Below are 57,069 nucleotides of genomic sequence, written 5' to 3'. Positions count from 1 at the left end.
AACAGTGAGACGTGGACGCGGGCGTGGGCATGGGGGTGGCCGGATACGTACGGTGGCGGGGCTTGCGGCGGTGACAGCCGGGCTGCTGGTGGCCGGCTGCTCGCCGGACGAGGTACGGACGGCGGCGGAGGCATCCGCATCCCCTTCGCCGAGTGCTTCCACCTCGGCGTCACCGTCCGTCTCGGCCTCGGCCTCGGTCTCCGCCTCGCCGTCGACGACGGCATCGGCGTCCGCCTCCCCGTCCTCGGCCACCCCCGCGCGGACCACCGCCGCACCGGCTCCTCGTCCGGCGAAGCCGACGGTCGTATCGATGTCCGCGTCCACTGCCGGTGGCGCGCTGAACGTCGTACGAGGCGGCGCCGCCCGGGAGTTCACCGTTACCGTCCGCAACGGCAACATCCGCGTGTACGGACAGGTGCTCGTCGTCTTCCAGATGGAGATCATGGTGGAGGGCGTGTCGGACGGCCCCGCCCCGCCGCAGAACGGCTTCGTACTGGAGCGTCGCGACCCGGCAACCGGCGCCTGGCGCACGGTCGAGCTGCGGGTCGCCAACGACGTACAGCCGCACTGGCTCTTCACCGGCGGGACACCTCTCGCCCGCGACGCGGCCCGTACCGAGCGCTACCGCATCCGCGCCGGCGCCACCGGCCCGGTCGGCTTCACGCCCCTCATGATCCGCCTGATCGACACCGGCGCTCCGCAGAACGCGAGCTACGAGCAGGGCGGCCCCGCGCGCTCCTCGCTGCCGGTCAGCGCACGCCACGGCTGACGGCGCCGACCGCTTCGACCAACGGTCCCGCTGCCACGAAGGGCGCTGCGGGTGTCGGCTGGGAGTACCAGCGCAGGGGCCAGGTGTTCCCCTCCAGGGCGGGGATGCCGATGTATGAGACCGTGCGGGTCCCGGTGCCGCCGAAGCGCTGGACGCCGAGCGGCCACGCGTACGTGCCGGCCGTGCCGGGTCGCAGCAGGAAGTACATCCACCGGAAGCCCGACGCCTCACAGACGACGGGCCCTGCGGCGCCGTCCTCGGCCGCGGCGATGAGCTGCGCGGCGACGTCTTCACCGCGGATGCCCGGGATGCGTACGGCGTCGAAGTACACGCCGGAGCGGTGGAGCTGGTGCCCAGTCAGAGGTACCCAGTCGGGGCGGATTGCGTTCGGCATAGTCACACATTGGCGCTCGGCAAGCTACGCTCGGTAGCGACTGAGGTGATACACGCTGTGGTGTATCGGTCGGAGGTGGGCGCTGTGTCAGTCCAGTACAACTCCCAGTCGCCCGGTACCTGGCGGTACAGCGGCAACCAGCTCAAGCGCTGGCGCACGAAGGCGAATGTGACTCGGGAGGAGTTAGGGGCGGCCTCCAACTACTCGCCAGACACGATCAAGTCCATGGAGCAGGGCGTACGGATGCCGACGCCTCGAGTTCTGGACGTGGCGGACGCGTTGTGCTGCGCGGACGGGCTGCTGAGCGCTGCCAAGGATTACGTTCAGCGGGAGAAGTTTCCGGCGCGGGCTCATGACTTCATGCTGCGGGAGCGCGAGGCCGTCAGCCTGTGGTGGTACGAAGTTGCGCTCGTGCCAGGGCTGTTGCAGACCGAGGTGTACGCCAGGGCACTGATCGAGGACTTCAGGCCGCTGCTGGACGACGAAACGGTCGAGGAGCGGGTTGGGGCGCGGCTGGAGCGCCAGGATCTCTTCACGCGCAAGCCGCCGGTGGCGTTCAGCTTCGTCCTGTACGAGGCTTCGCTGCGCGGCCCCCACGTGGACGAGCAGCAGCTCACCAGCCTTCTGGAGATGGGGCAGCGGCGCAATGTGGCGCTGCAAGTGCTGCCCTTCGACCGAGCGATGACGGCCGCCCTCATGGGGCCGATGGTCGTGCTGGAAACCAAGGATCGCGAGCGCCTTGCGTTCTCGGAGGGGCAGTCGGTCAGTGAGCTGACCCCGGACCCGGAGGTGGTCAACGCGTACACGGAGCGGCTTAGCATGATCCGCATGGAGGCCCTCAGTCCTGCTGAGTCGGCCCGCTTCGTCGAGCGGATGGTGAAAGAGCTATGAGCGAGGACCTGAGTTGGTACAAGTCGAGTTACAGCGACGGCGAGGGCGGCGCCTGCGTCGAAGTCGCCCTCGACTGGCAGAAGTCCACGTACAGCGACTCCGAGGGCAGCAACTGCGTCGAGGTCGCAGCCTGCCCCGCCGCCGTCCACGTCCGGGACTCGAAGCTCACCGCGAGCCCCGAACTGACCCTGCCCGCCGCCTCCTGGGCGGCATTCGTCGCGTACGCGGCAGGGAACTGAGCCCCGAGCTTCGGGCTCCGAGAGCCGAGCTCTCTTTCTGAGGAATGGCTGGGTGGCTCAACCCACCCACCCTCCCAACTCGCGCGCATGAGCGAGCAGATGACTTTTCGTGATCGGCTTGCGACGCACAGTCGCGACCCTCTAGCGTTCGCGACAAGAAACAACCCCGGCCGGTGCTGTAACACCAACCGGGGTCTGACCTACGAGATCGAAGAACGAGGTTCGATCCATGGCTGTTGCCAACTTTAGTGCTGCCCCGCCCGCGCCCGCACACCCCATGGCCAATCCGGGGTTCGGGAAGCGCTCCGCGCCCGACGAACTGCCGCGGGGCAAGGACGATTTCGTACATCTGCCCAAGCGTGAGGCGTCGCTCGCCGCGTTCATCGACCGGCTGCCCGACGGCGCGGCCATCGACCACAAGACGCTCGCCAAGCACATCCCGGACGTCGGTCAGGCCGCCTGCCGTACCGCCCTCAAGGCGCTCACCGACGCCGGTCACCTGCGCCGGATCCGGGAGCAGGTGGTGCGGGACGACGGTTCGCGCTGGGTGACGCGTACGTACTTCTCGCGCACCGCGCGGGACGAGGAGTGGTGGCAGGCGTTCCGGCGGGGAGAGCGCGCCCAGGCGCCCGCGACCGGTGCTGAGCCCGCCCCCGCCCGCTCGACCGCGTACCGGACGCTCGCCGCGCTCGGCCGTACCGAGCCACGCATGACCCTCTCGGCCGCCGACTGCGCGCGGCTGGAACCCCTGGCCGAGGCGTGGCTGGAGCGCGACGCCGACGCACCGCAGCTGATCGGCGCGCTGACGGCGGGGCTGCCCGCGCAGGTCCACAGCGCGGCGGGAATCGCCCGTAGACGACTGGAGGACAAGATGCCGCCCAAGAACATCCCCGGACCGGAGACCGTGCTGCAGCGGATCATGCTGTGCGTCGGATGCGACGCGTCCGAGAACGTCACCAAGCTCACCAACGGTCTGTGCGACGACTGCCGCCGCGAGGAGGCGCTGCCGGCCACCTTCCGAGCCGTGCCCGCCGCGCAGGACGTGGCGCAGCGGGCAGACGCCGTGCGTGCCGCGGCCGGCCTACCGCCGAGGAAGCGCGCCTGAGCGGCCACGAGGACCTGTAGCCCAGATCACAACGACCTATGGTGGAGGAGGTTCGGTGAGCCCTTGTCTGCAAAGGGGGCCGGACATGGCCCGCATCGCTGTAGAGATCGACATTGACGAGGAGTTCCTTGCCGACGCCCGCGCGGCGCTGGGCACGGAGTCCGACGAGGAGACGCTCAAGGCCGCTGTGGTGGACGCGGCGAAGCGGCTGCGCAGGCAGGAGTTCTTCGACGCGATCGACAGCGGGAAGATCGACCTCACCCACGATGCGCGGAACGATCCGGGGCAGGGGCGATCAGCGGCGTGAGGGAACGGTAATTGATCGACAAGTCCGCCCTCGTACGGCGGAGCAAGCCGGCTGTCCGCGAGGTGTTCGAGCCGCTGTATCAGCGAGGCCTGCTCTGCGTCAGTGGCGCCGTGACCATGGAGATTCCCTACTCCGCACGGAACAAGGCTGAGTCGCAATGGCTGCGCCGCTGGCTGACCGGCTTCGACTATCCGCCCTGCCCGGACGAGGTGTGGGACATGGATTCAGCGCCAGGCGACGGACCGAGGCAACCACCGGGCGTTCTCACTGCCGGATCTGCTGATCGCCGCCACGGCCCAGCGGCACGGAGCCACGGTCCTCCACTACGACGAGGACTACGACCAGATCGCGGAGATCACCGGCTACTCGAGCCGCTGGGTCGTCGAACCCGGCAGCGCGAACTGAGCGAGTTCCAGTCCGTCAGGGCGCCTCGCGGCGGAGGTACGCGCGCAGGCCGCAGCAGGCGACGACAGCGGTGAACGTGCCGAACAGAGCCAGTGCTCCCCACGGGGGAAGCGAGCTGCCGACCAGCGTCTGCAGGAAGCTGTCCTTCTCGACGCGCGCGGGATCACGCCAGGCTGCCAGGGGTCTTCCCAGGAACAGGGTCTCCCCTGGCCGTGAAGGAGCCCGAGCAGCATCCGGATGGTGGTCGTCTTCCCGGCGCCGTTGGCGCCGAGGAAGCCTGTGACGGTTCCGGGCGGGAGGTGGAAGGACACATCGTCCACGACACGCTTGCCGTGGAAGGACTTGCTGAGCCCCTGCGCGACCAGCAGCGGCGCGGCACCACCAAACCCGGGTTCACCCATGGTTGAGCCAGAAGAGAAGACCGAAGAGAGGGAGGGCGACAAAGGCGAAGACCGCGCCGCCGCCCATCTCCTTGCCCTTGGCCCGGCACCAGACCAGCATGCTCACCGCGGGAATCCAGCCCAGGAAGTAGGACCACCAGCCGATCGCGGCGGCGGCGTCGCTCTTGACGATCCAGAAGCATACAAAGGAGATGCTGATGAAGAGCGCTGGGAGAGCCCAGAGGTTGTCGGTGATTGCTTGCTCTCGCGACTTCTTCACTACGTCATCTCCTTATGGGTGCTGCCCCGGACACTCGGTCCGGGGCAGCGGCGAATCGGTCAACTATCAGCCGACCTGGCTGGCAAGCCAGTTGATCAGCTCGGTCTGCAGGTAGCCGGGCAGTGCCATCAGCGTGTACTTGAGCGGGTTCTTCCAGGAAAGGCTCTTGACCCACTTGTGGTAGGCGGATGCGCCGTTCTTGGCCGCCCGCACCGCGGACTTGAAGGCGTCGGGGCTCTTCTTGAGAAGCTTGATGACGGGGTCGAGCCGGCCCCCCTTGGCCGCGGCAAGGGCGTTGGCGTGAGCCGCGCTGTCCGCCGCACTGACGTCGGCGGCCGCCGGCGCGGACGTGGGCAGGGTCGCGGTCGTCACCGAGGCCGAAGGCGTGGCGGCCGACACCGAGATCGCGGTCCGGGCGATGTGCGCCGACTCGGTCGCGGAAGCCATCGGCGCCGCAACTCCCAGAGCCACCGCGGCAACTGCGGTAGCCGCAGCCATGCGCATGCTCTTCTTCATTGTTTGTTCCTCCCCGTGTGGTGAGCCGCGCAGGTGTTCTGCGCGGCGGAACAAACAATGCCGTCCTTGATCATCCATCTCTATTGGACCTTGGGGCATTGCCCTTTCGGGTCATGCCCTTCAGGGCGTATGGCGTGGTGGTGCTGGGCCGCAATGAGCGCTGCCTGGATGCGGGACCCGACATTCAGCTTGCGCATCAGATTGGTGAGATGTGCCTTCACGGTGCGCTCCGCCACGCCGAGTCTTCGGGCGAGAACACGATTTGATTCTCCGTCGGCCAGCAGGAGGAGTACCTGCCTCTCGCGGTTGGTCAGTACGGAGAAGTCAGGAATTTCCGCCCTCGATTCGGGCGCTTGGACTGTCTTTTCTCCCCGAACCCGTGCCGGTGCATGGGAATTCTGAAGGGAGAGTGGAATGCCATGAAGATGTTGCCCCCGTGCAAGTGTGTAGGTCTCCACTCATGGTCCCAGCCCGTCAGGGGCTCGGCATCGGCACGAAGTAGGATGTGACGCCTCCGACGTGAGGCCGCGTCAGTTTTTCGGGGGAGTGGGAATGATCCGCGTTCTTGTCGTGGACGACGAAGCGTTGGTACGGGAAGCGCTGCGCCAGGTCGTGACTGTCGAGGGCGTCATCAGCGTCTCCGTCTGTGACAGCTCAGCGGCGATGGACGCCGTGCGCGACAGTTCCCCCGATGTCGTGCTCCTCGAGGTCGTGATGCCGGCGCCCGACGGATTCACCCTGCTCGCCGGCATACGCGCCCTTCCGCAGCCGCCCCCCGTCGCCCTGCTCACCACATTCGACAGTGGCGAACAGCTGGCGTCCGCGCTGTGCGGTGGCGCAGTCGGCTTTCTGCTCAAGGACAGCACGCCGGAGCTGCTGCGGCAGGCCGTCCTTGTGCTCGCCTCGGGCGGGGTCGTCTTCGCCACGCGCGGCAGCAGCGCCGCGCTGGACCGGCGGCTGGGGGGCCGGCCGGAGGTGATGGCCGGGCCCGCCGGACAGCCGCTGCCTCAGCTGACCCGCCGCGAGCGCGAGGTCCTCACCCTGGTGACGGTCGGTCTGTCGAACGCCGAGATCGCCGAACAGCTCAGGATCGGCGTCACGACGGTGAAGACGCACATCACCGAGCTCAAGCGGAAGCTGCACGCGTCGAACCGGGTTGCCCTGGCGACGGTGGCGCACCGGGCGGACCTGGCGTGAGTGTCCGCAGTGTCCGCGCGCGGAGGCGGCTGCTCGATGCCGCGCCACCCGTATTCGCCGGGGTGGAGGCGGTCGCCACCCGGAACTGGGGCCCCGACTGGATGCTCGGCTGCGCGCTGCTGGTGGCCGTGCTTCTGGTCGTACGGCGGCGCTTCCCGCGCACGGTTCTGCTGCTGACCCTTCCCGGTCTCGCCGCCGGCTACCTCTGGCTGCCGGTGATGTTCGCGCTGTACGCGGTGGCCGCCCTGCCCCGGCAGCGGGGAGAGCCCTGGGTGTGGGGCGCCGTGGTGTCCGGAGTCTCCTTCTACCCGTGGCCGCATCTGGAACTGCTGCCCTGGAGCTGGGAGGACATCACGCTGGACGCCCTCAGCGCCGTACTGCTCGGCCTGGCGCCCGTCGCGCTGGGTCTGCTGTCCACTTCCCGGCGTGAACTGGCCGCCAAGGCGGCGGAGCTGGCGCTGAGCCGACAGCGGGAGCGTGAACTGGCCGGCGAGCGGGCGACCGCGGCCGAGCGGGCCCGCATCGCCCGCGAGATGCACGACACCGTTGCCCATCACCTCAGCCTCATCGCGCTCACCTGCGATTCCGGCGATCCGGACCGGGTGTTCCGCCGACGTGCCGAAGCCGCGCTCGACGAGCTGCGCCGGACGGTCGCGGGCCTGCGTGCTCCCGGGCTCCCGGAGTTGCGTGCACTCATCGAGGCGGCGGGTTCCGAGGTGACGCCGCACGGCGACCTCGACCGGCTCGCCCGGTGGCCGCTGCCGGTCCAGGAGATGGCGTACCGCTTGGTCCAAGAAGGTCTGACCAACGCCCGCAAGCACGCGCCCGGCGCGCCGGTCCGCCTGGTGGTGGAGTACGACCCGGTGGTGGAGTGCGACCGGGCGGTGGAGTACGACCCAGCGGTGCCCAACGACCCGGCGGTGGAGCGCGGCCCGTACGGCGGCGAGACGGCGGCGGCCCTGCGCATCACGGTGTGCAACGGCCGCCCGCGCATCACGCCAGGGCCGGGGCCCGGGCTGCCGTCCGGGAAGTACGGGCTCGTGGGCCTGCGCGAACGCGTCGTGGAGCTGCGGGGAGCGCTACAGGCCGGGCCGGAACCGGACGGTGGATTCCGTGTCAGTGCCACCCTGCCGCGTGACATGGGCCACGTTCGGCGTGAGGAGAGGGGCAGAGGGCAGGGGTCCCTGCGACGAGCGGTGTCAGAGCCGTCCCGCGTGGCGGATGTGAGCGGGACATCTCACGATGCAATACGCGTGGGGCGGTTTCTGCCCGCTCGTTAGACTGAGCCGACCGCAGTACTGCGGGCGCCCGGGGCTGTCCCCGGAAGAGACGGACTGAGCGAGGAGCGCACGTGGGCCTTGTCGTGCAGAAGTACGGAGGCTCCTCCGTAGCCGATGCCGAAGGCATCAAGCGCGTCGCCAAGCGAATCGTCGATGCCAAGAAGAACGGCCACCAGGTGGTCGTCGTGGTATCCGCGATGGGCGACACGACGGACGAGCTGATCGATCTCGCCGAGCAGGTATCCCCGATCCCTGCCGGACGCGAATTCGACATGCTGCTGACCGCGGGAGAGCGGATCTCCATGGCCCTGCTGGCCATGGCGATCAAAAACCTGGGCCACGAGGCCCAGTCGTTCACCGGCAGCCAGGCAGGCGTCATCACCGACTCGGTCCACAACAAAGCGCGCATCATCGATGTCACGCCGGGCCGGATCCGCACCGCCCTCGACGAGGGCAACATCGCCATCGTCGCCGGCTTCCAGGGTGTGTCCCAGGACAAGAAGGACATCACCACCCTCGGCCGCGGCGGTTCGGACACGACCGCTGTCGCCCTGGCCGCCGCGCTGGACGCCGAGGTGTGCGAGATCTACACCGACGTGGACGGCGTCTTCACCGCCGACCCGCGGGTCGTGAAGAAGGCCCAGAAGATCGACTGGATCTCCTTCGAGGACATGCTGGAGCTCGCCAGCTCCGGCTCCAAGGTGCTGCTGCACCGCTGTGTGGAGTACGCACGCCGATACAACATCCCGATCCACGTCCGCTCGTCCTTCTCCGGGCTGCGCGGAACCTGGGTCAGCAACGAGCCGCAAGGAGACCAGCAGGTGGAGCACGCCATCATCTCCGGAGTCGCCCACGACGTCTCCGAGGCCAAGATCACGGTCGTCGGGGTGCCGGACAAGCCGGGCGAGGCCGCGGCGATCTTCCGTAGCATCGCGGACGCCGAGATCAACATCGACATGGTGGTGCAGAACGTCTCGGCGGCTGCCACCGCCCTGACCGACATCTCCTTCACCCTTCCCAAGACCGAGGGCCGCAAGGCCATCGACGCCCTGGAGAAGGCGAAGGACGGGATCGGCTTCGAGTCTCTGCGCTACGACGACCAGATCGGCAAGATCTCGCTGGTCGGCGCGGGTATGAAGACGAACCCCGGAGTCACGGCGTCCTTCTTCGAGGCGCTTTCCGACGCGGGCGTGAACATCGAGCTGATCTCGACCTCCGAGATCCGCATCTCGGTGGTCACCCGCGCCGACGACGTCAACGAGGCGGTCCGCGCCGTGCACACCGCCTTCGGCCTGGACAGCGACAGCGACGAGGCCGTCGTCTACGGAGGCACCGGCCGATGACCGGGTCCCGGTCCGCCCCGACGCTCGCCGTCGTCGGGGCGACCGGAGCGGTCGGCGCGGTTCTGCTCGGGATCCTGTCGCAGCACGCGGACGTCTGGGGTGAGATCCGGCTGATCGCGTCGCCGCGCTCGGCCGGCCGCAAGCTGCTCGTACGGGGCGTGGTGACCGAAGTCGTCGCGCTCACCGAGGACGCCTTCGAGGGCATCGGCGCCGGCGACGTCGTCGTGTTCGTCGTGCCCGACGAGGTCGCTGCCCAGTGGGCGCCGGTCGTCGCGGCCAAGGGCGCGGTAGTGGTGGACAATTCGGCGGCTTTCCGGATGGATCCGGACGTACCGCTGGTGGTTCCCGAGATCAATCCGCATGCCGTCCGGATCCGCCCGCGCGGCATCGTCGCCAACCCCAACTGCACGACGCTGGCCATGATCGTGGCGGTCGGCGCGCTGCACGCCGAGTACGGACTGGACGAGCTGATCGTCTCCTCGTACCAGGCGGTGAGCGGGGCCGGCCATGCCGGCGTCGACGCGCTGCGCAAGCAGATCTCCCTGGTCGCCGGTACGGAGCTGGGTGAGACGCCCGGTGACGTACGGCGGGCTGTGGGCGACGACACGGGCCCCTTCGCGGGGCCGGTGGCGCTGAACGTGGTGCCGTGGGTGGGTTCCCTGGCGGAGGGCGGCTGGTCCTCCGAGGAGCTGAAGATCCGCAACGAGTCCCGCAAGATCCTGGATCTGCCGGACCTGCGCGTGACGGCGACCTGTGTACGGGTCCCGGTGATCACCACCCACTCGCTGACCGTGCACGCGCGTTTCGAGAAGGATGTGACGGTCGCGGCTGCGCACGAGATCCTCTCCACCGCGCCGGGCGTCGTGGTCTTCGACAACCCCGAGGTGGGCGACTTCCCCACGCCCGCGGACGTGGTGGGGACCGATCCGTCCTGGGTCGGGCGGATCCGGAGGTCGTTGGACGACCCCCGCGCGCTCGAATTTTTCGTGTGCGGAGACAATCTCCGTAAGGGTGCTGCTCTGAACACGGCTCAGATCGCAGAACTGGTGGCTGCCGAATTCTCGGCGGACTGACCGGAAGCCTTTATAGGATCTGTGAAGGTCTTGTGATCGCAGTCTCGAGGGTCTGTGATCAAGGTGATGGTCTGAACCACTTGTACTGCACCGTCATCGTGTTCGACGATTCGCTCCCCACCACCTGCAACCGGCAGTTGGGCGGGGGGCGTCTTTGCGGTCGCCACTTCGAGGCACCGAACAAACTGGGGCATTGGGGAAGAGCGGGTACGCATGAGGGCTTTCAACGCATCGTCAGAAGCGATGCCCTGCGCGTACAACCCTGACGGGGGGACACGTGTCCAACAGGCGTGGCAGAAGTTCTCGGCATTCTCGACATTGCGGCCATCCCGGTGCGGGGCGCGCCCGTGCGTCCGTTCCGGCGCCCTCGTGCGCCCGGCGGGATGCCGGTGATCGCCCCCATGCCCGCCACGCGGCCCGCCCGCATACCGTCGCAGCGCGAGGGCGCTGAGGACGTCATGGCAGCGGGCACCACAGTTGACCACCTGACCGAGACCTACCGTGCCCACTACCGGTCGCTCCTCGGCCTCGCCGCACTGCTGCTGGACGACACCGCCTCGTGCGAGGACGTCGTCCAGGAGGCGTTCATACGGGTGCACTCCGCGCGCAACCGTGTGCGCGACCCGGAGAAGACCCTCGCCTACCTGCGGCAGACCGTGGTCAACCTCTCGCGCTCCGCACTGCGCCGCCGCATCCTCGGGCTGAAGCTGCTCTCGAAGCCGATGCCGGACATGGCGAGCGCCGAGGAGGGCGCGTACGACCAACTGGAGCGCGACGCGCTGATCAAGGCCATGCGCGGCCTGCAGCGCCGCCAGCGCGAGGTGCTCGTCCTGCGCTACTTCGCGGACATGACGGAAGCTCGGGTGGCCGACACGCTGGGCATATCGCTGGGCTCGGTGAAGGCTTACGGCTCACGCGGGATCGCGGCACTGCGCGTCGCCATGGAGGCGTCGGCATGAGCAAGCAGAGGTACGAGCGGTACGGCCCGGACGGGCCCGATGACGACCGGTCTGGAAGCGAAACAGTGAGCAACGGTCCGGAGACCACCCCGACACCGCAGGCGGCGCAGGCCGAGCCGGCCGGCCGGGGTGCGGACAGCCCGGGCGCGGACGATCCGAGCGCGGACAGCCTCGGCGCGCACCACCTGGGTGCGGACAGCCTCGGCACGGAAGAACTTGTCCTGCGGAACATGCTGCGCGGCGCCGTACAAGACCTCGAACCCGCCGAAGGTGCCCTCGACCATCTGCGGCACGCCGTCCCGGCGCGACGCGCCCGCAAGCGGCAGGCCGTCGTCGGCATGGCCGCAGCGGCCCTGTTCATCGGCACCGCGATCCCGGCCTTCGTGCATGTGGCCTCCTCCTCCGACGCCGCGAACGACCGGCCCTCCATCGCCGGACACGGCGAGCAGGCGCAGGGCGGCACGGGCGACGAGGCCGGCGCGGGCGACGGACAGCCGCAGGCGGGAACGCCCGCGGGGCAGTCCGGCGCGAAGGGCGAGGACGGTCGCGAGGACGAGACGCAGGGCACGGAGAAGAGCCCCGACGGCAGCACGGCCGACGGCGAGACCAACCCCGCCGGGACGGCGGCCGTGACCTCGCCCGACTGTGGCGCCGACCAGCTCGGAGTCGTCTCCGCGGCCGCGGGCGGCCCCGAGGCGGACGGCAAGGTGTACGGCTCCTTCCGGGTCTCCAACATCTCCGGCAGTGATTGCACGGTGGGTGGCGACGGCATCGTCACCGTCGCGGCGAACGGCGCGGCGGACTCCGCGAAGATCACCGTGGTCGACCACACCGCGGGCGACGCGGCGGCCGGGCTGCCCGACCCCTCGCTGGAGCACAGCGGGCTCATCCTGAAGCCGAACATGGCGTACGAGGTGCGGTTCGCCTGGGTGCCGTCGGAGAGCTGCCCCACGACCCCCCCCTCGCCCGACCCCACGCCGACGGATGGCGCCTCGGGTGCCTCGGGTGCGTCGGATACCAGTACGAACGTTGCCCCGCAGGGCGGCGTGGAGGAGCCGGGCGGGAGCACCGCGGACGGCAGCGTCTCGGTGACGCACACCGCGGACCCGGGCGGACCGGACGCGTCCGTCATCATCCCCAACGCATGCGCGGGCACGGTCTACCGGACCGGGGTGCTTGACGCCTCCTGAGGGGCCCGGGAGGGCGTCCGGCGGTCAGACGTCGGCGTCGCGCTCGCGGACCTGCACCCGCTGCCCGCGCTGCGCGGTCTCGTTCTCCGGCTGCTCGCGCCCCGGTGCCTGAGCCGGCTCCTCGGGCAACAGCCCGAGCTCCGTGTCCTTGGCCGCCTCCACCTCGCGGCGGAACAGCCGGAACCACATGAAGAGCACGAAGCCGCCGAAGACGAACCACTCGCCGGTGTAGCCAAGATTCTGGAACGCCTTCAGGTCGAGCCCACTGCCCTGCGGGGCAGCCGCCGGCACCGGCCGCATCCCCACGGCGTCCTTCGGAACCTCGGGCAGCGTCAGCCACGCGTCGTGCAGCTCGTACGGGACGAGGTTCACCAGCGCGGCCGCACTGATCATCCCCAGCTGCCCCTCCGGCAGTCCGCCCTGCGCGTGGACCCCCTTGGTACCCGTGTTCTCGGAGGCCTGCAGCGCACCGGTCACGGAGACCTCACCGGCAGGCGGCGCCGGCACCGTCGCCGTGCCCGGCTCGCCGGCCAGCCACCCCCGTACCACCGGGACCGCCTTGCCGCCGTCGGTACGCAGCAGGGTCAGCACGTAGTACCCGCGCTTGCCGTCCAGCTCCCGCCCCGGTACGAGCAGTTGGTCCCCGTACCGCCCGGAGACCGTGGCGAGCCGCCCCGAGGTCGCCTTGTCGACGGGCAACAGGGAGTCCAGCGCCGCCGCCTTCTGCTTGGCGGCGGCCGGCTTCTCCTCGGCGGCCCGGTGGGATTCGACGCGGTCCTCGAACCGGCCGAGCTGCCACGACCCCATGAACACGCAGAAGGGGATGGCCAGCACGACGAAGAGGTTGATCCCCCACCACCGCGGGGTCAGCAGAAACCGGTACACCCCACCAAGGTACGGGCCCGCCGGAGGCCGGCCGGGGCCGGGGCAGCGGTGTGGCCACGCTCACTGGTCGCGACGGTGCACGCTGGTCACGGCCAGGACGGCGGCGGCGAGCGCCCAGACCGCGTAGACGATCCACGCCCCGGTGATCGTCCACGGGTAGGCGGCCTGGTGGTCGCCGAACTGAGTCAGGCGCGTCCACGCCTGGTAGGGCAGGGTGTGGGCGATGACGGCCGACCAGTGACGGTCGTCGCTGAAGGCCATGGGCAGCAGCAGGAGGATCACCACATGGGCGACCATGGTGGTCGCGCTGTGCCGGATGACGGCGCCGACCGCCATGCCGACGAGCGCGGACAGCGGCGCGAGCAGTGCGGAAGCCACGACGAGGCGCAGTGCGCCGGGGTGGCTGATCGAGAGGCCGGCGTCCCGCCCGGACAGGATCGCCTGGGTGAGGCCGAACGAGACCGCCGCGACGACCGCGCCGAAGACGGTGGTGACCGCCGTGACGACGACCACCTTGGCCGCCATCACCGATCTGCGGGCCGGGACGGCCGCGAACGTGGTGCGGATCATTCCGGTGCTGTACTCGCTGACGACCGTGAGGGCGCCGATCGCGCCGGCGCAGAGCATGAGGACCATGCCGGCGTTCCCGGTGAAGGCGTCCCACAGCGCCAGTCCGTTCCGGATGAACTCGGCCTGGTGAACCGCGCCGAACTGCGGCCAGTAGCGGTAGTGGTCGTAGGCGGCGCCCGCATTGAACGCGATGACGGCCAGCGCGCTGATCACGAAGGACCAGGGGGTCGAGCGCAGTGACCACAGTTTGATCCACTCGGCGGCGAGGAGGTCGCGGAGCCGGGCACGGGGTTCTGCGACGGGCTGGGCGAGTGTGGTCATCGGGGCTCTCCTGCGAGGTACTCGACGCTGTCGGCGGTGAGTTCCATGAACGCCTCCTCCAGCGAGGCGGTACGAGTGGTCAACTGGTGCAGCAGGACGCGGTGCCGGAAGGAGAGTTCACCGATCCGGTCAGCGGGCAGGCCGGTCACCGTGAGCAGTCCGTCGCCGTCCCGACGTACGGCCGCACCCTCGGCTGTCAGTACGGTCGTCAGCGCGGCGGTGTCGGGGGTACCGACCGTCACACTCAGACGGGTGCCCCGGGCCGCGAACTCCGTCAGGCTCTCCGCGGCGATCAGCTCGCCCCGGCCGAGCACGACGAGCTGGTCGGCGGTGTGCTCCATCTCGGACATGAGATGGCTGGAGACGAAGACGGTGCGGCCTTCGCCGGCCAGCCGTCGGAACAGGCCGCGCACCCACTTCACGCCCTCCGGGTCCAGGCCGTTGAGCGGCTCGTCGAACAGCAGCACCGCTGGATCGCCGAGCAGGGCGGTGGCGATGCCGAGGCGCTGTTTCATCCCGAGGGAGAACCCGCCGATACGGCGCCGCGCCGCGCCCGCGAGCCCGGCCTCCTCCAGCACCTCGGCCACCCGGCTCCGCGGGATGCGGTTGCTGCGAGCCAGCAGGGACAGATGGGCCGCCGCGCTGCGCCCGCCGTGTACGTCGTGCGCGTCGAGCAGCGCGCCGACGTGCCGCAGACCGCGCGGGCGGTCCCGGAAGCGGCGGCCGTCGATGGTGACGGATCCACTGGTGGGATCGTTCAGGCCGAGGATCATGCGCAGTGTGGTGCTCTTCCCGGCGCCGTTCGGGCCGAGGAAACCGGTGACGTACCCGGGGCGCACCATGAAGGTCAGGCCGTTGACGGCGGTGGTCTTCCCGTAACGCTTCGTCAGTTCGTTGACTTCGATCACCCGGCCAACGGTGCCGGTGCACGCCCCGGCCTGTCGTCGGACTGGCGCGGACAATCGCGGGGCGCCTGTCGACCGTGGTTGTACACCCGTGGTCGGATTCCCGGTGGGGATCGGGTGGTTACGATCGCCGGATGTACGCCACGCCGCGTCTCCCGCTGCTGAAGCGCCTGCCGCCGGGTGTGTGGACGGCCCTGGCCTGGGGTGTGGGTGCGGCGTTCACCTTTCTCATCCGCGTGCGGCTGCCCGGTGAGGAGCAGCCCGCAGTGCTTCCCGGGGTTTTCATCTACCGGTGGGACGGTCTGGCGGTCCTGACCGTGGCCACAGCCCTGTCGCTGGCCGGCAGCCGCCTGCTGAGCCGTCGGCCGCTGCCGGCCCTGGCCCTGCTGCTCGCCGGTGCGGCCGTGGCGACAACACCACTCAGCGTGGGGGAGATCCCGCTGGCGCAGTTCCTGGCGGTCGATGTCGCCCTCTACTTCATCGCGGCCACCCGGCCCCGTAGGACCGGGATCATCGCCCTCACCATGGCGCTCGGCGTGCTGGCCGGCTATCTGACCACGCGGCTGCTGTCCGGGTGGACCGTCGGGACCTCGGCGGAGCTGGCTGTGGCCCTGACGTCCGTCATCGCCTGGCTCATCGGACACTCGACGCACCAGGCCCGGGAGTACGCCGAGAAGTCGCGCGCCCAGGCCGCCGCCCAGGCGGTCACCGCCGAACGGCTCCGGATCGCACGCGAGTTGCACGACATGGTCGCGCACAGCATCGGGATCATCGCCCTCCAGGCCGGCGCGGCGAGGCGGGTCATCGATTCCCGGCCGGCCGCTGCGCGCGACGCGCTGAGCGCGATCGAGACCGCCGGCCGGGAGACGCTGTCGGGGCTGCGGCGGATGCTCGGCGCGCTCCGGCAGGCCGGACCGGGGCAGGCGCCGCAGGTGGCGCCGCTCGATCCGGCGCTCGGGCTGGCGGACGTCGACCGGCTGGCCGCGACGACGACAGCCGCCGGTGTCCGCGTCGATGTGCGGTGGCGGGGCGAGCGGCGTCCGCTGCCCCCGGAGATCGACGTCTCCGCCTACCGCATCGTCCAGGAGGCGGTCACCAACGTGGTGCGCCACGCGGGCACCGACTCCTGCCGGGTGTCCATCGACTGCCGCGACGAGGAGCTGTCCATCGAGGTCCTCGACAGCGGGCGCGGCGGTCGGGGCGGCAGCGCTGCGGGGACCGCCGCCGGCACCGGCTGGGGCCTCCTCGGAATGCGCGAGCGAGTCGGCCTGCTGCACGGGGAGTTCGCCGCCGCCGCCCGTCCGGAAGGCGGCTTCCGGGTCACGGCGCGCCTGCCCGCTCCGAGGGAACCGGCCGTACCGCCTGATCCGCCCGAACCGACCAAACCGTCAGAACCGACCAACCCTCCCGAACCGACTGGAGTCCGATGACCATCCGGGTCGTACTCGCCGACGACCAGCCTCTGGTCCGGGCCGCTCTGCAAATGGTCATCACCGAAGCCCCCGGCCTCGAAGTCGTCGGGGAAGCCGGAACGGGCGCCGAAGCGGTCCAGCTGGCCGAAAGCGTCCGCCCCGATGTCGTGGTGATGGACATCCGCATGCCCGGCACGGACGGCATCGAGGCCACGCGCCTGATCACAGCGGGTCCGAGCAAGGCCCATGTCATCGTGCTGACCACCTTCGACGACGACGACTACGTCTATGGCGCGCTGCGCGCCGGTGCGTCGGGCTTCCTCGTCAAGGACATGGCACTGGACGACATCCTCGCCGCGATCCGCGTTGTCTCCGCCGGCGACGGGCTGATCGCACCGGGCGTCACCCGCCGCCTGATCAAGGAGTTCGCGGACCGCCCCCTGTCTGCCCCGCCACGAGCGGTCGACGGCATCACCGACCGGGAACGCGAGGTGCTGACCCTCATCGGGAGCGGCCTGTCCAACGCCGAGATAGCCGGCCGACTCTTCATCAGCATCGCCACCGCCAAGACGTATGTGACGCGCCTCCTCGCCAAGCTCGACGCCCGCGACCGGGTCCAGCTCGTGATCATCGCCTACGAGATGGGCCTGGTGGCACCGGCCCGATGAGCGGCCCAGGACCCCCGGAGCCCAGGACCCCCGGAGCCCAGGACCCCCGAGCCCAGGACCCCCGAGCCCAGGACCCCCGGAGCCCAGGACCCCCGGAGCCCAGGACCCCCGGAGCCCAGGACCCACGGAGCCCAGGGCAGCCGGCAGGGCTCGCGCACGTGGACCGAGCCTTCGGCCGGCCGGCCCGGCGGGGCCGCGGGTAGCAACGGAACAGCCGCCGGTGCTGCCATGGGGCGCCTCAGCCCAGGTGCCTGGCCGCGAAGTCGATCTCCAGCCGTACCTGCTTGATCCGCTCCTCCACCACCAGCGAGCCGTGCCCCGCGTCGTAGCGGTACACCTCGTGCACCGCACCCCGCGCCGCCAGCCGGTCAACGTAGTTCTCGACCTGGCGAATCGGGCAGCGCGGATCGTTCACCCCGGCCGAGATGTAGACCGGTGCCCGCACCGCGTCCACGTACGTCAGAGGCGACGACGCCTCGAACCGCTCCGGCACCTCCTCCGGCGTCCCGCCCAGCAGCGTGCGGTCCATCGCCTTCAGCGCCTCCATCTCGTCGTGGTACGCCGTTATGTAGTCCGCTACCGGGACAGCCGCCAGCCCCAGCGCCCACGCCTCCGGCTGCGTACCGAGGCCGAGCAGGGTGAGGTACCCGCCCCAGGAGCCGCCCGCCAGGACGAGCTTCGACGGGTCGGCGAGCCCCGAGGTCACTGCCCACTCGCGGACCGCGGCGATGTCCTCCAGCTCGATCAGGCCGACACGGTGCTTGAGGGCGTCCGTCCACTCCCGCCCGTACCCGGTGGAGCCGCGGTAGTTGACCCGTACGACCGCGTACCCGTGATCCACCCACGCCGCCGGCCCGGCCGCGAACGCGTCGCTGTCGTGCCAGGTCGGCCCGCCATGGATCTCGAACACGGTCGGGAACGGCCCCGCCCCCGCCGGCTTCTGCACGAGCGCGTGGATACGGCCTCCCGGGCCCTCCACCCACGCGTCCTCGACCGGTACGGACCCCGGCGCCTTCATTCCGGGAGTGTCGAGCACCACAGCGCCCGTGGTCGACCGGACCTCGGACGGCAGCGCCGCCGACGACCACAGATACTCGACGGTCCCGTCGGGACGGGCGCTCGCACCGGACACCGACCCGGGCGGCGTCTCGACCGGTATGAGCTCGCGCGTCGCCGGCTCGTACCGCCACAGCTCGCTGCGCGCCTCGAAGCTGTGCGCGATCAGCAGCGCCGATCCGTCCGGATACCACTCGGCGCTCACATCGCCCGGCAGGTCGACGGCCAGATCCGTCTCCTCGCCCGAGGCCACGTCCCAGACCATCGGCTCCCACCGGCCGCGCCGCTGGTGGCCGACCAGCAGCCGGGTGTCCCCGTGCACCGGCGCGAAGCCCAGCACCTCGAGCCCCAGCTCCTTCGTACCCCCCTTGGTGTCGTCCAGCTCCGCGACCGCGGTACCCCCGAGGCGCAGCACCCGCAGCGCGGAGTGCATCGCGTCGCCGTGCTCGGTGTGCTCGATGGCGATCAACGTCCCGTCGTACGACAGGTCCCCGACCCCGGCCGACTCCCGGTGCCGGTAGATCTCGACCGGCGCCGCCCCCTGACGCGCGACATGGATGGTCGACCCGTCCTCGTCCGTCGACCGTCCGACCACCACCGTGCCGTGGCGCCCGATCGCGAGTCCGGCCGGGTACGAGGGCGCCAGCCCCGGCACTGCCGGCTCGTCGTCCCCGCCCGCGAAGGGCTGGCGCATCCAGATCCCGAACTCGTCGCCGTCCGTATCGGAGAACCACCAGATCCACGCGCCGTCGGGAGACAGCGTCCCGTCCGTCGTGCCGTTCGGCCGGTCGGTCGCCTGCCGCTGCAGTCCGGTCGCCCGGTCCCAGGTGTACATCTCGTACGTCCCCGTGGCGTTCGACACGAACAGCGACCGGTCCGGCGCGTCCTCCGCCCAGTCGGGCAGCCCCACCCGCGGGGCCCTGAAGCGCCTCTCCCAGTCGGGCATGGACGTCGTCGGCGTCGAACCAGTGATCTCAGTCATGCCCCCTATTCTGCGCTGTGCCACGGACACCCCCTTGGCATCGCCCCCACCCTGTGGATAACTTCCGCCGGCCTGCCCGGCCCCCTGGAGACTGTCAGTGCCGCGGTCCACACTCGTCCCTATGACCGAACCGACCGAGCTGCGCAGAACAGTTGAGACCTACTGGGCCTCGGCAGAAGCCCGCGACTGGGACACCTTCGCGTCCACCCTCGCCGAGGACGTGGTCTACGACCTGCCACAGACCCGCGAGCGCATCAGCGGCAGGGAGAGATACGTCCGCTTCAACCGCGAGTACCCCGGCGACTGGCACCTGCGCATCGAGCGCATAGTCGCGGACCCCGGATCCGGCCAGGCGGTGAGCTGGACGCACTTCACCGTCGGCCTGGAGGAGATGTACGCCGTAAACCTCTTCACCGCTGACGCGGCCGGCCGCATCGCCACAATCACCGACTTCTGGCCCGAGCCGTACGAACCCCCGACCGGCCGCGAGCACCTGGTCGAGCGCTACTGACCGAGCCAGCAAGGCTGGGAGCGGATTGGCTCCCAAGATGGCCCCCGGAACCACTCAGGGGCCCGATCCGCTCTGCGGATCGGGCCCCTGACCTGGTACTTCACTGTCGGGGTGGCGGGATTTGAACCCACGACCTCTTCGTCCCGAATGAGGTTCGGGCGGTGATCTCGCCTGCACGGATGGAGTTTGCCCTGGTCAGAGACGTGGTCCTGATTGGTCTCGCGTGGCGTGGAAGGCGTTTCGGGAGCGGGTCGGCTCCCAGATGGCTCCCAGACGAGCCATGTGACCGTTTGTGTAGATCGACTGTTCGTCCGGGCCCCTCGTATCGCCTTCACTGCGATGAGTACTCCAACGGACGGGAGATTCGTGGAGGGTGAGCGTCCTACTGGGTTAGCTGCTCGCGTACGGGGGCTCGGCAGAGGTGGAGATCCGCAGCTCGTGCTCGAAGACGACGCCTTGGCTGTTGCGGCGGAACGCTTCGCTTCGGTAGACGGGCGACCCGAAGTGGCCGACCCGGATGTGCTGTTCTCGGATACGGTCAAAGCGGATCAAGCCCACCTCCTTGCTCGCCGGGTTCGACTCCATCGGCGCCCGACGCCACACCGTCGCCACCATGAACGGGATAGATTCAGCGGGAATCAGATGCTGGCCCGCAAGCCAACCGCGCACCAACACGCTTCTGCCTGCTGACGCTGCGGCCAGGAAGACACGTCCACAGGTATTGACAGTTACTCACCGCCCCTGCGCAACGTCCCTGAGTCCGTCAACGCCCCCTTGGGCGCAGCTCACCGCACCAGGGCTACCGCGGTCCTTCCACCGCTGTGAGGCGAGGGCCCTCGCAATACCCAAGCAGGTTCAGTAGCCGTCGCAGTCTTCACGAGAGGCCCGAAGCGAGCCACGCCTCCATCTCTGCCCTTGCCTTGGGAGCGAGCCTTGCCGCACGGACTTCACCGTTTGGGCGCAGGAGTGTGAGCTCGTAAACCCCGTAGTCTGCGAGGAGGTCCGCAGCTATGTTGCGGGCGACACCACGCAGCTGCCGGCTGTCCTCAACAAGACCCGCGAGGTAGGCGACATGATGGCTCGGCTCGCTGGGCAGCCCCGCGAAAGGCTCGGGTGGCGGAACGAAGCGTGTGCTCCCATTGATCGGAGTTCGATCGACGAAGACTGTGGTCTCGCCCGCAGTTCGAGCAAGGATGTCCACATCCCCGAAGCCGTCCGCCCAGTCGGCGTACGTCGTGATCAAGTGCAGAGCTCCAAGGATCTCGGACTCCAGCAGGGTCAGGTTGAGTTGAGGGGCAATGGGAGCCGGCTCAGGCGTAGGGCTCGATGCTGACGATCGCCACACCTCACTCCCAGAGCCGATGACGTCTGGAAGACGGACGTTAACGGCAATCGCATCGTTCCCGACGGGGAGTCTCTCTGCCGTGGGCGGGAGGGGAGCCTCCGCCTCCGGGCGGAGACTGGCGCTCTCCGTTTCAGAATTCGAGGTCGAAACCTGGCCCGCCACGACGGCACTGGCCACCTCGATCGACGCGAAGGCGCTGCCATCGGTGTGCCAGACCGCGTGCACGCCGCCCTGTTGCATGTGCATTCGGCCGCGGCGGACATCGGGCATCCTGCCGAGCAGTTGTTGTGGGAGTGCCCGTCCTGGGGACTTCCCGAACTCCGACATCCGATTGAGGAAGCCCGTGACGTCCTGGATGAACGACCGGTCAATTCGACGCTCCGCAAGCCCGTTGGGCACCAGGGCCAGTTCGAGTTGGACTCCGCCTGGAAGCGTGGGTTTCGCCCAGGCGGCGCCTTCCGCCAGTACTCGACTGACGCGCTCTGCCTGGTCTTCGGCGAGACGGAAGCGGTCCCGGTAGACCTGCGCGATCTCTGATTCATCGAGCCAAGCGGTTATTCGGTCTATCCGGCGTGCGTAGCTGTAGCGGTTCTGTCCCTTGCCCCCGGCGACTGGTCGAACGGCGTGCGGGGCTATGGGACTACGTGGAATGCCGATGAGGAAGAAGCCGATCCCCGGCGAAGTGGAAATGTCCGGTATTGTGCGGACGCTGAAGTCTGGAGGAAGGAAGGGGAAGACTCGGCTGCGCAGGCCGTTGTTGAACTGCACGACGATGCCGTCGTCGATGTCAACAGGCGTCAGTCGACCAGCGCATCCCTGGGCATCTTCAGCGATACCGATGACGATCAGCCCGCCTCGGGCATTCGCCATGGCCGTCACGTCCTTAGCCAGTTCGTCCAGCGACTCGGCGTTCTTCGCGTAGGAGTTCTGCTGCTTGAAGTCGAGATCGATACTTTCTGCTACGCGCTGAGTGCACAGCGTGACGAGGTGGCTCCTGTCCAGTTCTTCGAAGGGCGCGCCAAGCAGGGCAGCGATCCTGGGAATCTTCACGGTCACGCGATCGAGCATATGAGATGACGGACCCTCATTTTGCTGTGATCCTAAGGGAGTTAACCGATAGGCGTATGATCGCCAGAGTCGGGCTCCAGCCGGTGGGGAGCCGGCTGTGACCGCAGGTGGGGGCGCATCTTTTGTGACGACTTTCAATCCGAACGACCTGCGGCCAGGGGTGCGTGTTCGATTCCCTGGGCATGCTGAGGCCACCACGGTCGTGACAGTGAAGCCTGGCGCCTACTGGGAGTTCCTCGTCGAGGGTGCGCCCGGGGAGTACCAGCCCATCAGCCTTCCCGAGGACGAGTTGCCCGGCATCGAGGTACTGGATGTTGGGGGCGAGCGCGGGTACGACGCGGACCCACGGGCCTTCCGGCTCGGCGTGGAGGCCCGTCGAATCCGTGCCAGGTTTCAGCACGACATGGCCGCGCTCTCGGTGTCGAACATCGAACCACTGCCTCACCAACTGGAAGCCGTCTACGGTCATTTCCTGGAGCAACCCAGGCTCCGCTTCCTCCTGGCGGACGATCCCGGGGCAGGAAAAACGATCATGACGGGGCTCTATATCAAGGAGCTCCAATTGCGCGGTGCCGCGGACCGGGTTCTGATCGTCGCCCCTGCCAATCTCGGCTTCCAATGGCAGCGCGAACTGGACGAACGCTTCCAGATCAAGGCTCGGCGGGTCACGAGGGACACCATCGACGCCGCGCCGACCGAGAACCCCTGGGATGCCAACGGAGTCTTGATCATCTCCAGGGACCTCCTCAAGAGCGACGACATTTTGCAGACTCTCGCAGCTGCCGAGCGCTCCTGGGACCTGGCGGTCCTCGACGAAGCGCACGGTTACACGCTGAAAGTCAACAAACGGGGGGCAATCGACAACCGTACGGCTCGATACAAGGCGGCTGAGGTCGTTTCAGAACGGACCGAACGACTGCTGCTGTTGACCGCCACGCCGCATTCCGGGCGCGAGGAGTCCATCTGGGGTCTGCTGCGACTACTCGACCCGGACATGTATGGAGATCGCTGTCCCGAACACGTCGAAGTGCACCCCCAGCATTATTCGAAGACATCCAAAGAGCAGATGGTAGACCTGCGCGGCAACCTGCTCTTCAAGCCGCGCACACCGCACACGGTGGCGTACGACCTGCAAGGCCCCGAATGGGACCTCTATCAGGCCGTGTCGGCCTTCATCACCGAGGGCCTCGCCGAGATCCGCGGCGAAGGCCGGGCCTCTGTCTCCGGCTTCGCGCTCACCACGATGCAGCGCAGACTGGCATCCTCGGTACGCGCCATCAGCCGGACACTGGAGCGTCGGGTGGAGAGGCTGGAGCGCGAACTGGCCAGCCCCGCGGCTGAATCTCGGTCGGCTGTCGCTGTCGGCTCCAGTCCAGCCAGCAACGACAACGTTGATCGGACCGAGGAAGAACGCTGGGCGCAGGAGGAAGCGGCACTCGCAGCGCTGCCGCGTTCACTCGAAGAGATCGCGGCTGAGCTCGATGCTGTTCGTCCTCTGCTTGCGCAGGCACAGGAGACCGAGCGTCTCGGCAGTGAGATCAAGCTCAACGAACTCTGGAAGGTCCTGGAGAAGTACGGCGTCGGGGACGATGCCTCTAAGAAGCTGCTGATCTTCACTGAGCACAAGGACACGCTCGACTTCCTGCAAGACAAGCTCTCCGAGCAGTTCGACGTCGTGGTTATCCACGGCGGCATGCGGGCCGGAGAGCGTATCGCCGCCGAGCGGGCGTTCCGTGAACACGCCCAGATCATGGTGGCCACAGAGGCCGCCGGCGAAGGCATAAATCTGCAGTTTTGCCATCTCATGGTCAACTACGACATCCCATGGAATCCCAACCGCCTCGAACAGCGGATGGGCCGGGTTCACCGTATCGGACAGACCGAAGAGGTCCACATCTTCAACCTAGTCGCCGGGAACACCAGGGAAGGGCACGTCCTGGCGACCGTTCTGAAGAAGCTCGAGTGGATGGGCAAGTCGCTCGGTGACCGAGTGTTCGACGTGATCGGAGAAGTCTTCGCCGCCTACAAACTTCCGGAACTTCTCCAGGCAGTTGTCGCCGGAGAGCGCACCTCGCAGGAGACGGCCGCACAGTTCGGCGCAGATGAGGGGACGTACGACCGGGAACTTCTCGAGCGGGCCGAAGAGCTGCTTGCGAAAGCCCTTGCGACAGGGCACATCGACTGGCGGCTACAGAGGAGGCTTAGCGAACGCGCTGAGGAGCGAAGGCTTCCGCCTGACCATCTGAAACGATTCTTCTTGGACGCGATCGACTTCGCGGGGGGCAAGGCCACCCCGAGGCTCGACCACACCACTGTGCACGTGGATCGGACCCCGGACCTGTTGATAGCCAGGGACCGGGACCGGGGCACCTTGCGCCAACTCCAGCCAGCATATGAGCGGATTACCTTCGATAAATCTGTCGCGGTACGTCGTATGGCCGAGGATGCCGAACTGGGTGCGCCACGACCAGAGCTCTGCGGTCCCGGCCACTCCCTGCTCGAGAACTTGATCGATCACATAATCGAGGCCACTCACCTGCCCCTCCAGCGAGGCGCAGTCTTACTTGACCCAAGTCGGCAGAACCCTGCCGTCCTGCACCTGCTCGAGGCAGACGTGGTGGACGGGCATCGGTCGGTGGTACACCGAAGCATCGCCACCATCGGTGACACGGACGGGGTGCTCCGTGCCTCGGGCGGTGTCCTTTACGACTTTCTGCTGGGCGATAACGCGAGGCAGAAGGATCGAGCAACCTCTCGCGCGGAGGCCGAGCTGATCGCCTGGGCCCGCCAGAACGTGTTCGAGGGCCGTGTGAAGGAGGCTCGCGCGGAGCGCGAGCACACCGCCACGATCCAGGAGGAGTTTCTGAACGCCTCGTTCAACACGGTCCTTGCCCGCCAGGAAGTCGAGTTGATGGACCTCGACGAAGAGGTGGAGGCTGGAAAGCCGGGCGCCGAAGGCCGCCGCCGCAAGGTCGAACTTGCCAAGCGCACGATTCAGGAGCGCCGAAACCGGCGGCTCGCTGACGTTGCGCGCACGCGACAGGTCGACCGCGGGCCAGTGCGTGTCCTGGCACAGTGCCTCCTTCTGCCTGCCCCGACCGACGAGACCAGGGTCGACGGCAGAGGTTCTCGCTACGGTCGCGGCCTAAGCGACCCCGAGATTGAACGCATCGCAGTTCAGGTAAGCATCGACTACGAGCACGGTCACGGCGCCGTGGAGATCCGCTCTGTCGAGTCGGACAACATCGGCTTCGACCTGGTCTCCGAGCGTGAGAACGAACGGCGCTGCATCGAGGTCAAGGGCCGCGCGGGAGTCGGCGCAGTCGAGCTGACCTGGTCCGAGTACGTCACGGCGGCGAAGCTCGGCCGCGACTACTGGTTGTACGTCGTACTGGACTGCGCTGGCGATCACCCCAGGCTCTATCGGATCCAGGATCCTGCCACCGCCCTGGCCGGCAGCTTCGTCCCCAGTCATGACGTGCGCTACTCGGTCGCTCCAGGTCCCGTAGTCGACGCCGCAGAACAGGAGGCGTCGTGAGACGTGCCCTCATCGAGGAGAAGCTCCCCCTCGCCGCCGTCAACGCTGCTTCCGGTCGCGAGAAGCACCTACGCCACGGCCATATCTCGACAATGCACCTGTGGTGGGCCCGCAGGCCCTTGTCGATGGCTCGCACGGTGGTACTCGCCAGTCTTGTCCCCGACCCAGGTCCCGCGAAGCGGGCTCGGCTGCTGGCGGACATCGGCAACGCCGCGCCTTTCGCTTCGATCTCCCATGCGGCCGTTGTGGAACCCTTGCGTAGATCCCTCACGGCCGCCTGGCCCGATCGGCCCCCGAAGGTGTTGGACTGCTTCGCGGGTGGCGGCGCCATCCCACTAGAGGCTGCACGCCTCGGCTGCGATACCACCGCCGTCGACATCAACCCGGTCGCCCATCTCATCCAGAAATGCGTGCTCGAATACCCGGCGCTCTACGGCAAGGCGGACGAGCCTGGCGGCCCAAACCTTGTGGAGGAGTTCCGGACCTGGGCGGAATGGGTCAGCGTGCGAGCCGACGCCCGCCTCGAATCGGTCCTTCCACGGGTCAAGGAAGGCAACCGTGCTGCCGTCTACTTCTGGGCGCGCACTGTTCCATGCGCTGATCCTGGCTGCGCCCGAACCATTCCGCTCATTTCGTCCCGCAAGCTGGCCGATTCCACGCGCAACCGGGTCCGTGTCGACTACGACATTAGCGAGGACCGGGTCGAGCTGCGCGTCGCGGAGGGAGTGCCAGCTGACGGCAGCGACTGGAAACTCGGCACCAAGACCAGCCGTGGCTCGCAGGTCACCGTCACTTGCCCGGCCTGCGGTACCGCTCGGCCGGACAAGGAGTTGCGAAGCTACGCGCGCGAGCATGGCTTCGGGAACTACCTGTACGCGATTCTCGATATCGGGCCCACAGGTGTGCGCGTCTACCGGGAGCCGACAGAAGCGGACCGAGAGGCCATAGCGCGGGCGGACGCACTCGTGGAAGGTCTTGACGACTATCCCGACGGGACTAGCGCGGTGCCGGATGAATCGATCATTCGATCGCAGTATCGTCGCTATCCTAACTTGACCTACGGTATCGACACCTGGGCCAGTATGTTCACCGCGCGTCAGCAGTTCGTTCTCGCCGTGTTGGCACAGGTCGTTCGGGCTGCTCACACGGCAATGCTCGAACAGGGGATGGACGAGGGGCGGGCGCGAGCAATTGCCACCTACCTTGGGCTGGCTGTCGACCGCATCGTGGACTACAACTCCACCTTCGCGACCTGGACACCACCCCGCGAAACACTTCGCAGCACCTTTCCACAGCAAGCAATCCGCATGGCCTGGGACTTCACCGAAGTAGACCCTTTCGGCGCAGGCCCAAGCGGATGGAGCAGCGCTGTGGGCTGGATCTCCCAATCCCTGAGTCACTGCATTACCGCCACCGTAGGTAACCCGTCCCGAGTGCAGCGGGCCAACGCTCAGCATCTTCCCTTCGATGACGGCGAATTCGACGCCGTCATCATCGATCCGCCCTACTATGACGCCTTCCAGTACGGCGACCTCTCCGACTTCTTCTACGTATGGCTCAAGCGTTCCCTCGGCCACCTCTACCCCGAGCTCTTCGCCACTTCCCTTACCCCCAAGAAGGCCGAGGTCATCCAGAACCGGGCCGACACCAAGTCAGCTGAGTACATCTCCCGAACAGAGTTCGAGCAACGCCTCCAACGGGCCTTGGACGAGGTGGCCAGAGTGGTGCGCGACGACGGGATAGTCTCCCTGGTCTTCGCTCACACCGACTCCACAGCATGGGAACACCTCCTGCGCGGACTTAGGGATGCCGGCCTCGTCGTGACCACGTCGTGGCCGATGCAGTCCGAACGCGAGGGCCGCAGCACCGACAACAAAGGCTCGGTTCTTGCCTCCTCGGTTGTCCTGGTGTGCCGGAAGGTCCTGGCTGCTGAGGAGGGCTACTTCGACGATGTCGTCCGCGAGCTGGATGCGCGGATAGCCGAGCGTCTGGCTGTCTTCGACGACATGAAGCTGTCCGGGGCAGACTATTTCGTCTCTGCGATTGGGCCGGCCTTCGAGGTCTTCGCGCGCTACTCCCGGGTCGTCCGATTGTCGGGCGAGGAGGTCGATGTGGAGCAGCTGATGGTCCTCGCGCGACAAGCGGTCGCCCGGCACGCGACCAGGGCTCTCACCGGAGGCGAGTCCCTCCAGGCCCTCGATGACCGGTCGCTGCTGTATCTCACTTGGCGTTGGGCCTACGACAGTCAGGACATTCCCGCCGATGAGGCATACATGCTGTGCCGGGCGTTCGACCTCAGCCTCGACGCGCTCACCACGCCAGGCGGCCTGCTGAAGAAACTAGGTAACGGGAGCGCCGGCTACCGGCTGCTCGGCCCGGACGACCGACGCCGTATTCCGCTGGGCCCTCGCCCCTCCCTGGTTGATGTCATGCACGCGGCCTGTCTGCTGTACGACCAAGGACGGCGTCAGGAGCTCGACGCACTACTGGGAACGACTGGCGGAGCAGCAGAACCTGCGTTCTGGGCGCTGATCACAGCAGTGGCTGAGCTGCTCCCCGAGGGAAGCCGTGAACGCACCCTCCTACTCGGCCTCGGCGGCAGTCGCGAAGACCTGGCGGAACGCGCCGCCAAGTACACGTCGGCGTTCGAAGAGCTCGCTCTCTTCGACTCAAGCACAGGAAATGGATGACCTCGCTGTGACCAGGTTGAAGAAGTGGCACGAGGTAGCGCGACCCCACGATGACATTGCAGACGGTTCCTTCGAGGAAGCCAGGTTCGCTGCCGACCTGGGGCTGGTGGCGAAGGGCGACGGACCTGCGGATTACCTGAACCCGGTTCTGTTCGCGGAGAAGACCTATCTGACTGAGAATCTCCGGGCGGCACTGGTCGAAATCGGAAACCGACTGTCTGGCGATCCGGCCGCCAACGCCGTATACCGCATGCAGACCGAGTTCGGCGGAGGAAAGACACACACGCTGCTGGCCGCGTACCACCTTTTCGGTTCTGCTCGATCGGTGAAAGACACGCAGCTCGCCCGGGAACTCGCCAAGTCAATACGGGGCGGCGCTGTCCCCCAGGCCCGAGTGGTCGTTCTCGACGGCTCTGCGCTCACAGCTGACTGCAACCCCAAGGATAACGGGACTCCCGGACACACCCTGCTCGGTCACCTTGCCTACAAGCTCGGCGGCGCTCAAGCCTACGAGGCCGTTCGCACCCAGGACGAGGCTCGACGCGGAACCTCCACCACCCAACTCGTGAATCTCCTCCGAGAGCACTCGCCCTGCCTGATACTGATGGACGAGACGCTGGAATACTTGGCGAAGACCCTCACTTCGGACGTGCATAAGGGCTCGTTGACCGCCACGACTCTGACGATCATTAAAGAGCTGAACACTGCTGTTGCCAATGTGCCCGGCGCCTGTCTGGTGGCCACGTTGACAGCCTCCCACCTCGAAGATTTCGCCTCCGTCAACAGCGAGGACTTGTTGGAGCGGTTGTCCAAGATCTTCGGCCGGACTGAGGCCACCATCACACCTGTCGAGGGCGATGATATCTTTCCGGTTTTGCACACCAGACTTTTCAAATCCCTTGGGTCGGCGGCCGAACGCCGACGGGTTGCCGACGCCTATGGAATCTACTACTCCGAGCAGTTCGGCGATGCCCTTCCACCGATCTACCGGGAACCGGACTATCGTGACCGCATCGAAGCTGCCTATCCGTTCCATCCCGAGTTGATCGACATACTCACCAACCGTTGGGGCTCTCTGTCCGGGTTCCAGCGCACCAGGGGAGCGCTGCGCATCCTCTCCCACACCATCAAAGCGCTCTACCGCGAAGGGCACGCCTCGCCGCTCATACACGCGGGTGACCTGCCGTTGCACGATCCCGGCGTCCGAGCCGAAGTTCTGAGATTCGCGGGTGAGTCCTACAAGGCCGCACTCAACGCAGACATAATTCGGCCGAATTCACGAGCGCGTCAGGAGGATAAACGCAGAGGCGGCGAAATCGCTGCACTTCGCGTGACTACAGGTCTGGCCACAACAGCCTTCGTAAGTTCCTTCAGCGCGGAGCGAGTGGTGGGCGCCTCTGATGCGCAGATGATTGTCGGCGTCGGGCGCCCAGGACTGTCTCGCGGCCAGCTGGAAGATGTGCGGGACACAGTCAAGAACATCGCCTTCTACATGCGCTATGAGGGAGGTCGCTATCGGTTCACCACGGAGCCGAACCTGAACAAGGTCATAGTCGAGCGGGAGAGCGCCATAGCGGAGACGGCAATCTCCGCCCTCTTGGCCGAGGCCACAAGCAAGGTCGCGCCCTCTTCCGAATTCTGGCGCACCATCACAGGCGTGCACGATTCTTCGGGTGTCCCTGACGTCCCGAAGTTGACCCTTGCACTTCTGGATCCGGAGAATCGCGTCGAGCAGGCAGAATCCGAAAGCACCCCCGGGCCCGTGCAGATCCTCGCGGATCGCATCCTCACCGATTTCAACCAGTCCGGTCGCACCAACAAGAACACGCTGGTCGTGGTCGCCCCGGATTCCGTGGCGCTGGGGAGAGCACGCAGCCTCGCACGCACCGTCAGCGCGATGCGGGACCTGCAGGCTGACGGCCCGCGGCTCAGGCGGTTCAACCAAGAACAGCAGAACGAACTCCGCAGTCGCATCGCTCGGGCGGAGGACAGACTGCCTGCTCTCCTCGTCCTGTCGTATCGGCATGTATACATGTTGACGAACGGCATTGGTGGTTCCCCGCCTTCAGTTCTCCACCAGGACCTGGGCCCAGCCCGTGCCAGTGAGACGGTGACTGACCGTGTCACCGAACATCTCCGCGCCGGCGATGCGCTACTGGACAAACTAGCCCCTGCCGCGCTCCTCTCCGAGCGGTTCAAGTTGCTCCCATCGGAAGCAGAAGCCGTCGAGATTGAAGCGCTCCTGCATGCCTTCCAGCGCTATCCGCGCCTGCCGAAGCTGGCCTCGGCTGAGGTACTGCGCGATTGCTTGCGCGCTGGCGTGCAGCGCAGCGTGTTTGCCCTTGTGTCGGGGAGCCAGTGGCGTGCGCCTGATGCAGTAATCAGGTTGGGGGAGGACGTGATACCGGGCGAGATCGACTTCCAGCCTGGGACATGGCTGGTACGTGCCCCACTTGCGCTAGACGCGCTCGGACAACGCAACGCCTCGGTACATACAACCGCAGGTACCGGGCTGGCCGTGGCGGAGCCCTCCACAGGTCATACAGATGGATCCGACGCCTCGACGCCACCGGGCAGGGGACGTGAGCGAAACTCGGCCGCAAGCCCTACGGTCGGCGCAGCAAACACCACGAAGTCGGCGCCTGGTCCCACAGGACTTCGGTTGCGGATAGCGGGTGTGCCAGCTGACAAAGTGAGGGACGTCGTCAAGGTGGCCGTTTTGCAGTTCGCCACCCAGGGAGCCGAGGTGACGGTCGACTTTGACGTGTCGATCCGCTCACCGAAACCAATCGCGCCTCACATCATCGATCTGGTTCTCGACGAGGGCCTCGGGCAGCTGGGCTTGCGGGCAGAAAAGCAGGAAGGATAGCGGACACCCAGCCACCACCATCCTGCGCTGAATATGCCGTTACGGTGTCGACACCGTAACGGCACAACACCCTCGCCGACGAGGGGGGCGAGGCTAATGCTTGCTCGACTTGCATACGCTGGCCCTCGACAGGCACCTCAAGCGCGAGGGGTACAACGTCCAGCCATTGACTGGTGCCACTCCACAGTTGCCGAGATGCCCTCGACGATCGGTACGGCGTGCACGTTTGGGAAATGGGTTTTGAGACGGGCTCCGTCCGCTTCGGAGCTGTGGACGTCCCCCGTGCGGGCCGTCGTGTGGCGGCGTGTAGCCGGGAGGTCTGTCGCAGACTCGATCACCGGAATCAGGTCCAGAAGGGACAGGCGAGTCCCGAAGGCCAGATTCACCGGACGAGGATCTACGACCCGACGCAGCAGGGCGTCGGTGAGGACGCTGCAAACGGTGCCCACGTACGTAAAGTCTCTCGTCTGAGTGCCGTCGCCATGCACGGTGACAGGCTGGACGGCGAGCATGGCGCTGATCCACTTCGGGATGACAGCAGCGTAGGCGTGGTCAGCGCGCTGACCGGGGCCGTAGACGTTGAAGAAGCGGAAGGGCAGGACCGGTAGACCGTAGCTGTGGTGGTACGCCCCCAGGTACGCCTCGGTGGCGAGTTTGGTGACCGCGTACGGGCTCATGTTTCGGGAGGTGCGGGTTCGCGCCGTAGACCGAGGATGAGGAAGCCGCGATCACGTGCAGGTTGCCGGCACGGCGGGCGGCTTCGAGGACCTGGAGCGTTCCTGTCGCATTGGCATGGTGGCTGGCCAGCGGATCTTTCACGGAGCGAGGCACGGATGGGAGGGCGGCAAGGTGGACGATGGCGTCCGCGCCGTGGAATGCCTGGTCCAGGAGAGCCGCGTCCTGGACGTCACCTTCGAAGAAGCCGACGTCCAGGTCCGCGAGGTTCTGCTTCGACCCGGTGCTGAGGTTGTCGATCACTCGTATCTGGGTGATCGCAGGGTCGTTCGCCAGGGTCCGGACGAGGTTGCTGCCGATGAATCCGGCGCCGCCGGTGATCACGATGTTCACGAGGAGGCTTCCCTTCAGAGAGCGTCGATGTGGGCGCCGGCCAGCCGGCGGCGGCAGTCGAGGACGTACGAGGCGTGGGCGGTGATCGCGGTGTAGTCGAAGGCGTCGTGGTCGGCCAGGAGAACGACGGCGTCGGCTGCGGCGAGGTGCTCCGGGGTGGCATCGACACGCTGGAGGTTCTCCAGAGCGGCAGCACGGGGGTGGGCATCATCCACAACGTGAGGGTCCGCGGCCTGAACCTCTGCACCCATTCCCGTCAGCAGTTCCGCGATGCGTGCTGCTGGGGTTTCTCGGGCGTCGCCGGTGTTGGCCTTGTAGGCCAGGCCCAGCAGCAGAATGCGGGAGCCGTTGAGCGACTTCCTGCGCTTGTTGAGGCCGTCCACGAGGCGACGGACCACGTAGTCGGGCATGTGGTTGTTGACGTCGTTGGCTAGCTCGACGAAGCGGAAGCTGCGGCCCAGGGTTCGCTGGACCTGCCAGGAGAGATAGGACGGGTCGATGGGCAGGCAGTGACCGCCGACGCCAGGTCCTGGTGTGAAGCGCATGAAGCCGAAGGGCTTGGTGGCCGCGGCGTCGATCGCGGCCCAGATGTCGATGCCCAGGTCGTGGGCGAACATCGCGAGCTCGTTGGCCAGGGCGATATTCACGTGCCGGAAGGTGTTCTCCAGCAGCTTCGCCAGCTCGGCCTCCTTGCAGTTGGCGACCAGGACGATCGTGTCGACGAGAGAGCCGTAGAAGTGCTGGACGGCTGCTGCCGATGCTGCGTCGATGCCGGAGACGACCTTGGGAGTGTTCTCCAGCTGCCATTCCCGGTTGCCGGGATCGATGCGCTCGGGGCTGTAGCCGAGGCGGAAGTCACGGCCGGCGGTCAGGCCGGACGCGCGTTCAAGGATCGGGCCGAAGAGCTCGTCGGTCGTGCCGGGGTATGTCGTGGACTCCAGGACTACGGTCGCCCCCGGCTTGAGGTGGCGGCCGAGCATCCACGCCGCGTCCTCGACGTGCGAGAGGTCGGGGGCCCCATCCCGGAGGGGCGTGGGGACGGTGACGATCGCGAGATCGAAGTCCGCGCAGTCAGCAGTGTCGAGGCTCGGGCGATAGGCCCCAGAGGCCAGGAGCGGACCCAGCCTCGCGTCCGGAACGTCCTCGACGTACGACTCCCCGGCCACCAGCCGCTTCACGCGCTCGGCGTCAACGTCGAGGCCGACGACGCGGTACCCGACCTCGGCAGCTCTGACGGCGAGGGGGAGCCCGACGTACCCCTGCCCCACGACGAGGACGCGGCGCTGCTGGATCTCGCTCTTCTCGATCATGCGGACCACCTTTTTGGAGTGGGGTGAGGACAGTGCGTGCGGAACTGCCGGGGCACGGTGGCCCTAGGATGAGAACTGCCTCGGCCGTACGAGACTCGCTTGGCCGCCTGTCTCGGACGGCCGAGTGCCTTTTCCGCGCGGGCTCGTCCGGGGGATAAACAGCTCGCCGGGGGGATGCCCGGGTTCGATACGATGGCGACGGTCGGCAGACTCGACCCGTCACCGTGCGTCACACGAATGGGCGACCTGAGTGGTCCCGCCTGCTGCCGCCTCCCGACTTGGGCCCGCCGCGGCACTGCCATCGGCGCCTTACGTACGAAATGGAGCATCCAAGGATGGCTCGACACCTGGTCACCAGCGCGCTTCCCTACATCAACGGGATCAAGCACCTGGGCAACATGGTCGGGTCGATGCTTCCGGCGGATGTGTACTCCCGGTACCTCCGCCAGCGTGGTCACGACGTCCTCTACATCTGCGCGACCGACGAGCACGGGACGCCGGCCGAGCTGGCAGCCAAGGAGGCTGGACTGGCGGTGGCCGAGTTCTGCGCACAGGCCCACAACGCGCAGAAGGCCGTGTACGACGGCTTCCAGCTGGCCTTCGACTACTTCGGCCGGAGCTCCTCGCAGCAGAACGTCGAGATCACGCAGCACTTCGCGCGTCAGCTCCACAAGAACGGGTTCATCGAAGAGCGGGCGATCCGTCAGGTGTACTCGCCTGTTGACGGCCGCTTCCTGCCGGACCGGTACGTCGAGGGCACCTGCCCGCACTGCGGCTACGACAAGGCCCGCGGTGACCAGTGCGAGAACTGCACCCGCGTACTCGACCCGACCGACCTTCTGAACCCGCGCTCGGCGATCAGCGGCTCCACGGAGCTTGAGGTCCGCGAGACCAAGCACCTGTTTCTGCTGCAGTCCAAGCTCCAGCACGAGGTGGAAGCGTGGGTGGCCCGGCACGAGGCGCAGTGGCCGCAGCTGTCCTCGTCCATTGCCCGCAAGTGGCTGACCGAGGGCCTCCACGACCGCGCCATTACCCGCGACCTGGACTGGGGTGTCCCGGTCCCGGCGGACACCTGGCCGGAGCTCGCGGCCGAGGGCAAGGTCTTCTACGTCTGGTTCGACGCCCCGATCGAGTACATCGGCGCGACGAAGGAGTGGTCGGACGCCGCGCAGGACGGCGAGACCCGCGACTGGAAGTCGTGGTGGTACGAGGCCGACGACACCGTCCGCTACACCCAGTTCATGGCCAAGGACAACGTCCCCTTCCACACAGTGATGTTCCCGGCCACCGAGCTTGGCGTCCGCGAGCCGTGGAAGAAGGTCGACGTTGTCAAGGGCTTCAACTGGCTGACGTACTACGGCGGCAAGTTCTCCACTTCCCAGAAGCGCGGTGTCTTCACGGACGCCGCCCTGGAGCTGCTGCCCGCCGACTACTGGCGCTACTTCCTCATCGCCAACGCCCCGGAGTCCGACGACTCGTCCTTCACTTGGGAGCACTTCGCCGCCACGGTCAACAAGGACCTGGCCGACACCCTCGGCAACTTCGTCAACCGCGTGCTGTCCTTCTCCCGTAAGCGGTTTGGGGACGATGTCCCCGCGGGCAACGCGGCCGGCGAGGTGGAGGCGCGCCTGGGCGAGGAGATCGCGCGGCTGCTGGCCGAGTACGAGGAGCACATGGAGGCCCTCCAGTACCGCAAGGCCGGGGCGGCGCTGCGAGCCCTGTGGTCGGCAGGCAACTCCTACCTGGAGGAGAAGGCCCCCTGGCTGGAGATCAAGTCCGACCCGGAGGGCGCGGCCCTGACACTGCGTACGGCGATGAACCTCATCCACCTCTACGCGATCGTCTCCGAGCCGTTCATCCCGGCCTCGGCCGCCGCCATGCGCGGGGCCTTCGCCCTGGAGAGCGACACCGCGACCTGGGTGACCGCTGAGCAGGCCAAGTCCCTGGACGCTGTCCCGGCCGGTACAGCCTTCACCGTGCCGCCGGTGCTCTTCGCGAAGATCTCGGAGGAGGACCTGGAGTCCTACCGGACCCGCTTCGGCGGAGCCGACGCCTGACGGTGCCTCTCGCACCCGTACCGATCCCGGCTTCATCGGGCGGTACGGGCGGTGAGGTGCCCGGCCAGCTCGGCGGGCGGCACGTTCATCAGCCGGATTCGAGGGGCATCCTCGTCGATCTCGACCAATGTCACGCCTCCGGAGCTGGGCACATACTCGAGGTAGTGCTCGAAGCCGTGCTGCGTGAGCTTCAGTAGGACGCAGGCGATTCCGCCGCCGTGGCCGACAAGGACGGTCGTGCGGTGCGGTCCGGTGCAGACCTCGCCCCACAGGCGCATGTAACGGGCCTGTACGTCTTCGGATGATTCGCCGCCCGGCGTGCGGAGCTGGTGGATGGGGACACCTTGACGGGCTGCTTCTGCCGCCGAGAGGTCTCTGGGTCGGCCGCCAAGATGGCCGCTGTTCTTCGCCGCCAGTCGGTCGTCCACGCGTGCGTCGGCCGGTGCGAGCGCGGCCGTCAGGAGTGCGGCCGACTCACGGCATCGGGACATCGGGCTGACGAGCATCTGGTCGGCCGCGAGTCCGGCTGCGGCGAGGGCGTCGCCAACGGCGCGGATGTCGTCGCGTCCCCGCTTGCTGAGTGTGCCGCCAACAGCCCTGCCCTGGTGGATACCGCGGGTGTTCTCCTCGGTCTCACCGTGCTTGACCAGGTAGACGTGCTTCGTGCTCATGGTGGTCCGTCCCCTTTTTCGGGTCAGTCCCAGTGGCGGACATCGACGAACGCGGAGACGGCGGCGACGAGTCGGTCGTGGTCGGTTCGGCTCATGGCGGGGAAGCGGTCGTAGTGCCACTCGATGTAGAGGACCGAGATGAGGCCGATCGTCCCGTCGGCGACCAGCTTCGTGAGTACGGGGTACTCGGCGCCCTCGATGTCCATCTTCACGACGACGTGATCGTCCGGGGTGACGGTCTGGCGCAGCCAGGCGCTGAAGTCGATGGCGGGTACCGGGACCGGTGAGCCGTAGTCGATCTGCTGGTCGTACACCGGCGGGACGCGCTTGCCGGGCATCACGGTGGAGCTCTCGTGGTGGCCGAGGAAGAGGTTGATCATCCCGTCGTGCGTCCACACGGCGCTGTGAGAGACCTCGACGCGGGGTGAGTGAGCGGCCCGTTCGACTTCGTGGCGGATGGCCGGCAGCAGCTCCGTGTTGGGCTCGAAGGCGTAGAAGTCGTGGTCGGGGAGCTCGGCGATGAAGCGGCTCAGCACGATTCCGAGGTTGGTTCCGCAGTCGATGAAGACTTTGCGCATGAAGGACTCCCGTAGTCGGTCGTAATGGCGGGTAGGTGGATTTCCTGCACGACGCGGTCGGCGAGCAGGGCGAACTCGCCGGTGTCCGGGCGGTAGCAGCGTTCCTGGTAGCGGATGGTGATGCGGCGCACCGGTTCCTCACCGCGGTAGGGAGGAAGGTCGCCCCACTGGTAGAGCTGGCCGCCGGGGGCCTTGAGCCGGCGCAGCCGTCGGGGTAGCGGGCCTTTCGGCGTACCGGCGTTGAGACGGATGAACATCGTGGTCAGGAAGGCGATGTGCTCGCGTGCCTGTTCCTCGTCCACTTGCGCTCGGCCGTAGGTCTGCTTGAGGTGGTGGAGCTCGGAGGGGTCGTCTGCTGCGTGGACGAGGCGGTCGCGCAGCCCTCGGTCCCAGACGATGCCGAGGTGGCCGTGGAGGATGGGTTCGCTGGTGAGGAAGTAGCCCAGGACGCGGCCGAACTCACGCTCGTACGGGCACATGAAGTCGTTGTAGAGCCCGAGTGTCGCGCCGGAGGCCGTCTCTACCTGCCAGTTGACGCGTGCCGTGAACGGCGAGTCCCACCAGCCGAGGTGCCGCGGCTGCCACAGCAGGTCAGCCGTGCTGAGGATGAAGATCAGGAGTGCGATGACGACGGCCGGCCAGCCGAACGCTGCGGCGTACTCCGGACCAGGGAGCAGTGCGACGGTCAGCGCGAGTGCGGCGTTGGTGCAGATGTTCTCCCAGAAGAAGATGCCGGAGGCGAGGACGACGGCGAGGTTGAAGAGGGCCGTCGCGGCCAAGACGGCGACGAGGATGCGGCGGTCGTGGAACGCGATGAGGCCGGCGGTTTCGACCAGCACCGTCAGGATGTTGAGGGGGCGGTCCACGGCGCGTGCGCGGCGCAGGATGCCGGTCACGGTTTCAGGGGGCAGGAAGCGTGCCCATCCCCAGGAGTACGCGGAGGCTGTGAGGTAGTGGGTGCGGTTGTGCCAGGCCCAGGACCAGGGGCGCGGCCCGAGCCGGGCCTTGCTCCACGCCGGCTTGACGTAGTGGGAGAGCGAGACGCAGCCGAGCACCAGTACGAGCCCGGTTGAGGATTCTGGCGTGCTGAGGACTGTCACCACGAAGAACCAAGCGAGGTACGCCTTGAGCAGCCGCAGCGGCATCATCGCGTGGTGCTTCCAACCGCGCAGCCGGCCGCAGTAGACAGCAAGCCATGGCAGCAGGGCCGGTGTCCAGAAGCAGGAGGCCACTGCGAGGAGCAGCAGCACCACTTTGGCCCAGCGCTGTGGGCCGATGGGTTGGGTCACGTCGTAATCGCTCGTGACGCCCTGCCAAGTCAGCAGGGCGATCACGAATACGACGAACCAGCGGAAGGGGCCGGGGTCGGGCGCGGGGAGGAAGGCGAGCAGGGCGGAGGGAACGGCAGTCGCGAGCGTCGCTCGCGAGACCGTCGGCCGAGAGGACAGCATCCGTACCGTCGGAGAGACGGCGAAGCGGTAGCAGGACACGACGGCCGCCACGACCACGGCGGTGGTCACGTACGCGGGCAGTGAATGCAGTTCCATGGCCGCCTACCGGACGGACGAGGAAGGGACCCGCCCACCGGCCGCGGGCAGGGTCTCCAGGTAGGAGGCGATCCGCTCGCGGGGGTCTTGGGTGAGGTGCTGGTCCCGATGCCGTTCGACGTTGGCGCGAAGCTCCCCGGCCCGGTTGAGGAAGTCGAGTATCGCCCCGCGCTCGATCCGTGGTGCGCTGGTGCCGAGTTCCGCCTCGTGGACCACCTTGGCGCACCAGTGCTGGTCGTACGTCGGCAGCGGCACCAGATGGACCGGTTTGCCGAGGACGAACGCCTCGCTGATGAGATTGAAGCCGGCGTTGGAGAAGACGGCCTCGGAGCGCGCCAGGTCGGAGATGAACGCCTGGCGGTCGAACGGGCAGATTTCGATCTTGTCGTCGGCGTACTGGCGCAGGTTCTCGACTTCGTCCGAGTGCGCGTAGATCCGCAGGGTCCGGTCGGGGACGTACTGGCGGAAGACGTCGGCGAGGGTGCGGACGGAATCCTCGGGGCCGTGATCGAAGTACCGCGAGAAGTAGGCCGTGGTCACCGGCTCCGTCGTGACCTGGGCGGAGCGGACGAAGTCCGGAACGACGGGGGCGATGAACTCCAGCTTCCGGTCGTCGGCCTCCAAGGGGACATAGGAGCAGATGAAGGACCGGTCGGCGCGGGGTGCGAAGTAGCGCAGCCGCTGCTCGTCGGCGGTACGTGCGTACCGGCCGACCGGCGGAAGGTCGAGGTGCCGGTACTTGCTCTGCTGGTCCACCGAGATGAGTGGTCTGCCGAAGTGGTAGGCCAGGCGGGGTGTGTTGGGCTCGTAGTCCGTGATGAACACGTCCGGGATACCGGTTTCCCGGATGATCCGACGCAGGTGCAGGTGTCGGCTGATGCCGGCGGGAGTCTGCCGGATGTTGGTGCGTAAGGCGTCGGCCGCGTGGATGCGGTCGTCACGGGCAAGGAGCGTCGGCATCCACCCGTCCCACGAGGGGAAGCCGAGGTCTCGGAAGTACTCGACGCGAGTGCTCCCGTTGGTGACGATCCGTACCTGGTGCCCGCGGTCGCGCAGGTACTGGGCGATCACGCTCTGCCTGACGGAATGCCCCATGCCGATGCCGTTGACGCCGATGATCACGCTGAGCGGCTGTGTGAGTGCGAACACGACGATCCCTTCGTCAGGCGAGCCGGGTGATGACGTTGTGGGTGATGGCCGCGACCTGGGGGTCGGTGGGGAGCAGCCGGGCCCAGTCAGTGGTGGCGGCGGTGAAGACGGTGCCGGTCGCCGTGTAGAGGCCGAGAGTGGCCGCGCGGGGGCTGGGCATCGGCTCCCGGGCTGCGAAGTTCCAGTCGGAGGGCAGTGGGGCGATGCCGAGGATCTCGAAGTCCTTGGGCGTTCCGTCCTGGCCGGTGGGCCCCGGGCGTCTCTGCCCGTCGATCTCGTATGCGGCGCCGTCGCATTCGTAGCCGACGAGCGCGCCGTCGTGGCCGAAGGTGTCACCGGTCTTGAGGCCCGTTCCGGAGAACACCCAGTGGTCCGCGTCGGTGACGGTGAACCCGAGGGGCGCGCGCGGGCCGTCCCAGTGCCCGCCGCCGTTCCGGTAACTCACGCCTAGGAGGGCGTTCTCGGGCTCCGACTCCCACCAGTGGCCAGGGCAGCCGTACGAGCTGTCTGGGTCCGTTCCGGCAGGGGCGTCGGGAGGGAACTTCGCGCACTCCAGGGCCGAGCGATCCTCGCTGAGACTCACTCGCCACCAGCAGCTGTTGGCACCGAAGTTGGCGATGTTGCCGCCTGTGTCGCGGAAGGCGGTCACGTTCCGACGGGTCTGGGCGGTCCAGTATTCGTCATGCCCGGCGGAGACCAGGAGGCGGTATCCGTCGCCAAGGAGCTGGCCTTCGTCGAGGTCGAGGTCCGTGCAGTAGTCGCTCTGGATCCCGTTCTCCTCCATCCAGGAGATGAAAGGAGCATCCCAGTGCGCAAACGTCTGCCGAGGCGACGAGGCGTCGTACGGGTCGGGCAGGCCCTTGACCGGCCCGCCGACACCGCCTCCGGGCCGGCGCAGCGTCACCCGGGAGGCGCTGTAGAGGCTTCCGCCACCTGCCGTGTTGTACGCGTGGTAGGTGGAAACAGGGATCTTGTAGAGAACCTTGCGGCCCGAGGGAACAGACGCCGTGACGACCAGAAGGAATCTGGCCTCGCGAGCGTCCATGGCTGGCTGGCTCGGACAAACCCCCGTGCTCAGGACGCCGATGTAGACACCGGACTGCCAGTCTCGCGGTACGAGGAAGTCGTAGGCCGGCCACTGCCAGTCCTGGTCATGTAGTCCAGGTACGGCGTCCCGCCCGGGCCACTCGACGTGCCCCGTGTGCTTGGGTGTCGAGCCCCAGCGGTAGAAGTCGAGCCGGAAGCGATCCGCGGAGGTGGCGATGTGAAGTCGGATGTTGTTGCCTGCGCGGACCGTGGGGGACGCCGGGTATCCGTTGATGCCGGTCATGAGTGGGCCTGGGGTCGCGCGACGCCGATGTAGTGGTAGCGATCGACCTGCTCGACGTGGGCCTCCCAGTCCAGGGCGTTCAGCCGCTTCGTGAGTCCGTCGGCGTCGTAAAGCACCTTGACGGTCAGGTGCTGACTCCCGTCGGAGAGCCTCCGTCGCACAGTCGGAACCGCACGTCCCTCGATCGTCTCCTCGATCTCCGCCTTCGCGCGGGAGTCGTCGAGGAAGACCACGCAGCCACCAGGCTTCAGAGCCTTCCGCAGGGCCTTCCAGAAGGGTTCCAGGTACGCGGGCGGCACATGGCTGAGCCAGAAGGCGAAGAACACGGTGTCGTACTGGCGATCCGGAACCTGGCTGAAGATGTCCGCCTCGATGAAGCGAGTCGTCGAACCCTCCAGGCGGCGTCGCGCGATGGCCAGCATCTCGGGCGCGGCGTCCACTGCGGTCAGGCTGCGGGCGCGCCCCGAGAGCAGGTGGGTCCACTGGCCCGTGCCGCACGCCAGCTCCAGGACGTCTCCGCTGATGGGCAGCCGATCGAGCACGTGCGAGAGCTGGGGCATCCCCATACGGTCCGCGTATGCGGTGTCGTACTCGTCAGCTCGTGCGCGGTAGTAGGCGATCTGCTGCTCGGACCATTCAGCCGATGCGCCGTGCTGCTCTCCGATGTCGAGCATCCTCTGCTCCTTCATGAACCAGTAGCGTTCGGCCGCCAGTTGAGAACTTGGCGGGCTGACAAGGTCCATGACAGCGGGGCGCAGGTCATCCGTGTATCACGGCGGGCTAGTGAGGCCGTTCATCGGCGAGCACCCTGACTTTTCAACATCTGCTTACACACGACTTCGCACGGGGCAGACTTACAGTCCCGATCATGTTGACCGATGGGCAGGCGGTAGCTGACGTGGCGAGGAGCCGTGCGGGATGGCGCCCGGACAAGCTCCGTGAGGTGCGCGAGGCACACGGATTAACCCTCGAGCGTGCCGGCGAGCGATTGCGTGAAGTGGCCACAAGGGCCGCTATCACGGTGCCTGCGGCCAACTTCCAGACGCTCTGGCAGCACGAGCAGGGCGAGGTATACCCGGGTCCGCACTATCGGCGCGCATACTGCCTTCTGTACCGCGGTACGGAACCCGAGCTCGGATTCCGCCATCCCTTGCCCGACGAGGCCACGCACCTGAACCTCACGCCCTCGGCGGAGTCCCGCAACGGGGCCCACGTTCTCGCTGTCGAGCGGGCACTCTCTCAGATCACGCCAGGAACGGATGCCTGCGGCGATCTCGACGTTCAGCAGCGGATCATCGACGCGTGGAAGCGTCGGCACACGGGCGGAGATCCTCATCGCCCGTCGCTGCTCATCGTCGGCGGCTTCGCAGGCAGTGGGAAGTCGGAGTTCTCCCGCTTCATTTCCCAGCTCACGGGATGGCCCGTCCTCGACAAGGACCCCATCACGCGTCCCCTGGTCGAGCGACTTCTGGTGGAGATGGGCAGCGAGCCCAACGACCGGCACTCCGAGCTCTACCGTGAGCAGGTACGGCCCCTGGAGTACCAGTGCCTGCTGGAGACCGCCTACGCCAACATCGACTGCTCCATCAGCACGGTGCTGACAGCACCGTTCATCTCAGAGGTGATGGATGTCCGGTGGATCCAGCGGCTGACCAACCGATGCGAGGCCCGAGGCGTCAGCGTCTCCATAGTCTGGATCAAGTGCGATGTGGAAACGATGCGCGAGTACATCAGCTTCCGGTCCGCTGCCCGCGACAGCTGGAAGCTTCAGCACTGGGACGAGTACGTGAAAACCGTCGACGTCGAACTGCGCCCTGCCGTCGACCACATGGTGGTGGACAACCGCCTCGGCGCGGCGATATCCCTCACTGATCAGGTACGTCAGGTGTTGGGAACGGTGTTCTGATGAACCAGGGAATCCTGCTGTACGGGCCGCCTGCCGCCGGCAAGGACACAGTGACGGAGGCTCTTGCCCAACTCGACTCGCGCTATGTCCTCTTCAGCCGACTCAAAATCGGCAGCGGCAAGTCTGAGGGTTACCGGATGGGTACCCACGATCAGCTGGCGGAGCTGGAGAGGCGCGGCGACCTCATCTACCGCAATGACCGATACGGAAACACCTACGTCGTCGACCGCCCCGGCCTCGGGCTGGCCATGGAGGGTGGGTGCATTCCCATCCTCCACCTCGGCCAGGTCGCAGGCGTAGAGGCGGTGACCGCCAAGTACCCCGCCGCCTGGTCGACGGTGCTGGTGTGGTGCTCTCGGGAGGTCACGGCCGTCCGCTCGACGAGCCGGGGCGATCGCGATACGGAGGCCCGGCTCGCCGCATGGGACGCTACGGAGCAGGATCTCGCGACCAACGAGCACCCTGCCTGGGATCTCCGCGTGGACACCGAAATCTCCTCGCCTGGAGACGCGGCAGTCGTCATTGATCAGCTTGTACGCGCGTCTGTGTGACGGGCGTCCGCTGAACTCAGCAGTTCGAGAGCATGGGAGACGGTGAGGGACCTGTCGTGGACCTCGTCCCAGCGGTGAAGGGCAGCGGCTATCTCCCGCATGAAGTGGTCCGGCAGTCCTGACTCGGCGAGCAGGTCCGCGGCGTCTTCCAGTTCGGGCGCCCACCGCCAGGCGCGAGCGGCGGTCTTGGGAATGTAGTCCGTCTCCGTCAGATAGCTGCCGGTGCGCTTGGAGGCGATCTGCAGGAGCTCGTCCGCGACGCCGTTCGCGTCGGCCAGCCCGTATGCCACGGCGGCCAAGACGCGGGACGCTTTCTGATAGCTGGAGTATGCGAGCTTCAGAGCGGAAGCCTTCCCGATCTCAGTCCCCAGGGAGCGTGTGCGCACATCGGTCCCCTCGAAGAGGTCGGCAACCCGCGCGACGTGCCGCGAGGGGCCTGAAAGGTAAAGCGTCGGCTGCTTTCCCCCTACCGGAGGAGAGCCGACGACAGAACCGTCGATAACGGTTGCATCAGGCAGGCAGGCGGCGACAGCTCGGACCCTCTGTGGAGTGATCGCGTTTGCCTCGAGGTACGTCCCGTCCCGGAAACCGTGCTCGGCCGCCTCTGCTGCGACCCCCTCGGCGGCTGCTGGCGGGCACAAGGAGACGACCAGGTCGACGTGCCGTAGGAGCTGCCCGAGATCGTCGACTGCCTCCATGCCCGCGTGCTCCGCACGTTTCCGGGAAGCCTCGCTGCGACCGACAGGACACCAGAGGACGGTCGTGCCTCGGGCTCGGAGCTGGGCCGCGAATGCCGCACCCATGCTGCCCGGATGCAGCAGCCCAACCGCAGCGATGTCGGACTTCACGTAGCCACACTCCTCGAACAGTCATCAGCCAGCAGAAGCGCGATGGCTGCTCCCGCGTCGCGTACGCAATGATCAGGTGGGGCGAGCCGATCAGGCCAGGCACGCCCGTTGCGGATCCAGATGGTGCGTAGGCCCGCTCGACGACCTCCAGCAACGTCGGTCTCCGGGTTATCGCCCACCATCCAGCCGCCTTGGGAAAGGCGGGAGCCACACGCTACGGCTGCCGCCTCGAAGACGGCGGTCGCGGGCTTTCGTGCACCGACGGCCTCCGAGACGCAGACGCCATCAACGCGACCGATCAGGCCGGTTGCCTGGAGTTTGGCGTTCTGGATGTCGGTCGCCCCCTTGGTGGCGATACCAACTCGCCAGCCGGTGGCTCGTAGGGCATCCATGCCCGCGAGCGCCCTCTCAGGACACCTGACCGCCGCCGCGATGTCGGAGCAGTACTGCCTCCACAGCGAATCGGCGGAGGGCCGGAGACGGTACTGCGTCCGTATGGTTTCGAAGGTGGCTGGGAATGCTCGCTCCTGGACCGACTCGACCAATTGCGTGGAGGCGTGGTCAGCGAGGGAGTACCGAGCGGCGAACTGAGCGGCCCAATCTTGGATGGCGCCGTTCCTGTCGATCAGGGTGTTGTCGAGATCGAAGAGCACCAGCCGCTGCATAGGTGACGACCTTAGCCGGAGCGGATGCGCCGCTCCCGAAGAGGGGACTTCACGGTGGTGATCCCGAGGTCGCGCATCCGGAGGGTCCATCGGTGCCCTTCAGCACGCGTACCCGCGAAGTCCGACCTGCCTTATGTGGGATACGACTGGGCGTCTCAGGCTTCCTGGCACACCTGCGGAGCCAGGAAGCCTGAGAGTCCGTTCAGCGATGACGGGGTCGGATCCTTCCACGTCGGCGCCTGAGATTGAGACCCGGCGCCGGCCCACATTGTTGGGTCGGCGCCGTCCTGTTTGGCTTCTGCGTGACACCGTGAGGCCGAGCTGTACGTGCGCGAGGCACGACCACTCCAACGCGGGCCTGCCGCCCTGCGGCGACCTCGTTCATGGAGTTCCACCGCGCTTGTAGCCGACCCACAACCGGCCGCCGACCTGCTCCACCACCTCGTCCACGACTGCCACGAGGGGCTCAATCCGCCCCGCCAATACTTCACGTAGGCCATCGTGCAGGCGCATGCTGAGCCCCGGCGCCGTGGTCTCAAGACGGCGTGCCAGCCACTTCCCGCCCCCGCCCCAAGATCCGCCAACGTTCAGCGCCAACTCGCCGGTTCGTCGCACCATTCGGTGGCAATGAACAGCCGTTCGCTCTGGCCGGTGCTCCCCGCAAGGTCGTCGAGGAGGTCGGTGATCGCGTAGCGGCAGTCATCGATCTCTTCAGCCGACACCGTGGGCGGTCCCGCGGCGGTCAGCTTCCGGGCCTCAGCGGCGAGGTGCGCCCCCACTCCATCGGTGTCGAAGAGCAGCAGCCCGTCGGCACACATCCAGAGCAGCGGTGACCGGCGCTTGCGTACTTTCCGCTCGACGTACGCGTGCCACGTCGCTTCGGTGTGCACGAACATCTCCACCGGCCACTCACCGTTCCGGAGGCTTACCCGGTACAGGGCTGGGGATCCGTGGAGGAGCACAACGATGTCGAGGTCCGACATCGCCGTGCGGCGGCCCGTCACGACGCTGCCTCCCAGGAACGCAGCCCGAGCGTCAGGGTGGTGTTCCTCTACAACGGCACGCGCGGCATCAATCGCATCCATGCAGCAACTATCAGCACTCTCTTATCGTGCGCACGGGGTTTCTTCGGGGATACGGCAGTGCTGTCCCCTGAGGTCGGCTGCCGCTGCATATGGCATGTCCCTGGGTCGAGGTCACCTGCCAGCGGGCGAGAAGGCGGCGAGTGGTCTCAGGTGATGGTCTTGGCCTCCGTCGGCGGTGACACTGACGCGGCTCACGGTGTTGCCTCACAGAGGGGCGTGGCTGGGGTGGACTGCTCCTATGCGGTGCTTCGGACGACGTAGGAGAGTAGCCCGTGCCCCAGTTCGCCGGGGGCAGACAGGAAAGAGTCGCGAAAGACTGGCCAGCGGGTGCAGAGGGATGTCAACGTAGACGACCTTCGTGAACCCCAGGTCAGAGAGGTGATCGCCGTGACCGTGGCTTCCATCAGCCCCGGCTTCTCCACCACCGTCAAGGCCCTGAAAGTGCGCGACTGCAGCTTGGCCCGGGCCAGCCCGTGCTCGTGATGGATCAGTTCTCCGCCGAGGATTTCCACATGGTTGTGGACGACCGCGCCGACGTGCACATCAACTCGAAGGACGGCCGGTTCTACTTGGGCTGGTCTCCGCTCGGCCGTCCCGGGACCGACGGCGAAGGCCGGAAGATCGCGGTCACCGGTACCGCGACGGTCCCTGGGCACAGCATCTCCTTCGACACCGAGACGCCGGCCGATATCGTCGCCGCCGCTGTGACGTGCGTGCTGGAAACCACCCGCCCTCGATGAGCGCGCCAGCCGGCGTCAGCTAACTCGGAGCTGCCAGCCCCCTCGCTCACAGAACGGGGCGGTACTCCGCGTCCGTCAGCCCGCTGCCCGGATGCAAGGACGTTTCCCCTGCCGTCTTCGGGAATTACCGTCGGTGATCTCATTGACCGCCTGTCCGTCTGTGACCGGACCGCACCCCTGCGGCTGGCGATGAACCTGTTTCCCCATGACCCACCGCGCGACCCAGGTCGTGGAAGCCCGCGACGAGATCGGACGGCCCGTCGTCTATCTGGCCGAGGGGCGCGACGCGGACAGCCGGCTCGGGCGCCTGCCGCCCGAGGTAGCCGTCGCTCTGAACTGGCAGGCTCCCGTCCAGGCGGCCCCGCCGCCTCGCCGCGTTGCTGGCGGCAAGTAGACCCGTACCCAGCCCTTGGAGGCGCCCCTGTATCCCGACCCTCTGCTCGACCCGTCGACCCCGAACCCGGGCGCCCTGCCTGCGTACTGGGTCGGTCCCCGGCACCTGGCCGGTGACGACGGACGTCTCTACGACGCCGTCGCTGACACGCTCGCTGGCCTCGGTTGGACCAGCCTCGTCCGCGGACGGCAGGAGCCCAACCAGGCACCGGAGGACCGGCAGGTCGTGCGCAGCACTGTCCTCCACATCAGCCCCGACACCCTCCGGTGGGCCCAATGGGTGCTGCCGGATGAGCCGTTCCACCTGGGCGAGCTGCCGATCGCCTGGCAGATTTCCGCCCGCGAGCACCCAGACAGCCCGCTCGCGCGGTGGTCGGCCTACTTCACCCCCGACATCCCGGGTGAGGTCCTCTGCGACTTTCTCCTCGCGCTCGCCGCCCGCGACCAGCCCGCCACGGCGCTCACCGGTCCCGAGCTCGTTATGGAGGTTGTCGCCGCGCACGGCTGGCTTCGCGACGTCGACCAGCCCGACGCGGTGGCGATGCACCCCACCTTCACCTCCCATCTCAGCCTTGGTGAGATCCCACCCCTCATCCAGGACACCGATCCCCGCGCACTGACCGTCGAGCCGGACGAAGCGGGACCGGCCGGATGGCAGGCGTGGGCCGAGACCACCATGGGCGCGCCATACCTGTGGGCCGCGTCCTTCGGTGCCAGCGTGCCGCACGACCTCGTCGCCGCGTTCGCCAACTCACTCAGCTCCACCGCACCGGTCCTGCGCCGGGTGCTGCCAGAGAGCACGCGGCACCGCCTCCTGCGCGCCCCAGCTGGTTGATTTCCGCCTCGCACTGCGAAGCCGGGCCTCCCGAATCGAGAGGCCCGGCTTCGGGCTGTACCGGCCTGTTTCCCACGCCTCCAGCGCAGTCCACGACTGAGCCCCGAGCTGTATTCATCCACAGTCACGGCCTGCGGCTGCGGGGACCTGTCTGTCTCTGTGCCGGGCGCTGCGCACTGCGCATCGGCGGCTCTGCTCCGTTCTCGTGGGGCCACATGTCGGTGGTGTCGGCGGGCAGGTCTGCCGCCCGTCGCAGCCGCCACACCAGCACCTCGCTGACCGATTCAGCGGTGCCCAGCTCCCGTCGTTCGGCAGCTTCGGTGAGGAGCGCGGCCGGATTATGACCGGCGCTCTCGACGTCAGCGAGGGTGGCCGCCAATGCGCACCAGCCGGGTTCGGCTAGGACCTGCTCGGCCAGATCCGGCACTGCCCGGCGTAGATGGTCGGCCTGCTTGTGCCGCAGGGGCAGGGCGAGGCGCCGACCGCGCTGGTACAGGGCGCCCATAGGTATTCCGGCCGCGGTTCGGTAGGCAGCCCGCAAGTGCTCGGCGGCCTGGTGGGCGGCGGCTGCCTGCTGGGCGTGCTGCTTCTTTCCGTGCCAGTGGGCGGCGGCGGTGACGAGGAAGAACGCCATGTCGATCACCATTGCCGTGGTGGCGCCGTCCTCGCCCCGGCCGAGTGCTGGGCCGCTGCGGACCAGGTCTCGGGCCGCTCGTCGTAGCTGTTGGCTGTGGCGGAACTCCTCGCGAGTGTGGGAACGGGAGGCCCGCTCGAATGCCAAGGCTGCTTCACGTAGTTCCTGCCGGGTGTAGAGGGCAGAGGTCTTGGCGAGAGCGTCGAGGACTTCGCCGGTCGCTGCGATCTGCGCGGCTGCCGCACCGTCGCTTCGGTCGAGGGCGAGCAGGGCCGCCCATGCGGCGTCAGTGGTGGTTCGTCGTGCTGCGGACGGCGCGGGCCGCTGTGGGGGATGGTCCTGGTGGCCGCCGTTGCCCGGTGCGGTCGCGACTGCAGTTGTGTCGAACCGGGCCTGGATGCGCGGCAGGGACAGATCGGGGGCGAGCGTCGAGCCGGCGTAGAAGACCGGTTCGTGGTCCTTGTTGTGGTCGCCTGGGAGGGCGACGGTGTAGCCCTTCAGGTCGCCGGAGGGCAGGACTCGGGTGCGTACGAGGAGTCCTGCGTCCTTGAGTCGGTCGAAGAACTCCTGCTCGGTGGCGGCGCCGGCGACCGCGCGGCGGACGGTTTCGCGCAGCTCCTCCCGTACGGTGCGGTCCCGGCCCTGGCGCTCCGCCTTGTGGCGTTCAGCGCTGGTGGGCCGCTTGGCGGCGGTGCCGTCGCCTGGGGTGACGCGATGGAGGCCATAGTCGGCTTCAATCAGGCGGGCTTCGGCCTGGGCACGTCTGCCGGAGCGGTGGTGGTCGGGGCGGCGGCCGTCTTCGCGTACGAGGGTGGCGATGATGTGGATGTGGTCGTCGGCGTGGCGGACGGCGGCCCAGCGGCAGCCTGCGCCGTCGCCGGGGTCGATGCCCGTCGCGGCGACCATGCGGCGGGCGATGTCGCCCCACTGCTCGTCGCTGAGGATCGGATCGTCGGGGGCGGCACGCACGGAGCAGTGCCACACGTGCTGGGCCGGACGTTGATCCGTCTCGATCAGGTGGAGGGGCTGGTCGAGGAGGTGCTGGAGGTCCTTTTTCGTTGCCGCAGGGTCGCGGCCGGGGTCGGGGGCCATGTGGTCAAAGGAGGCGACCAGGTGTGGGTCGACGTGCTCTTCGTGGGTGCCCTTGCCGTACAGGTAGTGCAGCAGGCCGAGGGTATTGCTGCCTTGCTTGTGGATCCGAGGGATCAAGCCGCCTCACCTTCCTGCCGATGGGTGATCCGTTCGGCCGCCCGCTGTACGGCCTGCGCTGCACGTTGCAGATCGGCGAGAGCGGCAGCGAAGTGCGGTGCGTCGACACCGGAGTTGAGGGCCTTGACGGCTTGGTTGACATTGCTGCCGGCCCAGCCGAGCTGACGGCGTACGCCGAACAGTGCGGTCAGGACATCGCGCTCGGTGGCGATGGCCGCTGCGGTACGCGACTGGTCACGGGCGGCGGCCAGGCCGGAGTAGGCCAGGAACCCGGCAACGCTCATGCCGACGTGCTCGGCGCCAGATCGGATGATGGCGAGTTCGGGCTCGTTGAGGCGGACGCTGTGTGCGGGGCGCTGCTTCTTGTCACGCGGGCGCGATTTCCCTTTCTTGGCCGTGCCCTTGCGGCTGGCCTCGCCCGGCTGCGGTCCGCCCTCGGTCGCAGCCTTCCCGTCCGTTGCCCCCTGGCGCCGGTCGGGCCCCGCCACCTCCGGGGCGGGGTCGGGTTCGGAGGCTCCCCCTGCGGGGGAGTGTCCGAACCTCCAACTTGCTCCGCCTGAGGCCGGCGTTGTTGTCGCCTCCTGCTGACGGGTGGCGAGGTGTTCATGGTGTTGGTCGTGCACGTGCGGTTCTCCGGGGTGTCTTCGGGGGCGGGGAGCTGTGCTGCCAAGGCGCTGCTTGACGAGGGATGGGGGCAGCAGCTGGAGGCACTCGGCTGTTGCGGGACGCGATCTGGGACGGGCTGTTGAGGCAGGGCTGTCGGACCGAGAGCCGTGGCCGGAGGAAGAGCGGCGGTGCACGGTCCCCAGACGGTTCGGGACTGTCATGCGACGTTCGTCGGGGACGGTCCCCATGACACGTCGTCAGGGGGATCGTCCCGTTCTGCTGCACTCCGGGGACCGGTCCTCAACCGCACGGGCTGCTGCGGGGTCGGTCCCCGTCGTCGGGGACGCTCTGCGGACCGACCTGATAGCCCGCCTGAGCTGCAGTTTCCGGGGGACCGGTCCCGTGTCGGTCCCCAGTTCGGTGTCGTCACGGTCCCCGATCCCGGCGCGCGGCGTTCCCGCGCGTGACGGTCCCCGCCAGGAGGTGACCGTGATCGCGGAGACCGTCGGGGACCGAAATCCGGTCCCCGAACTTCGCAGGCACGGTCCCCGCGACGCGGTCCCCAAGGTGCTCATCGGGACGTTCCCGTCCATCGGGTACGACGATCCGGGACACGACGGTTGGAGGACTACGAAGCTGCGGCGAGGAGCGAGGCCGGCCGTGTCACGCAGCCCGCTGTCTGCCCATCTGGGCAGTGGCGAGGTCGATGCGCGACGGGTGCGGGGTGGTACGTACGGCATTGCCTCTGGCGGTGCCGTCCGGGCCCGCCCGCCGTTGGCGGCACAGGGCGCCAGCAGGCGCGTGGCACCACTCGCACCGGACACTGAGCGCGTCGGGGACACCCCTGGCGACGGCGGCCTCGCGCGCGGCGCGGGTCGGACGGTAGCGGGTCAGCTCGGCGCGGACGGCCAGCGGGATGCACGAGCCGATCGTGCGCAGGCGCTCCTCGATGTCGCGAGGCGGGCCACCGCCGGTGATCTGCCGGTGCGTGGAAGGCGCGACCACGCCGACTGCGACGGCGTTGCGGGCGCGGAGCAGCTCGGCTCGCCAGGCGGCAGGATCGTCCGGGTCGGCAGCCGGTGTGGGGTCGGTGTGCCGGTCGAGGCGGTCGCGCCGATGGGCCCGCCATCTGCGGGCGACGTCCACGGGCAGGATCGGGTACGGGGAGACGAGGACGTGGGCCCGTATCGCCTCGCGGACGTCCCAGCCGTGGTCGGTGGCGAAGGGCACGTCGTCGAGCAGTTCCTGCCACTGGGCGATCTGGTCACGGGCTTCGCCCGTGCCGGTGCGGATGGTGCGGGGGTCGAGGCGGCCGGTGTAGGCGAGGACAGCGGCGACTTCGCGTGGGTCCAAAGGCGGGTTACTCCGTTCCGGTCGGTTCGTCGAGGGCCGCGAGCAGGGCGGCCATGTGCTGCTCGGAGCGCGTCATGCCAGGGGCCCGGGTGGGTGTGCCGCCGGGCAGGGCGTAGAGGTTCGGGCGGTCTGGGGTGGGGGTGTGTTCCCGGGCGATCCAGGAGCGCCAGTCGGCAGCCCAGGAGGCTGCGGTACGGGGAGGCCATGGGGCCCGGTAGGTGCGCCACTTCTCGTCGGCTGATCGGACGGCGTGTTCGCCGAGGCGGTCGAGATGACCGTGCTGCCGAAGCCAGGCCCGGGCAGTGTCGTCGATCTGCCACTGGTCGGCGGAGATGAGCGGGGCAGAGCTGCTGCTCTTACCGTTCACCTTCGGTTCTCTACCGTTCTGGGGGTCCGAATCCGTGCCCCCGACGGGTCGGAATCCGTACCCTCCCGGGGTCGGAATCCGTACCCCGGGGCCGGATTCCGGTCCCTCTTCGAAGGGATCGGAAGGGTCGGATTCCGGCACCCCAAGGGTCGGATTCCGGTCCCCCGGAAGGACCGGTTCCCGGTCCCCTTCAACGGTGTGTTCGGCGAGGAAGTGGGCGGCGTCCGGGAGGTGGTAGAACGTCTCTGCCCGTGGCCCCTTGCGGTCACCGAGCGCCACCAGCTCGCCGTCGGCGATCAGCTTGGCCAGGGCGTCGCGTACGGCAGTACGGGAGGCGTTCGCTCGCTTCATCAGGGTGGACACGGAGGCGTACGCGACGCAGCTCCGGTCGCGGCAGCGGTCGGCGATCAACGCGAGCACCATGCGGGCGGTGCCCTTGCTTCGGCTGTGGTCCCACACCCACTCGCGGGCGTCGAGGCTCATGGGTCGGCGGCTCCTGGGTCAGGACGGGCAGGTGGAGGTGCGCGCCCTTGCCGGGCGGTGCGCAGAGAGAGGGCGGCACAGCCCCGGCCCGAGGGAGCCTGCGAGGGCTGGTGGCTTCGCCTAGCCAAGACAGCCACATCAACGCCGCAGAAGTCCAGCATTCCGCCGAGAAGTCAGATAGCTGACGGCGAACGCATGCTCCGGGGCATTCTCTAAATGATAATCCCAGACTGCCGGTTGCCGAAATTGGTTGCCCACGGGGCCGAGCCAGAAGGATCACATCCGGAAGCCGTTGACCTCCGCCGGAGCGCAAGCTACAACACAACACCCCATGTCAGAGCACCTGTCCGACGCGCTCAGCCGCCACCCGCCGGATGCCTGGAACCCAACCCAGGCGGCAACTCCCTGTGCACGGCCGGGCGCAACATAGCCGACGATCGCCGGTTTACCAAACCGGCGAATACGAGTTACCAATGGGAGCTATGGCAGCACGATCCCTGGAAATCGAACCGGCCGGAATACGGACCGCCCGCTCCGTCGAAATCCTCCGTACCGAACGCGGTCTCGCCCAGCGCGCGCTGGCCGCCCGCGTCACCGCCCTCGGCCGTCCGATGTCCAACACGATGCTGTCCCGCATCGAACGCGCCCAACGCCGTTGCGACATCGACGACCTCGTCGCCCTCGCCCAAGCCCTCCGCGTCCCGTCCCTCGTGCTGCTGCAGGGACCGAGCGCCATGTGACGAAGGCCGCCCAGCACTGCTGACTGAGCAGGCCCCCAACCGAGTTAGGACCCACTCTTCTTGCACCACTCCGAGATACCCCCTGCCCTCGTACGCCGCCTTCCTGGCACCGAGGGCGGAGCCTCCTTGCCCCGTCTCTACCGCCCCGAAGAAATCGCCGAAGCCCTCGGCTGTTCCGCCTGGTGGGTCAAGGACCGCGCCCGGCGCGGCCTCATCCCGCACACCCGCGTCGGCCGCGCCTACCGCTTCACCGCCGCACACCTCGCCGAGATCGTCCGCCTCCACGAAGAGCGCCCGAAGCGATCCTTCAGCAGCGCGCCGGCCGGTCCAGCAGTAACAAGTCCTCCCGCTGCACGAACTCGTGCCGCCCAGTCTCCTCGGCCGACTACGGCTGCGACGACGAAGGGTCTGAGGGCCCGGCCGCCGCGCCGTACCCAGTACGAATCCGTCGTGTAGCGCGCCGGCGGCCCAGCCACTAGCCAAGAGCATGGAGGAAGAAGGAAGTTGGGTTTCGCGGAGAAGCGCGGAAACTACTGGCGCGGCCGGTACAAGACCGCGCCTGGCAAGCACCTCTCGGTGGTCGACGACAACGGCAAGGCGATCCGGTTCGCCACCAAGGGCGAGGCCCAGCGCGCCGCGAGCGAGGCCGAGAACAAGTACCGGCGCGGCGACTGGCGCGACCCGGCACTCGGCCAGGAGACCTTCGGTGAGTACGCGAACCGCTGGTACGAGGCCCAGGACCTGGCCGCCTCGACCATGCAGAACTACCGGCGTCACATCGAGGAGCACCTGCTCCCCGACTTCGAGGACAAGGCGCTCGCCGGCATCGTGCGCACGGACGTCGACCTGTGGGAGAAGAAGGAGAAGGCCGTGTACGCGGCCTCCAGCGTCAAGACCTGGCGCTCAACGCTCCACCTGATCTTCGAGGATGCGATCGACGAGGGGTTGATCACGTCCAACCCGGCCGCCAGGCGGCGCGGACGCGGCAAGCGCGCCGGCCGCTCCCGAGACCGCAGCCCGGAAAAGGTTGTCACCGACCCGCTCGGCATCCTGCTGACCGCCGAACGGGCCGCCCTGCTCTCCGGCCGCGACGACGAGTTCGTCGCCGTCGTCCTCAAGGGGTACACCGGCATGCGCTGGGGCGAAATCGTCGGCCTGGAGACGGAATTCGCCCGCCCTGGCTCAATCCGCGTCGAGTGGCAGCTGTACGAACTCGACACCGGCGAGCTCGTGCGCTGCCCGCCCAAGGACGACAGCTACCGCACCATCTACGCGATGGACTGGCTGTCGGCTCTGGTCGCCAACCACGTCGCCCGTACGAAGCCGAAGCTCTGCCCGTGTCACGGCAAGACCTACGTCTTCCGTGGCCTGGGCGCGGCTCGCACCGGCGGCCACCAGGGCGCGAAGCTCGTCGACGTCGCACGCCGTGCCGAAGTCTCCACGGGCACGGTGTCCAACGTCCTCAACCACCCCGACCGCGTCACCGAGGCCAAGCGGGTGAGGGTGGAGCAGGCCATCGCGGACCTGGGGTTCGTGCGGGGCGGCGCGGTGTCGCAGCACGCAGCCCACTGGCGCCGAAACGGCTTTGCGACATGGCTGTTCACCCCGGCGGTTTCCGGCTGGTACCCGAGGAAGGCGCCGCAGGAGGCCCGCCCCGTACCGCTGCTCGGCGAGCCGTGGCCTGGTGTACCCGCCCGAGGGCGTGGTGCCAGCGAGCGGGCCGACGCCTGCTGGCTTCCGATCGCCAAGGGCCTTACGCCCCACGGCCTTCGCCACACCCACCGGACCGTGATGGAAGATCTCGGCACGGAGAAGGTCCTCATGGACGAGCGCATGGGCCACATCGACGGCTCGGTCTCGGCGCGCTACGCCCATGTCACCCTTGGCATGCGCCAGCGCCTGATGTTCGGGCTGACCGAGCAGTGGGAAGCGTCTCTCGACGCTCGCTTGGTGCTGAGCCCCAGCTCACCAGTGACGGTGTTGGATGCGTTGCTGCGAGCTCGTCTGGGTTCGCGTAAGTAGCTGCTGTTCGGGAGTCGTTTCATGCGTCGCTGACACCGTGCCTCCGGGACGTACTGGGACGTGTCGACAGACTCGGCTCTGAAGACTCCTTGGCACCAGGGGCCCGGCCTGCACGCCAGACAGGCCGGAGGCAGTTTCGGCCAATCCTTAGCTGTTCAGTCAAGTTATGCGCATTGTCGCGTTTGCGGTCTAGCGCTTCTTGCTGTCCACCGTGAAGATGCCCGCCTGTCGATGAACGGGGGAGCGGGATGGCGGCTGGGTGGGGCGTGCGTGCTCGGGGGAGGGTGCGGACGGAGGAGGCCGAGTGGCCTGCAATCCCGGTTCAGACGAACCCTGTTACTTCTGGGGCCAACCGCCCTGCGGAGGTGGACCCCACATCGTCCGAAGTGACGCGGTCGTTGTGTCAGGCGGTCTATGCGCGTCCTGATCGGGTGAAGGCTGTGAAGGCATGGTGGCGCAGGATCCGGGGGAAAGCGGGGAAGGCCAAGAAGCCTCGGCGCAGCACGAGACGGCCGATCTACTTGGAGGGCAGTGACGACTGTCCGCCCCTGGGCGAGCCGACTGCGCAATGGGTTGTCGACCATGTGCTGCACGGTCCGCCGCTGCCTGTGCCGTCGTACGGCTTCGACCTTGTCCCGATAACCGCGCACAGCCTTCGTGCGAGGCGCCGCCGATGGGCGCGGCGCGCATGCATCCTGGTCCTGTGCGGACTGGTCGCCTATGCGGTGCCGTGGCCTTTCGGGATCTGGGCTGCGCTCGTCATCGTCGCTTTGTTCCTACGTTGGGCTGCCTTCCGCGCGATCCGCAGGGTCGGCCTGACGCGGTGGGCGCCCTCGCGGCGCCTGGCGTATGTCGTGCTGCTCGCGCCGTGGCTGCTCGCACTCCTGCCGTACGGACCCGTTGACGGCGACGCGTTCGCGCTGCGACTCGAGCTGGCGCTACTCCCCTTTGGGCTGGCGGCTGTCGTCGCCCTGGCGTATGCGGCCGACCGGCTTGTGGCCCGGGCTGCGCTGAGTGATCTGGCGCGGGAGGGCGTGTCGTCCGATGACCTGCCGTGGGTCGCTGCGAAGGCCAAGCGCAGGATGTCGGACATCAGCAAGGACCAGTGGCAGTTGGAGTTGCCCTACGACGCCTCGGAGCAGTTCATCGGTGCTGGGCGAGATGTCTGGGGACCTGCCCGCATCAGCATCCCGCTGAAGCCCAAGGACGCCGAGGAGTCGGTCAGACCGTTCGGGGAGGCGGAACTTCTCCGACGCGTGGGCACCGCGCTCAACGAACTGGGCCGCGGTGCCCGGGAGATCACCGATCCGCTTCCTGGGTTCTCGATGGAGCGCATACTCGGCCTTCCGGCGGCCCGATGGTTGCAGCGCACCCGGGAGACGAAGGTGGAGCTGTCCGACCTGAGCGGTCTGGGGCGCAGGTCCCCTTCCGGTGTGCCGGACCGGCTGTACCTGCGGGCTCAGTGCATCAGTTGGGACGGACAGATCGTGGTGAGCGTGTTCGTGCATGCCGCACTGGAGGCCGGCGAACTGCGGCTGACGATCCGTCCACACGTGATGACGCCGCTCTACAACGAGCTGCGGGTGACCGCCACACCGGCCCGGACACGTGGAGTGCGCCTTCTCAGGTGGCTTGCCGCGCAGTCGCTCCTAGACACTGCCACGGGCCCCCTGGCGGTGTGGCGACTGGTCGCCCGCCTAGGGTCTGTTGCGAAAGTGCTGGTCGCAGAAGTGCGTTGTCGGTCGTGTTGTGCTTGCATACCCCGGTGAATCGA

50 protein-coding genes and 5 pseudogenes (1 of these 55 only partly in view) are annotated in these 57,069 nt (G+C 67.8%); 28 read left to right on the top strand and 27 right to left on the bottom strand.

Features of this window, described 5'->3' with window-relative positions; all coding sequences use genetic code 11:
* Window positions 1–324, bottom strand: the 5' portion of a protein-coding gene (locus NLX86_RS07165; protein WP_254370756.1) for a hypothetical protein. The gene continues 45 nt to the left of window position 1, outside the view; 324 of the gene's 369 nt are visible here — the first part of the coding sequence; it begins with the start codon at window positions 322–324; the stop codon falls past the left edge of the window.
* Here NLX86_RS07165 and NLX86_RS07160 point away from each other — a divergent pair.
* A complete protein-coding gene (locus tag NLX86_RS07160) occupies window positions 311–769 on the top strand; it encodes a hypothetical protein (RefSeq protein WP_254370755.1) in 459 nt (152 codons plus the stop codon). The two genes, NLX86_RS07165 and NLX86_RS07160, sit on opposite strands and share 14 nt — an antisense overlap.
* Here NLX86_RS07160 and NLX86_RS07155 read toward each other — a convergent pair.
* The gene (locus tag NLX86_RS07155; RefSeq protein ID WP_254370754.1) at window positions 750–1,163 is read right to left on the bottom strand and encodes a hypothetical protein; all 414 of its coding nucleotides are present in this window, start codon (window positions 1,161–1,163) and stop codon (window positions 750–752) included. The genes NLX86_RS07160 and NLX86_RS07155 overlap by 20 nt on opposite strands.
* Window positions 1,164–1,247: 84 nt before the next feature.
* Here NLX86_RS07155 and NLX86_RS07150 point away from each other — a divergent pair, with 84 nt between their 5' ends.
* The 5 genes and pseudogenes from NLX86_RS07150 to NLX86_RS07130 all read left to right on the top strand — a co-directional run bounded on the left by NLX86_RS07150 (window position 1,248) and on the right by NLX86_RS07130 (window position 4,110).
* The gene (locus NLX86_RS07150) at window positions 1,248–2,054 is read left to right on the top strand and encodes a helix-turn-helix transcriptional regulator (RefSeq protein WP_254370753.1); all 807 of its coding nucleotides are present in this window, start codon (window positions 1,248–1,250) and stop codon (window positions 2,052–2,054) included.
* Window positions 2,051–2,293, top strand: a complete 243-nt coding sequence (locus NLX86_RS07145; protein ID WP_254370752.1) for a DUF397 domain-containing protein — start codon at window positions 2,051–2,053, stop codon at window positions 2,291–2,293. The genes NLX86_RS07150 and NLX86_RS07145 overlap by 4 nt, the downstream gene beginning before the upstream one ends.
* Window positions 2,294–2,522: 229 nt before the next feature.
* Window positions 2,523–3,398 carry a hypothetical protein gene (locus NLX86_RS07140; protein WP_254370751.1) on the top strand — a complete coding sequence of 292 codons (876 nt, stop codon included), beginning with the start codon at window positions 2,523–2,525 and terminating at the stop codon, window positions 3,396–3,398.
* An 85-nt stretch (window positions 3,399–3,483) separates the two neighbouring features.
* Window positions 3,484–3,705, top strand: a complete 222-nt coding sequence (locus NLX86_RS07135) for a type II toxin-antitoxin system VapB family antitoxin (protein ID WP_254370750.1) — start codon at window positions 3,484–3,486, stop codon at window positions 3,703–3,705.
* Window positions 3,706–3,716: 11 nt separating this feature from the next.
* Window positions 3,717–4,110: pseudogene (locus tag NLX86_RS07130) on the top strand (PIN domain nuclease).
* On the opposite strand, the gene NLX86_RS34665 reads toward NLX86_RS07130, so the two are convergent.
* The 4 genes from NLX86_RS34665 to NLX86_RS34660 all read right to left on the bottom strand — a co-directional run bounded on the left by NLX86_RS34665 (window position 4,068) and on the right by NLX86_RS34660 (window position 5,744).
* On the bottom strand, window positions 4,068–4,511 hold the full coding sequence (locus tag NLX86_RS34665) for an ATP-binding cassette domain-containing protein (RefSeq protein WP_308409553.1): 444 nt from the start codon (window positions 4,509–4,511) through the stop codon (window positions 4,068–4,070). The pseudogene NLX86_RS07130 and the gene NLX86_RS34665 overlap by 43 nt on opposite strands.
* Window positions 4,504–4,770, bottom strand: a complete 267-nt coding sequence (locus tag NLX86_RS07120) for a hypothetical protein (protein WP_254370749.1) — start codon at window positions 4,768–4,770, stop codon at window positions 4,504–4,506. Before NLX86_RS07120 ends, NLX86_RS34665 begins: the two co-directional genes overlap by 8 nt.
* A 66-nt stretch (window positions 4,771–4,836) precedes the next feature.
* Window positions 4,837–5,217 carry a hypothetical protein gene (locus tag NLX86_RS07115; protein ID WP_254370748.1) on the bottom strand — a complete coding sequence of 127 codons (381 nt, stop codon included), beginning with the start codon at window positions 5,215–5,217 and terminating at the stop codon, window positions 4,837–4,839.
* Window positions 5,218–5,366: 149 nt separating this feature from the next.
* Window positions 5,367–5,744: a response regulator transcription factor gene (locus tag NLX86_RS34660; protein ID WP_254370747.1), complete on the bottom strand. Its 378-nt coding sequence runs from the start codon at window positions 5,742–5,744 to the stop codon at window positions 5,367–5,369.
* 94 nt (window positions 5,745–5,838) lie between these two features.
* Between NLX86_RS34660 and NLX86_RS07105 the strand changes: the two genes are divergently transcribed.
* The 6 genes from NLX86_RS07105 (at window position 5,839) to NLX86_RS07080 (ending at window position 12,328) form a co-directional block, all read left to right on the top strand.
* Window positions 5,839–6,483: a response regulator transcription factor gene (locus NLX86_RS07105; RefSeq protein WP_254370746.1), complete on the top strand. Its 645-nt coding sequence runs from the start codon at window positions 5,839–5,841 to the stop codon at window positions 6,481–6,483.
* On the top strand, window positions 6,480–7,763 hold the full coding sequence (locus NLX86_RS07100; RefSeq protein WP_254370745.1) for a histidine kinase: 1,284 nt from the start codon (window positions 6,480–6,482) through the stop codon (window positions 7,761–7,763). The genes NLX86_RS07105 and NLX86_RS07100 overlap by 4 nt, the downstream gene beginning before the upstream one ends.
* A gap of 71 nt (window positions 7,764–7,834) precedes the next feature.
* Window positions 7,835–9,106: an aspartate kinase gene (locus tag NLX86_RS07095; protein WP_254370744.1), complete on the top strand. Its 1,272-nt coding sequence runs from the start codon at window positions 7,835–7,837 to the stop codon at window positions 9,104–9,106.
* Window positions 9,103–10,179: an aspartate-semialdehyde dehydrogenase gene (locus tag NLX86_RS07090; protein WP_254370743.1), complete on the top strand. Its 1,077-nt coding sequence runs from the start codon at window positions 9,103–9,105 to the stop codon at window positions 10,177–10,179. Before NLX86_RS07095 ends, NLX86_RS07090 begins: the two co-directional genes overlap by 4 nt.
* Window positions 10,180–10,562: 383 nt before the next feature.
* On the top strand, window positions 10,563–11,138 hold the full coding sequence (locus tag NLX86_RS07085; protein WP_254370955.1) for a SigE family RNA polymerase sigma factor: 576 nt from the start codon (window positions 10,563–10,565) through the stop codon (window positions 11,136–11,138).
* Complete coding sequence (locus NLX86_RS07080) at window positions 11,135–12,328, top strand: hypothetical protein (protein WP_254370742.1); 1,194 nt, start codon at window positions 11,135–11,137, stop codon at window positions 12,326–12,328. The genes NLX86_RS07085 and NLX86_RS07080 overlap by 4 nt, the downstream gene beginning before the upstream one ends.
* A 24-nt stretch (window positions 12,329–12,352) precedes the next feature.
* Here the strand turns inward: NLX86_RS07080 and NLX86_RS07075 are convergent, their stop codons facing one another.
* Genes NLX86_RS07075 through NLX86_RS07065 form a run of 3 tightly spaced genes read right to left on the bottom strand, consistent with a single transcriptional unit; the run spans window position 12,353 to window position 15,012 of the window.
* A complete protein-coding gene (locus tag NLX86_RS07075; RefSeq protein WP_254370741.1) occupies window positions 12,353–13,213 on the bottom strand; it encodes an SURF1 family protein in 861 nt (286 codons plus the stop codon).
* Window positions 13,214–13,273: 60 nt separating this feature from the next.
* Window positions 13,274–14,104, bottom strand: a complete 831-nt coding sequence (locus tag NLX86_RS07070) for an ABC transporter permease (protein ID WP_254370740.1) — start codon at window positions 14,102–14,104, stop codon at window positions 13,274–13,276.
* Complete coding sequence (locus NLX86_RS07065; protein WP_254370739.1) at window positions 14,101–15,012, bottom strand: ABC transporter ATP-binding protein; 912 nt, start codon at window positions 15,010–15,012, stop codon at window positions 14,101–14,103. Before NLX86_RS07065 ends, NLX86_RS07070 begins: the two co-directional genes overlap by 4 nt.
* A 131-nt stretch (window positions 15,013–15,143) precedes the next feature.
* Between NLX86_RS07065 and NLX86_RS07060 the strand changes: the two genes are divergently transcribed.
* Both NLX86_RS07060 and NLX86_RS07055 read left to right on the top strand, forming a co-directional pair.
* Window positions 15,144–16,439: a sensor histidine kinase gene (locus NLX86_RS07060; RefSeq protein WP_254370738.1), complete on the top strand. Its 1,296-nt coding sequence runs from the start codon at window positions 15,144–15,146 to the stop codon at window positions 16,437–16,439.
* Entirely contained in the window at window positions 16,436–17,089 is a 654-nt protein-coding gene (locus tag NLX86_RS07055; RefSeq protein ID WP_254370737.1) for a response regulator transcription factor, read from the top strand. Before NLX86_RS07060 ends, NLX86_RS07055 begins: the two co-directional genes overlap by 4 nt.
* 238 nt (window positions 17,090–17,327) lie before the next feature.
* Here the strand turns inward: NLX86_RS07055 and NLX86_RS07050 are convergent, their stop codons facing one another.
* Complete coding sequence (locus NLX86_RS07050; protein WP_254370736.1) at window positions 17,328–19,127, bottom strand: prolyl oligopeptidase family serine peptidase; 1,800 nt, start codon at window positions 19,125–19,127, stop codon at window positions 17,328–17,330.
* Window positions 19,128–19,248: 121 nt separating this feature from the next.
* Here NLX86_RS07050 and NLX86_RS07045 point away from each other — a divergent pair, with 121 nt between their 5' ends.
* On the top strand, window positions 19,249–19,638 hold the full coding sequence (locus NLX86_RS07045; RefSeq protein ID WP_254370735.1) for a nuclear transport factor 2 family protein: 390 nt from the start codon (window positions 19,249–19,251) through the stop codon (window positions 19,636–19,638).
* 390 nt (window positions 19,639–20,028) lie between these two features.
* Here the strand turns inward: NLX86_RS07045 and NLX86_RS07040 are convergent, their stop codons facing one another.
* Both NLX86_RS07040 and NLX86_RS07035 read right to left on the bottom strand, forming a co-directional pair.
* Window positions 20,029–20,190 (bottom strand): hypothetical protein, encoded by a 162-nt coding sequence (locus tag NLX86_RS07040; RefSeq protein ID WP_254370734.1) that lies wholly within the window; start codon window positions 20,188–20,190, stop codon window positions 20,029–20,031.
* A gap of 322 nt (window positions 20,191–20,512) precedes the next feature.
* The gene (locus NLX86_RS07035) at window positions 20,513–22,039 is read right to left on the bottom strand and encodes an ATP-binding protein (RefSeq protein ID WP_254370733.1); all 1,527 of its coding nucleotides are present in this window, start codon (window positions 22,037–22,039) and stop codon (window positions 20,513–20,515) included.
* A 220-nt stretch (window positions 22,040–22,259) separates the two neighbouring features.
* Here NLX86_RS07035 and NLX86_RS07030 point away from each other — a divergent pair, with 220 nt between their 5' ends.
* Genes NLX86_RS07030 through NLX86_RS07020 form a run of 3 tightly spaced genes read left to right on the top strand, consistent with a single transcriptional unit; the run spans window position 22,260 to window position 31,148 of the window.
* On the top strand, window positions 22,260–25,589 hold the full coding sequence (locus NLX86_RS07030) for a helicase-related protein (protein ID WP_254370732.1): 3,330 nt from the start codon (window positions 22,260–22,262) through the stop codon (window positions 25,587–25,589).
* Window positions 25,586–28,279 (top strand): DUF1156 domain-containing protein, encoded by a 2,694-nt coding sequence (locus NLX86_RS07025; RefSeq protein WP_254370731.1) that lies wholly within the window; start codon window positions 25,586–25,588, stop codon window positions 28,277–28,279. The genes NLX86_RS07030 and NLX86_RS07025 overlap by 4 nt, the downstream gene beginning before the upstream one ends.
* Before the next feature lie 7 nt (window positions 28,280–28,286).
* Window positions 28,287–31,148, top strand: a complete 2,862-nt coding sequence (locus tag NLX86_RS07020) for an ATP-binding protein (protein ID WP_254370730.1) — start codon at window positions 28,287–28,289, stop codon at window positions 31,146–31,148.
* A gap of 137 nt (window positions 31,149–31,285) precedes the next feature.
* On the opposite strand, the pseudogene NLX86_RS07015 reads toward NLX86_RS07020, so the two are convergent.
* Window positions 31,286–32,207: pseudogene (locus NLX86_RS07015) on the bottom strand (NAD-dependent epimerase/dehydratase family protein).
* A gap of 23 nt (window positions 32,208–32,230) precedes the next feature.
* Window positions 32,231–33,526: a nucleotide sugar dehydrogenase gene (locus tag NLX86_RS07010; protein ID WP_254370729.1), complete on the bottom strand. Its 1,296-nt coding sequence runs from the start codon at window positions 33,524–33,526 to the stop codon at window positions 32,231–32,233.
* A gap of 335 nt (window positions 33,527–33,861) precedes the next feature.
* On the opposite strand from NLX86_RS07010, the gene metG reads away from it, so the two are divergent.
* On the top strand, window positions 33,862–35,583 hold the full coding sequence (gene metG / locus NLX86_RS07005; protein ID WP_254370728.1) for a methionine--tRNA ligase: 1,722 nt from the start codon (window positions 33,862–33,864) through the stop codon (window positions 35,581–35,583).
* Between the two features lie 32 nt (window positions 35,584–35,615).
* On the opposite strand, the gene NLX86_RS07000 is transcribed toward metG, so the two are convergent.
* From NLX86_RS07000 to NLX86_RS06975, 6 genes are read right to left on the bottom strand one after another with little or no spacing between them, the layout of a single operon-like run.
* Complete coding sequence (locus NLX86_RS07000) at window positions 35,616–36,254, bottom strand: histidine phosphatase family protein (protein ID WP_254370727.1); 639 nt, start codon at window positions 36,252–36,254, stop codon at window positions 35,616–35,618.
* A 23-nt stretch (window positions 36,255–36,277) separates the two neighbouring features.
* Complete coding sequence (locus NLX86_RS06995) at window positions 36,278–36,832, bottom strand: FkbM family methyltransferase (protein WP_254370726.1); 555 nt, start codon at window positions 36,830–36,832, stop codon at window positions 36,278–36,280.
* A complete protein-coding gene (locus tag NLX86_RS06990) occupies window positions 36,784–38,379 on the bottom strand; it encodes a hypothetical protein (RefSeq protein WP_254370725.1) in 1,596 nt (531 codons plus the stop codon). Before NLX86_RS06990 ends, NLX86_RS06995 begins: the two co-directional genes overlap by 49 nt.
* Before the next feature lie 6 nt (window positions 38,380–38,385).
* Window positions 38,386–39,528 carry a glycosyltransferase family protein gene (locus NLX86_RS06985; RefSeq protein ID WP_254370724.1) on the bottom strand — a complete coding sequence of 381 codons (1,143 nt, stop codon included), beginning with the start codon at window positions 39,526–39,528 and terminating at the stop codon, window positions 38,386–38,388.
* A gap of 13 nt (window positions 39,529–39,541) precedes the next feature.
* Window positions 39,542–40,858 (bottom strand): N,N-dimethylformamidase beta subunit family domain-containing protein, encoded by a 1,317-nt coding sequence (locus tag NLX86_RS06980; protein ID WP_254370723.1) that lies wholly within the window; start codon window positions 40,856–40,858, stop codon window positions 39,542–39,544.
* Window positions 40,855–41,532: a class I SAM-dependent methyltransferase gene (locus tag NLX86_RS06975; RefSeq protein ID WP_254370722.1), complete on the bottom strand. Its 678-nt coding sequence runs from the start codon at window positions 41,530–41,532 to the stop codon at window positions 40,855–40,857. The genes NLX86_RS06980 and NLX86_RS06975 overlap by 4 nt, the downstream gene beginning before the upstream one ends.
* Before the next feature lie 347 nt (window positions 41,533–41,879).
* On the opposite strand from NLX86_RS06975, the gene NLX86_RS06970 reads away from it, so the two are divergent.
* Both NLX86_RS06970 and NLX86_RS06965 read left to right on the top strand, forming a co-directional pair.
* Window positions 41,880–42,764, top strand: a complete 885-nt coding sequence (locus NLX86_RS06970; protein ID WP_374213848.1) for an AAA family ATPase — start codon at window positions 41,880–41,882, stop codon at window positions 42,762–42,764.
* Entirely contained in the window at window positions 42,764–43,315 is a 552-nt protein-coding gene (locus NLX86_RS06965) for a guanylate kinase (RefSeq protein WP_254370720.1), read from the top strand. Before NLX86_RS06970 ends, NLX86_RS06965 begins: the two co-directional genes overlap by 1 nt.
* On the opposite strand, the gene NLX86_RS06960 is transcribed toward NLX86_RS06965, so the two are convergent.
* From NLX86_RS06960 to NLX86_RS06950, 3 genes and pseudogenes are all read right to left on the bottom strand, one after another.
* Window positions 43,291–44,163, bottom strand: coding sequence for a DUF1932 domain-containing protein (locus NLX86_RS06960; protein ID WP_308409552.1), 873 nt, complete (start codon window positions 44,161–44,163; stop codon window positions 43,291–43,293). The genes NLX86_RS06965 and NLX86_RS06960 overlap by 25 nt on opposite strands.
* The gene (locus tag NLX86_RS06955; RefSeq protein WP_254370719.1) at window positions 44,160–44,828 is read right to left on the bottom strand and encodes an HAD family hydrolase; all 669 of its coding nucleotides are present in this window, start codon (window positions 44,826–44,828) and stop codon (window positions 44,160–44,162) included. The genes NLX86_RS06960 and NLX86_RS06955 overlap by 4 nt, the downstream gene beginning before the upstream one ends.
* A gap of 381 nt (window positions 44,829–45,209) precedes the next feature.
* Window positions 45,210–45,913, bottom strand: a pseudogene (locus NLX86_RS06950) (nucleotidyltransferase domain-containing protein).
* A gap of 387 nt (window positions 45,914–46,300) precedes the next feature.
* Here NLX86_RS06950 and NLX86_RS06945 point away from each other — a divergent pair.
* From NLX86_RS06945 to NLX86_RS06935, 3 genes and pseudogenes are all read left to right on the top strand, one after another.
* A pseudogene (locus tag NLX86_RS06945) lies at window positions 46,301–46,653 on the top strand (DUF317 domain-containing protein).
* A 108-nt stretch (window positions 46,654–46,761) separates the two neighbouring features.
* Window positions 46,762–47,047 (top strand): annotated as a pseudogene (locus NLX86_RS06940) (hypothetical protein).
* 15 nt (window positions 47,048–47,062) lie between these two features.
* On the top strand, window positions 47,063–47,881 hold the full coding sequence (locus NLX86_RS06935; RefSeq protein ID WP_254370718.1) for a DUF317 domain-containing protein: 819 nt from the start codon (window positions 47,063–47,065) through the stop codon (window positions 47,879–47,881).
* A gap of 124 nt (window positions 47,882–48,005) precedes the next feature.
* On the opposite strand, the gene NLX86_RS06930 is transcribed toward NLX86_RS06935, so the two are convergent.
* From NLX86_RS06930 to NLX86_RS06915, 4 genes are all read right to left on the bottom strand, one after another.
* A complete protein-coding gene (locus NLX86_RS06930) occupies window positions 48,006–49,724 on the bottom strand; it encodes a relaxase/mobilization nuclease domain-containing protein (protein WP_254370717.1) in 1,719 nt (572 codons plus the stop codon).
* Window positions 49,721–50,212 carry a mobilization protein gene (locus tag NLX86_RS06925; RefSeq protein WP_254370716.1) on the bottom strand — a complete coding sequence of 164 codons (492 nt, stop codon included), beginning with the start codon at window positions 50,210–50,212 and terminating at the stop codon, window positions 49,721–49,723. The genes NLX86_RS06930 and NLX86_RS06925 overlap by 4 nt, the downstream gene beginning before the upstream one ends.
* 781 nt (window positions 50,213–50,993) lie before the next feature.
* The gene (locus NLX86_RS06920; RefSeq protein WP_254370715.1) at window positions 50,994–51,683 is read right to left on the bottom strand and encodes a hypothetical protein; all 690 of its coding nucleotides are present in this window, start codon (window positions 51,681–51,683) and stop codon (window positions 50,994–50,996) included.
* 7 nt (window positions 51,684–51,690) lie between these two features.
* Entirely contained in the window at window positions 51,691–52,533 is an 843-nt protein-coding gene (locus NLX86_RS06915) for a helix-turn-helix domain-containing protein (RefSeq protein ID WP_254370714.1), read from the bottom strand.
* A gap of 482 nt (window positions 52,534–53,015) precedes the next feature.
* On the opposite strand from NLX86_RS06915, the gene NLX86_RS06910 reads away from it, so the two are divergent.
* From NLX86_RS06910 to NLX86_RS06895, 4 genes are all read left to right on the top strand, one after another.
* Window positions 53,016–53,273 (top strand): helix-turn-helix domain-containing protein, encoded by a 258-nt coding sequence (locus NLX86_RS06910; protein ID WP_254370713.1) that lies wholly within the window; start codon window positions 53,016–53,018, stop codon window positions 53,271–53,273.
* Between the two features lie 126 nt (window positions 53,274–53,399).
* On the top strand, window positions 53,400–53,729 hold the full coding sequence (locus NLX86_RS06905) for a helix-turn-helix domain-containing protein (RefSeq protein WP_254370712.1): 330 nt from the start codon (window positions 53,400–53,402) through the stop codon (window positions 53,727–53,729).
* Window positions 53,730–53,777: 48 nt separating this feature from the next.
* Window positions 53,778–55,295: a LacI family DNA-binding transcriptional regulator gene (locus NLX86_RS06900; RefSeq protein ID WP_254370711.1), complete on the top strand. Its 1,518-nt coding sequence runs from the start codon at window positions 53,778–53,780 to the stop codon at window positions 55,293–55,295.
* Window positions 55,296–55,726: 431 nt separating this feature from the next.
* A complete protein-coding gene (locus tag NLX86_RS06895; RefSeq protein WP_254370710.1) occupies window positions 55,727–57,064 on the top strand; it encodes a hypothetical protein in 1,338 nt (445 codons plus the stop codon).
* Window positions 57,065–57,069 lie beyond the last annotated feature (5 nt).

The sequence above is a fragment of the Streptomyces sp. A3M-1-3 genome, assembly GCF_024213665.1.
Classification (GTDB): Bacteria; Actinomycetota; Actinomycetes; order Streptomycetales; family Streptomycetaceae; genus Streptomyces.
This window is presented reverse-complemented; position numbering and strand designations above follow the sequence as displayed.

Excerpts from the sequence above, each read along its gene's own strand:
- NLX86_RS07000 (WP_254370727.1), bottom strand. The coding sequence starts at position 36,254 with ATGAGCACGAAGCACGTCTACCTGGTCAAGCACGGTGAGACCGAGGAG.
- NLX86_RS07045 (WP_254370735.1), top strand. The coding sequence starts at position 19,249 with ATGACCGAACCGACCGAGCTGCGCAGAACAGTTGAGACCTACTGGGCC.
- NLX86_RS07060 (WP_254370738.1), top strand. The coding sequence starts at position 15,144 with ATGTACGCCACGCCGCGTCTCCCGCTGCTGAAGCGCCTGCCGCCGGGT.
- NLX86_RS07115 (WP_254370748.1), bottom strand. The coding sequence starts at position 5,217 with ATGGCTTCCGCGACCGAGTCGGCGCACATCGCCCGGACCGCGATCTCG.
- NLX86_RS34665 (WP_308409553.1), bottom strand. The coding sequence starts at position 4,511 with ATGGGTGAACCCGGGTTTGGTGGTGCCGCGCCGCTGCTGGTCGCGCAG.
- NLX86_RS07140 (WP_254370751.1), top strand. The coding sequence starts at position 2,523 with ATGGCTGTTGCCAACTTTAGTGCTGCCCCGCCCGCGCCCGCACACCCC.
- NLX86_RS07135 (WP_254370750.1), top strand. The coding sequence starts at position 3,484 with ATGGCCCGCATCGCTGTAGAGATCGACATTGACGAGGAGTTCCTTGCC.
- NLX86_RS07010 (WP_254370729.1), bottom strand. The coding sequence starts at position 33,526 with ATGATCGAGAAGAGCGAGATCCAGCAGCGCCGCGTCCTCGTCGTGGGG.
- NLX86_RS07080 (WP_254370742.1), top strand. The coding sequence starts at position 11,135 with ATGAGCAAGCAGAGGTACGAGCGGTACGGCCCGGACGGGCCCGATGAC.
- NLX86_RS07145 (WP_254370752.1), top strand. The coding sequence starts at position 2,051 with ATGAGCGAGGACCTGAGTTGGTACAAGTCGAGTTACAGCGACGGCGAG.
- NLX86_RS07160 (WP_254370755.1), top strand. The coding sequence starts at position 311 with ATGTCCGCGTCCACTGCCGGTGGCGCGCTGAACGTCGTACGAGGCGGC.
- metG (WP_254370728.1), top strand. The coding sequence starts at position 33,862 with ATGGCTCGACACCTGGTCACCAGCGCGCTTCCCTACATCAACGGGATC.
- NLX86_RS07155 (WP_254370754.1), bottom strand. The coding sequence starts at position 1,163 with ATGCCGAACGCAATCCGCCCCGACTGGGTACCTCTGACTGGGCACCAG.
- NLX86_RS07085 (WP_254370955.1), top strand. The coding sequence starts at position 10,563 with ATGCCGGTGATCGCCCCCATGCCCGCCACGCGGCCCGCCCGCATACCG.
- NLX86_RS06975 (WP_254370722.1), bottom strand. The coding sequence starts at position 41,532 with ATGCTCGACATCGGAGAGCAGCACGGCGCATCGGCTGAATGGTCCGAG.
- NLX86_RS06965 (WP_254370720.1), top strand. The coding sequence starts at position 42,764 with ATGAACCAGGGAATCCTGCTGTACGGGCCGCCTGCCGCCGGCAAGGAC.
- NLX86_RS06955 (WP_254370719.1), bottom strand. The coding sequence starts at position 44,828 with ATGCAGCGGCTGGTGCTCTTCGATCTCGACAACACCCTGATCGACAGG.
- NLX86_RS06980 (WP_254370723.1), bottom strand. The coding sequence starts at position 40,858 with ATGACCGGCATCAACGGATACCCGGCGTCCCCCACGGTCCGCGCAGGC.
- NLX86_RS06995 (WP_254370726.1), bottom strand. The coding sequence starts at position 36,832 with ATGCGCAAAGTCTTCATCGACTGCGGAACCAACCTCGGAATCGTGCTG.
- NLX86_RS07050 (WP_254370736.1), bottom strand. The coding sequence starts at position 19,127 with ATGACTGAGATCACTGGTTCGACGCCGACGACGTCCATGCCCGACTGG.
- NLX86_RS06990 (WP_254370725.1), bottom strand. The coding sequence starts at position 38,379 with ATGGAACTGCATTCACTGCCCGCGTACGTGACCACCGCCGTGGTCGTG.
- NLX86_RS07105 (WP_254370746.1), top strand. The coding sequence starts at position 5,839 with ATGATCCGCGTTCTTGTCGTGGACGACGAAGCGTTGGTACGGGAAGCG.
- NLX86_RS06915 (WP_254370714.1), bottom strand. The coding sequence starts at position 52,533 with ATGAGCCTCGACGCCCGCGAGTGGGTGTGGGACCACAGCCGAAGCAAG.
- NLX86_RS07070 (WP_254370740.1), bottom strand. The coding sequence starts at position 14,104 with ATGACCACACTCGCCCAGCCCGTCGCAGAACCCCGTGCCCGGCTCCGC.
- NLX86_RS07090 (WP_254370743.1), top strand. The coding sequence starts at position 9,103 with ATGACCGGGTCCCGGTCCGCCCCGACGCTCGCCGTCGTCGGGGCGACC.
- NLX86_RS06910 (WP_254370713.1), top strand. The coding sequence starts at position 53,016 with ATGGCAGCACGATCCCTGGAAATCGAACCGGCCGGAATACGGACCGCC.
- NLX86_RS07055 (WP_254370737.1), top strand. The coding sequence starts at position 16,436 with ATGACCATCCGGGTCGTACTCGCCGACGACCAGCCTCTGGTCCGGGCC.